At 68.5% G+C, this 57,349-nt stretch carries 51 protein-coding genes (2 of these 51 cut by a window edge); 19 read left to right on the forward strand and 32 right to left on the reverse strand.

The genetic code is table 11. The annotated features are described in order from the left end of the window. A protein-coding gene (locus tag ABD156_RS24940) for an MFS transporter (RefSeq protein ID WP_344278319.1) crosses the window boundary here: on the reverse strand, positions 1 to 966 show its 5' portion. It extends 213 nt beyond the left edge of the window; 966 of the gene's 1,179 nt are visible here — the first part of the coding sequence; its start codon is at positions 964 to 966; the stop codon falls past the left edge of the window. Then, positions 963 to 2,324, reverse strand: a complete 1,362-nt coding sequence (locus tag ABD156_RS24945; RefSeq protein WP_344278322.1) for an amidase — start codon at positions 2,322 to 2,324, stop codon at positions 963 to 965. Before ABD156_RS24945 ends, ABD156_RS24940 begins: the two co-directional genes overlap by 4 nt. A 326-nt stretch (positions 2,325 to 2,650) precedes the next feature. On the opposite strand from ABD156_RS24945, the gene ABD156_RS24950 reads away from it, so the two are divergent. After that, entirely contained in the window at positions 2,651 to 5,620 is a 2,970-nt protein-coding gene (locus ABD156_RS24950; RefSeq protein ID WP_344278325.1) for a right-handed parallel beta-helix repeat-containing protein, read from the forward strand. Between the two features lie 42 nt (positions 5,621 to 5,662). Here ABD156_RS24950 and ABD156_RS24955 read toward each other — a convergent pair whose 3' ends face one another. The 3 genes from ABD156_RS24955 to ABD156_RS24965 all read right to left on the reverse strand — a co-directional run bounded on the left by ABD156_RS24955 (position 5,663) and on the right by ABD156_RS24965 (position 9,077). Continuing rightward, positions 5,663 to 5,905: a hypothetical protein gene (locus ABD156_RS24955; protein ID WP_344278328.1), complete on the reverse strand. Its 243-nt coding sequence runs from the start codon at positions 5,903 to 5,905 to the stop codon at positions 5,663 to 5,665. Between the two features lie 438 nt (positions 5,906 to 6,343). Next, positions 6,344 to 7,642, reverse strand: coding sequence for an MFS transporter (locus tag ABD156_RS24960; protein ID WP_344278331.1), 1,299 nt, complete (start codon positions 7,640 to 7,642; stop codon positions 6,344 to 6,346). A gap of 91 nt (positions 7,643 to 7,733) precedes the next feature. Next, positions 7,734 to 9,077, reverse strand: a complete 1,344-nt coding sequence (locus ABD156_RS24965; RefSeq protein WP_344278334.1) for a M20/M25/M40 family metallo-hydrolase — start codon at positions 9,075 to 9,077, stop codon at positions 7,734 to 7,736. Positions 9,078 to 9,143: 66 nt separating this feature from the next. Here ABD156_RS24965 and ABD156_RS24970 point away from each other — a divergent pair, with 66 nt between their 5' ends. From ABD156_RS24970 to ABD156_RS24985, 4 genes are all read left to right on the forward strand, one after another. Continuing rightward, on the forward strand, positions 9,144 to 9,689 hold the full coding sequence (locus tag ABD156_RS24970) for a winged helix-turn-helix domain-containing protein (RefSeq protein ID WP_344278336.1): 546 nt from the start codon (positions 9,144 to 9,146) through the stop codon (positions 9,687 to 9,689). A 265-nt stretch (positions 9,690 to 9,954) separates the two neighbouring features. Next, on the forward strand, positions 9,955 to 11,280 hold the full coding sequence (locus ABD156_RS24975) for a cytochrome P450 (protein ID WP_344278339.1): 1,326 nt from the start codon (positions 9,955 to 9,957) through the stop codon (positions 11,278 to 11,280). Between the two features lie 74 nt (positions 11,281 to 11,354). Then, positions 11,355 to 12,266, forward strand: a complete 912-nt coding sequence (locus tag ABD156_RS24980; protein WP_344278342.1) for an AfsR/SARP family transcriptional regulator — start codon at positions 11,355 to 11,357, stop codon at positions 12,264 to 12,266. A gap of 91 nt (positions 12,267 to 12,357) precedes the next feature. Next, on the forward strand, positions 12,358 to 13,203 hold the full coding sequence (locus ABD156_RS24985; protein ID WP_344278345.1) for an alpha/beta hydrolase: 846 nt from the start codon (positions 12,358 to 12,360) through the stop codon (positions 13,201 to 13,203). A gap of 64 nt (positions 13,204 to 13,267) precedes the next feature. Here ABD156_RS24985 and ABD156_RS24990 read toward each other — a convergent pair whose 3' ends face one another. The 12 genes from ABD156_RS24990 to ABD156_RS25045 all read right to left on the reverse strand — a co-directional run bounded on the left by ABD156_RS24990 (position 13,268) and on the right by ABD156_RS25045 (position 26,692). Then, positions 13,268 to 14,326, reverse strand: coding sequence for a methyltransferase (locus ABD156_RS24990; RefSeq protein WP_344278348.1), 1,059 nt, complete (start codon positions 14,324 to 14,326; stop codon positions 13,268 to 13,270). Further along, positions 14,323 to 15,141: a tryptophan 2,3-dioxygenase gene (locus tag ABD156_RS24995; protein ID WP_344278351.1), complete on the reverse strand. Its 819-nt coding sequence runs from the start codon at positions 15,139 to 15,141 to the stop codon at positions 14,323 to 14,325. Before ABD156_RS24995 ends, ABD156_RS24990 begins: the two co-directional genes overlap by 4 nt. Further along, positions 15,138 to 16,619, reverse strand: coding sequence for an amidohydrolase family protein (locus ABD156_RS25000; protein WP_344278354.1), 1,482 nt, complete (start codon positions 16,617 to 16,619; stop codon positions 15,138 to 15,140). The genes ABD156_RS24995 and ABD156_RS25000 overlap by 4 nt, the downstream gene beginning before the upstream one ends. After that, positions 16,616 to 16,840 carry a phosphopantetheine-binding protein gene (locus tag ABD156_RS25005; protein ID WP_344278357.1) on the reverse strand — a complete coding sequence of 75 codons (225 nt, stop codon included), beginning with the start codon at positions 16,838 to 16,840 and terminating at the stop codon, positions 16,616 to 16,618. The genes ABD156_RS25000 and ABD156_RS25005 overlap by 4 nt, the downstream gene beginning before the upstream one ends. After that, positions 16,837 to 18,465, reverse strand: a complete 1,629-nt coding sequence (locus ABD156_RS25010; RefSeq protein WP_344278978.1) for a (2,3-dihydroxybenzoyl)adenylate synthase — start codon at positions 18,463 to 18,465, stop codon at positions 16,837 to 16,839. The genes ABD156_RS25005 and ABD156_RS25010 overlap by 4 nt, the downstream gene beginning before the upstream one ends. Further along, the gene (locus tag ABD156_RS25015) at positions 18,465 to 19,499 is read right to left on the reverse strand and encodes a ketoacyl-ACP synthase III family protein (RefSeq protein WP_344278360.1); all 1,035 of its coding nucleotides are present in this window, start codon (positions 19,497 to 19,499) and stop codon (positions 18,465 to 18,467) included. Before ABD156_RS25015 ends, ABD156_RS25010 begins: the two co-directional genes overlap by 1 nt. Then, positions 19,499 to 20,134, reverse strand: coding sequence for a DUF6875 domain-containing protein (locus ABD156_RS25020; RefSeq protein ID WP_344278363.1), 636 nt, complete (start codon positions 20,132 to 20,134; stop codon positions 19,499 to 19,501). Before ABD156_RS25020 ends, ABD156_RS25015 begins: the two co-directional genes overlap by 1 nt. Positions 20,135 to 20,160: 26 nt before the next feature. Continuing rightward, entirely contained in the window at positions 20,161 to 21,264 is a 1,104-nt protein-coding gene (locus tag ABD156_RS25025) for an acyl-CoA dehydrogenase family protein (RefSeq protein ID WP_344278366.1), read from the reverse strand. 40 nt (positions 21,265 to 21,304) lie between these two features. After that, on the reverse strand, positions 21,305 to 22,534 hold the full coding sequence (locus ABD156_RS25030; protein WP_344278369.1) for an acyl-CoA dehydrogenase family protein: 1,230 nt from the start codon (positions 22,532 to 22,534) through the stop codon (positions 21,305 to 21,307). 3 nt (positions 22,535 to 22,537) lie between these two features. Then, positions 22,538 to 24,157 (reverse strand): AMP-binding protein, encoded by a 1,620-nt coding sequence (locus ABD156_RS25035; RefSeq protein WP_344278371.1) that lies wholly within the window; start codon positions 24,155 to 24,157, stop codon positions 22,538 to 22,540. A 334-nt stretch (positions 24,158 to 24,491) separates the two neighbouring features. Beyond that, entirely contained in the window at positions 24,492 to 25,376 is an 885-nt protein-coding gene (thpD, locus tag ABD156_RS25040; RefSeq protein ID WP_344278374.1) for an ectoine hydroxylase, read from the reverse strand. 221 nt (positions 25,377 to 25,597) lie between these two features. Continuing rightward, positions 25,598 to 26,692, reverse strand: coding sequence for a ParB N-terminal domain-containing protein (locus tag ABD156_RS25045; RefSeq protein ID WP_344278377.1), 1,095 nt, complete (start codon positions 26,690 to 26,692; stop codon positions 25,598 to 25,600). 550 nt (positions 26,693 to 27,242) lie between these two features. Between ABD156_RS25045 and asnB the strand changes: the two genes are divergently transcribed. Both asnB and ABD156_RS25055 read left to right on the forward strand, forming a co-directional pair. After that, complete coding sequence (gene asnB, locus ABD156_RS25050) at positions 27,243 to 29,111, forward strand: asparagine synthase (glutamine-hydrolyzing) (RefSeq protein ID WP_344278379.1); 1,869 nt, start codon at positions 27,243 to 27,245, stop codon at positions 29,109 to 29,111. 73 nt (positions 29,112 to 29,184) lie between these two features. Then, positions 29,185 to 29,586 (forward strand): nuclear transport factor 2 family protein, encoded by a 402-nt coding sequence (locus tag ABD156_RS25055; protein WP_344278382.1) that lies wholly within the window; start codon positions 29,185 to 29,187, stop codon positions 29,584 to 29,586. 75 nt (positions 29,587 to 29,661) lie between these two features. Here the strand turns inward: ABD156_RS25055 and ABD156_RS25060 are convergent, their stop codons facing one another. Beyond that, positions 29,662 to 30,663, reverse strand: a complete 1,002-nt coding sequence (locus ABD156_RS25060; RefSeq protein ID WP_344278385.1) for an isopenicillin N synthase family dioxygenase — start codon at positions 30,661 to 30,663, stop codon at positions 29,662 to 29,664. A 426-nt stretch (positions 30,664 to 31,089) separates the two neighbouring features. Here ABD156_RS25060 and ABD156_RS25065 point away from each other — a divergent pair, with 426 nt between their 5' ends. From ABD156_RS25065 to ABD156_RS25075, 3 genes are all read left to right on the forward strand, one after another. Further along, positions 31,090 to 32,289, forward strand: a complete 1,200-nt coding sequence (locus ABD156_RS25065) for an aminotransferase class V-fold PLP-dependent enzyme (protein ID WP_344278388.1) — start codon at positions 31,090 to 31,092, stop codon at positions 32,287 to 32,289. Positions 32,290 to 32,541: 252 nt separating this feature from the next. After that, positions 32,542 to 33,411, forward strand: a complete 870-nt coding sequence (locus tag ABD156_RS25070) for an LLM class flavin-dependent oxidoreductase (protein ID WP_344278391.1) — start codon at positions 32,542 to 32,544, stop codon at positions 33,409 to 33,411. Between the two features lie 217 nt (positions 33,412 to 33,628). Beyond that, positions 33,629 to 34,624, forward strand: coding sequence for an Lrp/AsnC family transcriptional regulator (locus ABD156_RS25075; RefSeq protein WP_344278395.1), 996 nt, complete (start codon positions 33,629 to 33,631; stop codon positions 34,622 to 34,624). A 3-nt stretch (positions 34,625 to 34,627) separates the two neighbouring features. Here the strand turns inward: ABD156_RS25075 and ABD156_RS25080 are convergent, their stop codons facing one another. Next, positions 34,628 to 36,127, reverse strand: a complete 1,500-nt coding sequence (locus ABD156_RS25080; RefSeq protein WP_344278398.1) for an MFS transporter — start codon at positions 36,125 to 36,127, stop codon at positions 34,628 to 34,630. Positions 36,128 to 36,427: 300 nt separating this feature from the next. Here ABD156_RS25080 and ABD156_RS25085 point away from each other — a divergent pair, with 300 nt between their 5' ends. Continuing rightward, positions 36,428 to 37,609: a cytochrome P450 gene (locus ABD156_RS25085; protein ID WP_344278401.1), complete on the forward strand. Its 1,182-nt coding sequence runs from the start codon at positions 36,428 to 36,430 to the stop codon at positions 37,607 to 37,609. Between the two features lie 77 nt (positions 37,610 to 37,686). Here the strand turns inward: ABD156_RS25085 and ABD156_RS25090 are convergent, their stop codons facing one another. From ABD156_RS25090 to ABD156_RS25120, 7 genes are all read right to left on the reverse strand, one after another. Further along, on the reverse strand, positions 37,687 to 38,058 hold the full coding sequence (locus ABD156_RS25090; RefSeq protein WP_344278405.1) for a VOC family protein: 372 nt from the start codon (positions 38,056 to 38,058) through the stop codon (positions 37,687 to 37,689). 48 nt (positions 38,059 to 38,106) lie between these two features. Beyond that, complete coding sequence (locus ABD156_RS25095; RefSeq protein ID WP_344278981.1) at positions 38,107 to 38,703, reverse strand: GNAT family N-acetyltransferase; 597 nt, start codon at positions 38,701 to 38,703, stop codon at positions 38,107 to 38,109. A 143-nt stretch (positions 38,704 to 38,846) separates the two neighbouring features. Next, complete coding sequence (locus ABD156_RS25100) at positions 38,847 to 39,803, reverse strand: hypothetical protein (protein ID WP_344278408.1); 957 nt, start codon at positions 39,801 to 39,803, stop codon at positions 38,847 to 38,849. Between the two features lie 103 nt (positions 39,804 to 39,906). Then, the gene (locus ABD156_RS25105) at positions 39,907 to 40,284 is read right to left on the reverse strand and encodes a hypothetical protein (RefSeq protein WP_344278411.1); all 378 of its coding nucleotides are present in this window, start codon (positions 40,282 to 40,284) and stop codon (positions 39,907 to 39,909) included. Then, on the reverse strand, positions 40,281 to 41,429 hold the full coding sequence (locus tag ABD156_RS25110) for a cation:proton antiporter (protein WP_344278413.1): 1,149 nt from the start codon (positions 41,427 to 41,429) through the stop codon (positions 40,281 to 40,283). The genes ABD156_RS25105 and ABD156_RS25110 overlap by 4 nt, the downstream gene beginning before the upstream one ends. A gap of 257 nt (positions 41,430 to 41,686) precedes the next feature. Continuing rightward, on the reverse strand, positions 41,687 to 42,304 hold the full coding sequence (locus ABD156_RS25115) for a response regulator (RefSeq protein ID WP_344278416.1): 618 nt from the start codon (positions 42,302 to 42,304) through the stop codon (positions 41,687 to 41,689). Beyond that, positions 42,301 to 43,476, reverse strand: a complete 1,176-nt coding sequence (locus ABD156_RS25120; RefSeq protein ID WP_344278419.1) for a sensor histidine kinase — start codon at positions 43,474 to 43,476, stop codon at positions 42,301 to 42,303. Before ABD156_RS25120 ends, ABD156_RS25115 begins: the two co-directional genes overlap by 4 nt. A 168-nt stretch (positions 43,477 to 43,644) precedes the next feature. On the opposite strand from ABD156_RS25120, the gene ABD156_RS25125 reads away from it, so the two are divergent. Genes ABD156_RS25125 through ABD156_RS25135 form a run of 3 tightly spaced genes read left to right on the forward strand, consistent with a single transcriptional unit; the run spans position 43,645 to position 45,778 of the window. Next, a complete protein-coding gene (locus ABD156_RS25125; protein WP_344278422.1) occupies positions 43,645 to 44,661 on the forward strand; it encodes an ABC transporter permease in 1,017 nt (338 codons plus the stop codon). Next, positions 44,661 to 45,359, forward strand: coding sequence for an ABC transporter ATP-binding protein (locus ABD156_RS25130; protein ID WP_344278425.1), 699 nt, complete (start codon positions 44,661 to 44,663; stop codon positions 45,357 to 45,359). The genes ABD156_RS25125 and ABD156_RS25130 overlap by 1 nt, the downstream gene beginning before the upstream one ends. Beyond that, entirely contained in the window at positions 45,356 to 45,778 is a 423-nt protein-coding gene (locus ABD156_RS25135; RefSeq protein ID WP_344278428.1) for a DUF2871 domain-containing protein, read from the forward strand. Before ABD156_RS25130 ends, ABD156_RS25135 begins: the two co-directional genes overlap by 4 nt. A 52-nt stretch (positions 45,779 to 45,830) precedes the next feature. Here ABD156_RS25135 and ABD156_RS25140 read toward each other — a convergent pair whose 3' ends face one another. Both ABD156_RS25140 and ABD156_RS25145 read right to left on the reverse strand, forming a co-directional pair. Beyond that, positions 45,831 to 47,231, reverse strand: a complete 1,401-nt coding sequence (locus ABD156_RS25140) for an MFS transporter (protein WP_344278431.1) — start codon at positions 47,229 to 47,231, stop codon at positions 45,831 to 45,833. 48 nt (positions 47,232 to 47,279) lie between these two features. Next, on the reverse strand, positions 47,280 to 47,978 hold the full coding sequence (locus tag ABD156_RS25145) for a hypothetical protein (RefSeq protein ID WP_344278434.1): 699 nt from the start codon (positions 47,976 to 47,978) through the stop codon (positions 47,280 to 47,282). A gap of 423 nt (positions 47,979 to 48,401) precedes the next feature. Between ABD156_RS25145 and ABD156_RS25150 the strand changes: the two genes are divergently transcribed. From ABD156_RS25150 to ABD156_RS25165, 4 genes are all read left to right on the forward strand, one after another. Further along, on the forward strand, positions 48,402 to 49,826 hold the full coding sequence (locus tag ABD156_RS25150) for a xanthine dehydrogenase small subunit (protein WP_344278437.1): 1,425 nt from the start codon (positions 48,402 to 48,404) through the stop codon (positions 49,824 to 49,826). Continuing rightward, positions 49,823 to 52,192 (forward strand): xanthine dehydrogenase molybdopterin binding subunit, encoded by a 2,370-nt coding sequence (xdhB, locus tag ABD156_RS25155; RefSeq protein WP_344278440.1) that lies wholly within the window; start codon positions 49,823 to 49,825, stop codon positions 52,190 to 52,192. Before ABD156_RS25150 ends, xdhB begins: the two co-directional genes overlap by 4 nt. Continuing rightward, positions 52,189 to 53,013, forward strand: a complete 825-nt coding sequence (gene xdhC, locus ABD156_RS25160) for a xanthine dehydrogenase accessory protein XdhC (protein ID WP_344278443.1) — start codon at positions 52,189 to 52,191, stop codon at positions 53,011 to 53,013. The genes xdhB and xdhC overlap by 4 nt, the downstream gene beginning before the upstream one ends. Before the next feature lie 73 nt (positions 53,014 to 53,086). Continuing rightward, on the forward strand, positions 53,087 to 54,277 hold the full coding sequence (locus ABD156_RS25165; protein WP_344278446.1) for a GNAT family N-acetyltransferase: 1,191 nt from the start codon (positions 53,087 to 53,089) through the stop codon (positions 54,275 to 54,277). Here the strand turns inward: ABD156_RS25165 and ABD156_RS25170 are convergent. Genes ABD156_RS25170 through ABD156_RS25180 form a run of 3 tightly spaced genes read right to left on the reverse strand, consistent with a single transcriptional unit; the run spans position 54,274 to position 56,328 of the window. After that, complete coding sequence (locus tag ABD156_RS25170; RefSeq protein WP_344278449.1) at positions 54,274 to 54,828, reverse strand: TetR/AcrR family transcriptional regulator; 555 nt, start codon at positions 54,826 to 54,828, stop codon at positions 54,274 to 54,276. The genes ABD156_RS25165 and ABD156_RS25170 overlap by 4 nt on opposite strands. After that, positions 54,825 to 56,141: an amidase gene (locus ABD156_RS25175; protein WP_344278452.1), complete on the reverse strand. Its 1,317-nt coding sequence runs from the start codon at positions 56,139 to 56,141 to the stop codon at positions 54,825 to 54,827. The genes ABD156_RS25170 and ABD156_RS25175 overlap by 4 nt, the downstream gene beginning before the upstream one ends. After that, the gene (locus ABD156_RS25180) at positions 56,128 to 56,328 is read right to left on the reverse strand and encodes a hypothetical protein (RefSeq protein ID WP_344278455.1); all 201 of its coding nucleotides are present in this window, start codon (positions 56,326 to 56,328) and stop codon (positions 56,128 to 56,130) included. Before ABD156_RS25180 ends, ABD156_RS25175 begins: the two co-directional genes overlap by 14 nt. A gap of 87 nt (positions 56,329 to 56,415) precedes the next feature. Here ABD156_RS25180 and ABD156_RS25185 point away from each other — a divergent pair, with 87 nt between their 5' ends. Next, positions 56,416 to 57,228, forward strand: coding sequence for an MBL fold metallo-hydrolase (locus ABD156_RS25185; protein WP_344278458.1), 813 nt, complete (start codon positions 56,416 to 56,418; stop codon positions 57,226 to 57,228). Between the two features lie 48 nt (positions 57,229 to 57,276). Here the strand turns inward: ABD156_RS25185 and ABD156_RS25190 are convergent, their stop codons facing one another. Further along, on the reverse strand, positions 57,277 to 57,349 hold the 3' portion of the coding sequence (locus ABD156_RS25190) for an SRPBCC family protein (RefSeq protein WP_344278461.1). Its footprint extends 317 nt past the window's final position; only the last 73 of its 390 coding nucleotides appear in the window; the start codon falls outside the window, past its right edge — the gene reads right to left on this strand; it ends in the stop codon at positions 57,277 to 57,279.

Raw genomic sequence — 57,349 nt, forward strand, 5'->3', positions numbered from 1 at the left:
GCCGGGCCTCGTGGGCAGGTAGTCCTGCGCGAGGGTCACCTGGTTGGCGAACGGCAGGAACATCGCCAGCCCCAGCAGCACGGTGCTGAGTTCCAGCACGGGATAGCTCGGGCTGAGCACCACTCCGGCCAGCGCCGGAACGCCAAGGAGGTACCCGGCCCTGATCGGCGTCAAGCGGCCGAACCGGTCGCCGAGCCACCCGCCGAGCACAGTGCCCGCGGCACCGGCCAGCGTGAACGAGGTCAGCGTGACCGCCGCGGCGGCGGTCGAGGCGTGCAGTTCGCGAATCGCGTACAGCGAAAGCAGCGAACTCACTGTCACGTAAGGGATCGACCACCCGACAGTCGCCGCGACCAGCCTGCCGAAGGCCCGCCAGTCATCCGAGATGTCTACAGTGGACTCACTAGCCGCGCTTCCGGTGACGCCAAGCGCATTGCGACGATTGAGCAGCCACAGCAACGCCATCACCACAGCCGGGATCGCCAGCAAATAAGTCCCCGAAAGGCCGAGCGAACCGACGACCGCGGTGACGAGCGCGGGAGCGAGCGAACTGCCCAGCGTGCCGCCCACCGAGAACAGGCTCATGGCCCGCTGCGACCTGCCGCCCGCCGCACGGGCCTGATTGGTGGCGGGCGGATGGTAAGCGGCCACCCCGATTCCGGCGATGGCGACGCAGATCCACGTGGCCAGGTACCCGTCCGCGAAACCGGCTCCGGCGATCCCGGCGGCGGCCACGAGGAAACCGAGCGGCGCCAGCCAGGAGCGCCCGGACCGGTCCACGATCATCCCGAACACCGGTTGCACCACACTGGACAAACCCGTTGCGGCCAAAGCGATTCCGGACACCGCCGCGTAACTGTAGTGGCGCTCGCTCATCATGAACGGCAGCAGCGCGGGCACTGCCCCTTGGTACAGGTCGTTGACGACATGGGTCCCGGTCAGGAAACCCAGTTGGGCCTTCTTCATCGCTTCGCCCTCTCCAGTTGTGCCGCAACGGAAATGAGGGTCGCCTCGGCGCCGTAGCGTCCGGTGAGCAGCACGCCGACGGGCAGCCCGCCGGGAGTCCGGAGCGCCGGGACGGTCAGCGACGGCTGGCCGGTGATGTTGGCCAGCGGGGTCAGCGGATGAAACTCCAGCATGTTCTCGAAGGTCTGCGCGGGATCGTCGTCGACGAGACCGCCCACCAGCGGCGGCAACGCGGCCGTGGCGGAACTGACGACCACGTCGAACCGGTCGTAGCGGGAGGCGATCCGGCGAGCGGCGGCCTGCATCGACACCAGCGCGGACATGAACGTCACCGCGTCGTAGCCCCGGGCCTTCTCCCGCAGCCAGCGGGTCAGCGGCAGCAGGTCCTGCTCCCGCTCGGCGGGAACCGGCACCGAGCAGGCGAGCAGCGACCACACGACGGCGAACTCCTCGCGATAGTCGTCCGGATCCGTCGGCTCGGCGTACGCCACGTCGTGTCCCAGATCCGCTAGCAGCGCGACGGTGTCTTCGCACGCCCGCCGGCACCACGGGTCGTCGCTCTCCGGTCCCCGGAGCACGCCGATCCGCAGCCGGCCGGGGTCGCGCTCGGCGCTGCTCGCGAAGTGCCCGGCCGGCACCGGAGGCAATTGGTGGGTGTCGCCGGGGCGCGCGGTACTCATCGCGTCCAGCAGCAGTGCGGCATCCGCGACCGTGCGGGCGATCGGACCCGCGGTGGCGAGCCCGGCCGAATCCGGGCCGGGTGCGGAGCTCACTCTGCCTCTGGTCGGCTTGATCCCCACCAAACCGCAGCACGCGGCCGGGATCCGCACCGAGCCGCCGCCGTCGCTGCCGTGCGCCGCCGGAGCAAGTCCCGCCGCGACCGAGGCGGCCGCCCCGCCGCTGGATCCGCCCGCGGTACGGGCGAGGTCGTGCGGATTGCGGGCCGGGCCGAACACCGTCTCGGTGTAGGAGGAGCAGCCGAACTCGGCCGCGTTCGTCTTGCCCAGCACCACCATGCCCGCCCGGCGCAACTGCGTCACGACCGCCGCGTCCACCTCGGCGACCCGATCCGCGAAGACCGCCGATCCCGCCGTGTACCGGAGGCCTTTCACCGGACACGTGTCCTTCACCGAAACCGGCACCCCGCACAACACCGGCAGGTCCTGCGCGCCCGACCGGACCAGCGCCTCCGCCTCGCGCGCGGCCGCGAGCGCCCCCTCGTGGTCCACGGCGAGGTAAGCGCCGATCCGGTCGTTGTCGCGGTCGATCCGGGCCAGGTACTCCTCGGTGAGCTCCACCGGAGACACCTCGCGCGCCCGTACCGCCGCCGCCAGCTCGGCCAGCGTCAGATCGCTCATCTCAACTCCTCATGTCATCTGAGGACTTGGACGGTAACCGAGGCTTCAGTGTTAGGCAACCCTTACCGAGCCGACTGCGACAGCGAGCCGCTCATGGCGAACAAAGATCAGATGTACAGCTCACCTCAGACAGCCGGGGAAACCTCTCGCGACCTCCGCCAACACCGGGCAGATCCACCCCCGATTCCTTGATTAACAGTCACTTCCCCACCTCCGGATACCACCCGGAGAACTCCTTGACGACCGATGCGCCCTGCTGCATAGTCTCCTAGACATCGGATGTCCTGGCGCTCAGGGCCTGCGATGCCTGGTCAAGGAGGACCTGAATGGCGAACCGCCGGCTTCTGAGCCTCGTCCTGTCCGCCGTCGCCGGGTTAGGCGGAACGCTCGTGCTCGGCCCGCCAGCCGCAGCGAGCGGGCCGCCGCCGATGACCGTGTATGCCGCTCCAGGCGCTGACGCTCCGCCCGGAAATCCTTGCACCCAGCCGCGTCCGTGCTCGCTTTCACAGGCGCAGCAACGGGTTCGGCACCTGCTCGACACCGGCGTCGGCAACCACCGGGACATCGTGGTGCAGCTGGCCGGCGGCGCCTACTACCTCGCCGCTCCTCTGGCGTTCGGCCCGCAGGACTCCGGGCGCAACGGCCACACCGTGACCTGGCAACCGGCGACCGGCGCGACCGTGACGATCAGCGGCGGCCGACCGCTGCGTCCGGCGTGGCAGCCCACGGCGCCCGGCAGCAAGATCATGGCCGCGACCGTCCCCGCCGGGCTGGACTTCGACGGTCTGTTCGTCAACGGGCAACGCCAGATCCTCGCCCGCTATCCGAATTACGACCCGAACGCCGCCCGGCTCCAGGGCTCGACCTCGCTGGCCGACCTCGAGCGGGAATCGGCGAAATGGTCGGACCCGTCGACCGCACTCGTGCGCGCGATGCATTGCGGCGACTGGGGTTCCGTCTCGTTCACCGTCAGCGGGCGCACCGGCGACGGGCTCGCTCTGCATTACGTCGGCGACAACAACCGACCGCAGGACTGCGGGCTGACGAAGGGGAACGGGCCCGGCCGGGTCGGGCCCGCGATGGCCGAGAACGTCAAGGAAGAACTCGACGCGCCCGGCGAGTGGTACTACGACCGGGCGACCGGCCAGTTGCTCTACTACCCGCCGGAGGGCACCGACCTTTCCGCCGCGACGGTCGAAACCGCGGAACAGAACCAGCTGATCACGATGACCGGGACGTCGGCGGCCAACCCCGTCCACAACATCGCGCTGCGCGGGCTGCACTTCACCGCGACCCACCGCACGCTCTTCACCAGCCCGTTCGAGGCCGACGCCAAGGGCGACTGGGCAGTGGTCCGCAAAGGCGCGGTATCCCTGAAGAACGCCGCTGATATCTCGGTGACCGGGTCGTTCTTCGACCAGCTCGGCGGCAACGGCGTCTTCCTCGACAGCTACAACCGGCACAACACGATCAGCGACAACAAGTTCGAATCCGACGGCGCCACGGACGTCCAGATCGTCGGCTCGCCGACCGCGGTGCGCGACTACTCCGCCAACTACTACGACAACGTCGCGGTCACCGACACCGCGCCCGGGCCGAAGAGCGACGACTACCCCCGCGACATCCTCGTGCGGAACAACCTCATGCAGAACATGGGCCGGTTCGAGAAGCAGTCCTCCGGCGTCAACATCTCGATGAGCGCGGACGTGACAGTCGACGGCAACACGATCTCCGACAGCCCGCGCGCGTGCCTCAACATCGAGGACGGCACCTGGGGCGGGCACGACATCAAGAACAACGACCTCTTCGACTGCGTCGAGGAAACAGGCGACAACGGGTCCGTCAACGTGTGGGGCCGCGGCCGGTTCTGGGCGAGTTCCGGCAACAACACCCTCGCGCCGGGCACGAGTTTCGAAGGCTCCACCGGCACCGCGCTGACCGACGCGCAGGCCCGGCGCCTGATGAAGCTCGACGTCGTCCGGCCGATCACCATCCAGCACAACCGGTTCTGGCACGCGGGCGACTGGGCCATCGATCTTGACGACGGGTCGTCCAACTTCCGTCTGCTGGACAACCTCATCCTCAAGGGCGGCATCAAACTGCGCGACGGGTACGAGCGCACCGTGCGGAACAATCTGCTCGTGGACGGCTCGATCTACGAACAGGTGAGCCACTCCGACTGCGGCGACGTCATCGAGCGCAACATCACTCTCGGGCCGCAGGCGTACAACAACGTGCTGAACAACCCGGTCACCGCCAAGTACGGCGTCGACCGCAACCTCTTCTGGAACGACAGCTACCCGGTCTACGTCAATCCCGACGGCAGCGGCAACGAGGCGCTTTCCGCGGACGGGGCCACGATCAACCCGCAGTCGGCCTGGGTGCACGCCGGAATGGACCCGCATTCGCGCGTCGCCGACCCGAAGTTCGCCGCGGCGGATCCTCTTGGCAGCTACGACTTCACTGTCGCCGCCGACTCGCCCGCGGTCAGCCTCGGATACGCCAACTTCCAGATGACCGGCTTCGGCTCCGCGGGCGCACCGCTTCCGCCCAAGGCAGTTTTCGCCTACGGCCCCGGCTCCGGCGGGCCTGCCAACGGGATGATCGTCCAGCCCGAAAAGCTGATGGGTGCCACCGCGACGAACATCCCGTCGCTCGCTGTCCAGTCGTCGCTCGGCTTGACCAAGCCGTACGGCCTCTATCTCCCCACTGTGCCGCCGGGCAGTTACGCGGCGCAGAACGGGCTGAAGACCGGTGACGACATCACGGCCGTCAACGGCACCCCGGCGACTGACGATCGCAACACTTTCTGGCTCAGCTACAACAAACTCGCGCCGGGTGCGCCGATCACGCTGACCGTGCGGCGCGGGCAGGCCGACGTCACCTTGCGTCTCGCCAAGACAACGGAAGCCGAAGTCCTCAACAACACTTCCGGCGTCGTCTACACCAACACCGGTGCGCCGTCGTCAGGATGGATCTGGCGGGGCAGTTCGGCCGGGGGCGCGAACTCGTACCTCGACGACATCTGGGCGACCCAGAACGTCGGCGATTCGTGGAGTTTGACGTTCTACGGAACGGGAATCGACATTATTTCCGAAACCAATACCGACGAGGGCGACGTCGACCTCACCCTCGACGGCGCGCCTTACCGGACGGTCAGCTTCGTCACGCCGACCCGGCAGTACCAGTCGACGGTGGCGACTGTTTCCGGCCTGCAGCCGGGGATTCATACGATCACCGGCACGATGAAGAACGGCAGTTATCTGATTGTGGATGCTTTCCGGACGCATCCGTAGGCATTCCCCGGGCGGGTGCCGTGCGTGCACGGCACCCGTTTCCTATGCCGCCTCGGGGCCAGCTTTCGTCAGAAGGTAGTCGTGCGGCTGCGCCGGGGGCGGTGTCGCCGTGACGTGCAATCGGGTGTAATGGCCGTCGGCCAACCCGCTGACCGTCACCGATGTCCGGACCGAAACCAGCTTTCCGGACGTGCAATCGGGTACGCAGTCGTACTCCCAGAATCTGCCGGTGGCACGCGCGGTCGCCGAGCCCCAGCCCGACCAGTGCAGCTGGTCGATCCCCATTTTCTGGTCCGCACACGCCAGGTTCAACCACGAAGGTTTGGCGACAGCATTGCCCTCGCACCGATAGACTGTTGGCGACGGCTGAGGAGTAACGTCTGAACGCTTCGCAGGCGGTGCCACAGCATGGTTAGCGGCGGAAGTCGCAGGCACCGCGGACGGTGCGGTCGAGGTGGCTGGTGGCGTGGTCGCGGTTTCGCTGACGGTCGGAGTCAGCGCAGGCCCCGCTGTGTCCGCGGGACCCGAAGCGCAGGCCGTGACCGCCGCGGCGATCAGCACCAGAACTCCCGCGCCCAGCACCGATCTTCGGATTCTCATCTCAGTCATGACAAATCCCCTCCCAGACCGGACCTCCGCGGTCCGGCTATGGAGAGAATGACGCGCAACCCGCCGGGAGGTTGCGCGCCACCCGAATCACCCTGAGAGTCCACAAAGGACAGTTCAGCGCACCCGCAGCTTCCGCCGGGCGAAAACCAGCGCGCTGAGGCTCAGCACCGCCAACGCCATCACGTAATAACTCGGTGCCAGATTGCTCCCGGTGAGCTGAATCAGCCAAATCACCACCAACGGCGTGAAACCGCCGAAAAGCGAAGCCGTGATGTTGTAGCTGACCGACAGCCCGGTCGCGCGGGTCCGAGTCGGGAAGACGTCGGCCATCAGCGTGCCCAGCGGGCCGACGTACCAGACCTTCACTAGCCCGATCGCGGCCATCACCGCGGTCATCATCGCGAACGTCGGCTGACTGTTCAGCGCGAGGAACAGCGGGAAAATCGACAGCAGCATCACCGAGCACGCCGCGGCCATCAGCGGGATCCGGCCGGTCCGGTCGGACAGCCGCCCGGCGACCGGCGCGAGCACGGTCAGCACGATCTGGGTGACGATCGTCGTGGTGAAGGCCAGCGATTTGGGCAGTCCGAGGTTCCGGATGGCGAAGGTCGGCATGTAGATGATCAGGTAGCTGATCGCGGTGGACACCGCCATCGCGCCCATCGCGACCAGGATCCGGGTCTTCTGCGAGCGCAGGACCTCCCGCAGCGGCGCCTCGGCGGCGTCTTCCTCGAACGCCGGGGATTCCTCCACGTGCCGCCGGATGTAGTAGCCGATCGGAGCGATCAGCAGGCCGAAGGCGAACGGGATCCGCCAGCCCCACGAGCCGAGCTGCTGGTCGGTGAGCACCGCGCTCAGCACCGCGGCGAACACGATGCCCAGCAACGTGCTCAGGCCCTGGCTCGCCGCGCCCCAGCTGCCCATGAACCCGCGGCGTTTCCGGTTGCTCTCCACCAGATACGCGGTCGCGCTGCCGAATTCGCCGCCCGCCGAGAAGCCCTGCAGCAGATTGGCGAACACCAGCCCGATCGGGGCCGCGATCCCGATCGTCGCGTAGTTCGGCATGATCGCGATCAGCAGCGAGGCCACCGCCATGATCCGGATCGACCACACCAGCGCGGCTTTGCGGCCCGCCCGGTCGGCGTACGAGCCGAGGATCATCCCGCCGAACGGGCGGATCAAATACGCGACCGCGACACTGGCGAAAGCCAGCATCAGCGAGACCGCCGGATCGGTCGCGGGGAAGAACTGTTTCGCCAGGACGTCGGCGAACAGCGTGTAAGCCCCGAGGCTGAACCATTCCAGGGTGTTGCCGATCGTGGCCGCCAGCACGATCCTGGACGAGCGCGGCGAGGGTGCTTCTTCGGGAGGATTGTCCTTGGTGGCAGGGGAATCCGGGGCGGGAATCGACATGGTCGCCTCCGAGGCGGTGCGTCAGCGGTTCGGCATCATCGGTGAATCGCGGCTCCGGGCACACCGGCCCGGAGCAACCATGTGCGGGAATTCAGCGGAGCTTTCCCAGTTCGAGCAAGACGTTCGCGGCGGCGGTGATCCCGGCGTGGAAACGGGCGAGTTCGAAATTCTCGTTCGGGCCGTGGTTGTGCTCGTCGACATTCGCCAGCGGGATTCCGTAGCACGGCAGCCCGAGCCCGTCGGACAGCGCGGCGATCGGCAGGCTGCCGCCCATCGCGGGCACCAGCAGCGCCGGACGTCCGGCAGCCGCGCTGACCGCCTCGGTGATCACCGCGGTGTAAGGCGATTCCGGCAACGTCCGGGACGCTTCCATCAGCCCGCCCGGCACGTGCAGTTCAGCGTGCGGCAAGTGTTCGGCGAGGTGCGCGCGCAACGCCTCGATGACCGTCGAGGCGCGCTGGCCGCCGACAGTCCGGATGTCGCAGCGGGCGACCGCGACCGCGGGGATGACCGTGCGGTGGTCGCCCTCGTCCAAACAGGACAGTGAATTGATGCTGAAAGTCGGCAACGCCAGGCGATCGTTGAAACCGACGCCTTCGGGAACGTCCATCCGGTCCAGCCCGACCTCGGCGAGCGCGGCGGGAACGTCGACCGGGAGCGCGTCCAGTGCGTCCCGTTCCGACGGGCTCAGCGGGACCATTCCGTCGGCGATTCCCTTGACCAGGATCTCGCCCTCCGGCGAGCGCATCGTCGACAGCAGCCACACCAGCTCCCACGCCGGGTTCGGCCCGACGCCGCCCCAGTTTCCCGAATGCAGCGCGGCGGGCGCGCCATGCACCCGAATCTCGAACCGGACCGCACCGCGCACGCCGAGACTGACCGTCGGTTCGCCGCTGTCGTGCACCGGACCGTCGCTCCACAGCACCAGGTCCGCGTCCCATTCGTCGCGCAGACCCGCCAGCGCTGATTCCAGGTTCGGACTGCCGATCTCTTCCTCGCCGTCGAGCAACACGGTCACGCTGCACGGCAGTTCGCCGGTCTCGCCGAGCGCCCGCAACGCGAGCAGCTGCGCGAGATGCTGCCCCTTGTTGTCCCCCGTGCCGCGCCCGTACATCCGGCCGTCGCGGACGGTGGCCTCGAACGGCGGGCTGTCCCAGGCCGCGAGCGGCCCGGCCGGCTGCACGTCGTAATGGCCGTAGATCACCACATGCGGAGCGCCCGCCGGACCTTCTGCGCTCCCCACCACCAGCGGCCAGCCGCCGGTCTCGACCTGCCGCGCTTCGAGCCCGCTGCGCCGCAGCAAACCGCAGGCGAACTCGGCTGCCTCCGCCATGCCCTCACCGGTGGCGCTCACGCTCGGCACGGCGATCCACTGGGCCAGCTCCGCCTCGTGCCGCTCCCGGTACTGCTCGACGTACGACTCGATGCGGCGCACTCGACCTCCATTGATTTCACTTTCTGATATCGATACCATCGAAGCAAATCGGCTAAGCTGCTGTCAATGGACGACCCCCTCCCGCGCCAGGCGACCGCCGACGACCTCCGCGCGCTCGCCCACCCGCTGAGCTGGCGAATCCTCCGGCTGTGCCTGGACACCGCGCGGACGAACCAGCAGCTGGCGAAGCGGCTCGAAGAGTCGCCGGCCACCGTGCTGCGCCGGGTGCACGCCCTCGCGGAAGCCGGATTCCTCATCGCCGAACCGGCCCGCCGCAGCGACCTCGGCGCGTGGGAACGCCCCTACCGGACCACGCGGCGGACCTGGCACCTCGACCTGGACCAGGCGGGCGATCCCGCACTGACCGCCCGCGTCGAACTCGCCACTTTGGACGCGCACCGCGCCGAAATGATCGAGAGCGACCCAGCGTCCATCCAGCAGACCCGCCGCGGCGTGGTCCGCCTCAGCGACGAGGCGGCGGCCGAGTTGCAGTCGCGATTGGACGCACTGCTGGACGAGTTTGTCGCGCGCGAGGAGCCGACCGGGCGCAGGCATTCATTCCTGTGGAGCGTGGTCGAGCGGCCCGGAGAGCCGGACACCGCGGAAGACTGACGACCACCGCTGCCGGAGGCAGGTCCAGCAGAGCCCCTCGGCACGTGCTGTCGCGCAGGGCCGAAAACGCTCGCCCGCGCTCAAATCCGCACACCATGACGCCAATTCCTTCGCAGCGGCGGAATTGAGTGCGAATTGAGCGATGCGGACTAGCCTCGATCAGGCGAAGCAGGTTTTCGCGCACCACGGCGGCGCGCCCCTGGGGGCCACGCATTCCCGCCTGCGCCGCCTTCCCATTTCCGATGTGCTGGGGAGAGTTTCAAGGATGAGTCTGCGCACGATCCCGCTCGCCGCCGGAGCCTTGCCCGTCCTGGGGCATCTGCTTCCCCTGCTGCGCGATCCCTTCGGCTTTATCACCGGGCTGCCCGGACAAGGCGACCTGGTCCGGATCAAGGTCGGCCCGGCGACCGTGGTGGTGGTGTGCGATCCCGAGTTGACCCGTCAGGTGCACCGGGACGACCGCGCTTTCGACAAAGGCGGGCCGATCTCGGAATGGAACCGGCGGCTGCTGGGCGACGGCCTGTTCACCTGTCCGCACCACATCCACCGCCGCCAGCGGCGCCAGCTCCAGCCGGTTTTCCACCGCGACCTGGTATCCGGCTACCTGGACAAGGCCGCGGCCCGGATCGCCGAGCTGACCGGTTCCTGGCGAGACGGGCAGATTCTCGACGTCTCGGCGGAAATGCGGAAACTCACGTCGTCGGTCGTGGTGTCCACGCTGTTCTCCGACTCGCTGCCGCCGGACACGGTCCGCCAGGCATTGCGGGACGGCGACGTATTCCTCAACACTCCGGTGCAGCTGCTCACGCTGAGCGAATTCAAGCTGCCGGTGCTGAACGTCCGGGAACGCAAGCAAGCCCAGCAGCGGCTGCAGCAGGTGAGCACCGACATCGTGCGGCGGCATCGTGCGGGCGGACGCGACCGCCACGATCTGCTGTCCACCCTGATCGCGGACGCGGACGATCAGGGCGCCCTGTCCTCCCCGGAAGAACAGATCAGCAACAACGTCCTGACCTTCTTCCTCGCCGGAGCCGAGACCACTTCTCTCACTCTGGCCTGGGCTCTCCATCATCTGACACAGGCGCCGGAGGTGGCCGAGCGGCTGCGCGCCGAGGTGGACGAGGTGCTGGCCGACCATCCGGTCGGCCCGGCGGATCTCGAGCGCTTGCCTCTCGCGCGCCGGGTGATCAGCGAGACGCTGCGGCTGCGCCCGCCGGGCTGGGTCGCCTCCCGCTCCCTCACCGCCGACACCAAGCTCGGCGAGCATCTCCTGCCCGCCGGAACAAACGTGGTCGTCAGCCCTTATCTCATCCACCGCCGGCACGACCTCTACCCGGATCCGGAACGCTTCGACCCGGACCGCTGGCTGCACACTCGGGCCACCGCGACGGCCTCGTACATCCCCTTCGGCAACGGGGCACGCAAGTGCATCGCCGACAACTTCGCTCTCGGCGAAGCAGCGCTGGCTCTCGCCGGCATCACCCGCCAATGGCGCCTCGATCCCGTTCCCGGCGCCCGGGTACGCCCGGTCCCCGCCGGGACGCTGCGCACCAAAGGGCTGCTGTTGCACGCTACCGCCCGAGAGCATTGACCGCCGCTTCCCGTCCCCCGGCCAGGAGACTCCCGCGCTTCGGATCGGCCGACCTGTTGCACATTCGCCCGACGATGCTGGAAAATCGTTTCGAATGCGCACAGCGTGACCGGAAACCGTCACGCGTCTCATGGGGGAGCCAGATGCAGAGCACTCTTGACATCAGGATACTAGGACCCCTATCGGCATCGGCAGGGAACAGGATTTTGACCCCGTCCGCCCCGAAGGAACGTCATTTGTTCGGGTTGCTGCTCACCCAGCACGAAAAAGTCGTTTCGCTGAGCCGGATCGTCGACGAGCTGTGGCTCAAAAAGCCCTCCAAGTCCGCGGTTACCGCGGTGCAGACCTACATTCTGAAAATCCGGAGACAGCTGGCGTCAGCACTGGCTATTTCCGGCAACAGGGTGCGGGCCGAAATACTGCAGACCCACAACCGGGGCTACCTTTTCGACACCTCGCAAAGCCGGTTCGACCTCGCCGAATTCGACCGGCTGACCGCGCGGGGCAGCACAGCGCTGGACGCGGGCGATCACGCCAAGGGAGTGCGGCTGCTCGCGGCGGCCGAGCAACTGTGGCGCGGGCTCCCGCTGCTCGATGTCGACCAGGGACCGATGCTGCAGGCCGAAGTCGCCCGGATCGAGCAGACGCGGTCCAATGCCCGGATCAAGCGGGTGGAAACCCAGCTGCACATCGGGCAGTTCCGCGAGGTGCTCGCCGAATTGTCCGGACTGGTCGTGGAGCATCCCTTCGACGAGCATTTGCACGGTTACTACATGATTGCATTGCAGCGAGCGGGAAGACGCCAGGACGCCCTGCGCGTATTCCACGGGCTGCGCAAGTCGATGACCGAGGAACTGGGAATCGAGCCGTCCGCGGAACTGCAGCTTCTGCAGCGGAGAGTGCTCGACGCCAACGGCACTTCCCCGATAGAGCCGACAGTCAGGCACTCATTGCTTCACCAGCTGTACGCCGCCACCGGGGGCTGATATTCCGCGGACAGTGTTGCCCGCGGCACCGGCCGCGGGCAACACTGCACGAAGATTGACACCGGTTCCGGCAAAACCGAACATGGAACTCATGGTCGATCGAGACACGAAATCCCGGCTGGACGCGGAATTCTCCCCGAGCCGCCTGGCTCCGAATTTCCCGGAAATTCTCGAGGAATGCGCCGAGCGCAGCCGCAAGGCGAAAAGCACGTCCGGATTCGCCACTTATTCCTACGGCCCGCATCCGGCCGAATCCGTGGACCACTTCCCCGCCCCCGAGCCCGGCGCGCCGCTGCAGGTGTTCGTCCACGGCGGCCACTGGCAGCAAACCAGCAAGGACGAGGCCAGCTTCAGCGCGCTGGATTTCGTCAAGCAAGGCTACGGGTTCGCCGCGGTGGGCTACGGCCTCGCGCCTGGCCGGACGCTGCCCGAGATGTGCGACGCGGTGTGGCGGGCGTTGTGCTGGATCAGGGACAACGCCGAAAAGCTCGGCACCCGACCGGACACGGTGCATGCCAGCGGGAGTTCCGCGGGCGCGCACCTGCTGGCCATGGCACTGTGCACCGATCGCCGCACGCCCGGCAAGCGGCCCCCGCTGGCCAGCGCTTGCCTGCTCAGCGGCACCTACGAGCTGGAACCGATCCGGCACACCTACGTCAACGACGCGCTCGGCCTGGACGCCGCGACGGCCCGGGCGTACAGCCCGCTGCACGCACTGCCCTGCCGGACGCCTCGGTTGCTCCTCGCGAGGGGTGAATTCGAGACCGGCGAATACATTCGCCAGCAGAAGGAATTCGGAGCCGCGGCCCGCCAGGCGGGCAATGAGACGACCGAACTGGTCGTGCCCGGGGCCAACCATTTCGATCTGGTCCTCGGACTCGGGAATCCCGCGAACCCGCTGGGAAACCGGGTGCTCACGGCCATGGCGACGCGATAGCCGCGGGTGCCGCCGAGGCCCAGCCCCGGCGGCGCCCGCGTCATCTGTCCCCTGCCGTCAGCAGTCAGGATTTGATCGCTTGAAGGACCCCGTGCGGCGTCCAAGACGACGTGCTGACCCGGGTGATCTCGGCAAAACCGATTTCCAGCAACCATTCCTCGTACCGGTGCCAGGGATACAGTGTGCTGCCGGCGAACGGCAACGTGGAGAAGTAGACGCTGTCCAGCGCCGCGTACAGGGGCCCCTGCCCGTCGTCGTCGGCGAAGGCGTTGAAGATGAGCACGCGTCCGCCGGGCTCGACCGCGTGCCATGCCTTGCCGAGCAGTTCGCGGTTCTGCTCCGGCGTCCAGATGACCAGCTGATGGGCGAACAGGACGCAGTCATGGCCGCCGGGGTACTCGCCGGTGAAGATGTCGGCGGCGTGCAGCTCGATGCGGTCCTGCAGCCCGGCGGCGCGCACCCGCTCCTCCGCGACCTCCAGCGCGGCGGGGCGGTCGAGCACCGTGACCCGGAGGTGCGGATGCGCCTGGGCCAACGCGATCGCGTTGACCGCGTCGCCGCCGCCCACGTCGAGCACCCGGCTCACCTGCGCGAACTGCGGCCCGTTCACCAGCACCGGGTTGGACAGCTTCGACCAGGCGTTCATCCCGCGGTAGAACAGCTCCTCCATGCCTTCCGAGTTCGACAGCCTGCTGTACAGGTCCTCAGTGTCCCCCGGGAAATGCCGGATGCCGACGTTCCGTCCGGTGCGCAGGGATTCCGCGTAGTCGGACGCGGGCAGATAGCTGATGCGGGCCTGGAACTCCACGATGTCCCGCAGCGTCTGCCAGCTGCCGTCCCGGAACGCCGCGTCGATGATCTCCGCGTTCCGGTAACGGCCGTCCTCGGCCGTGGTGAGCCCTAGCGCGGTGGTGCCCAGCAGCAGCACCTCGGCCGAACGGGCGGGCAGGCCGAGCGCGGCGGCCAGCTCCGGCTTCGAGCTGTCCGGACGATCGGCCAGCAAGGCGAAAAGCCCGAGCTGGAAACCGGCGTTCAGCTGCTGGAACGCGGCGTGCCCGAACAGGATCGGCACCAGCCCCGGCAGGGTGAGCGGGGCGGCGTGGCTCTTGATCGTTTGTGTCACAGCGACGTCCTCACTGACCAGAGTTCGGGGAAGAACCGATGTTCGTTGATCTCGCGCAGCCACGGCACCCCGGTGGTGCCGCCCGTGCCCGGCTTGCTGCCCAGCATCCGCTCCACCACCAGCAGGTGGCTGGCGCGCCAGTGGGAGAACCGGAACGCCACCTCGGTCAGCCGCTCGGCGATCCGGTGCGCGGCCGGCCACCGCGCCGGCTGCTCGTACACCGCCCGCCACGCGAGTTCCACCGCGGCATCCGGCCGGTACTGCGCGGACACGTCCCGCTCCAGCACCGCCGCGGGGATGTCGAGGCCTTCGCGCGCCAGCAGCCCCAGCGCCTCGTCGTAGACAGTGCGAGCGGCCAGCTCCCGCCGCAGCTGAGGGTAGAGCGCCAGCTGGTCCTCGGCCGCGGCGACCATGCGCGGATCCTTGTTGCCCAGACTGAACTCCAAGGTGCGGTACATGAAGGACTGGGTGCCCGACGCCTCGCCGAGGATGTGCCGGAACACGAGGAACTCGTCCGGGGACATCGAGGTCAGCAGGTCCCAGGTCTGCACGAGCACCCGCAGCGACTGGGCGGCCCGGTCGAGCGCGAGGCACGCCTGGTCGACCCGGTCGGCGCGCATCTGCTCGCGCGCCTGGCCGAGTTCCACGTACCCGACCCGGAACAGCAGCTCCTTGACGTGGCTCACCAGCAGGAAAACCACTTCCCTCGGCGAGTCCGTCCTCGGCTCCACCAGCTCGTGCAACCGGTCCATGTGCGCGTAGCTGACGTATTCCGGCGGACGCAGCGGACAGACCGCCTCCCGTTCCGCGGTCATCGGGCCGTCCTGGCGAAGACATCTCGCAGCTGCGGCTCCGCCACCTCGAAGACCCGAGCCGAGCACGAGCGCAGCGCGTCCAGATACCGCCGCCGCAGTTCGGTTTCGTCCAGGTGCACCGACTTGCCGCCCTTGATCAGCGTCCGCCCCGCGACCAGCACGGTGTCGATGTCCAGCGATCCGCCCAGATGCAGGAACGCCTCGAGGGGCCGCGGCTCCAGCAGATAACGCCAGTCGTCTGCCCGCACCATGAGCAGATCGGCCTGCTTGCCCGGAGCGATGCTGCCGATCTCGTCCTGCCAGCGCAGGGCTTCGGCGGGCAGCCGGGTGGCCATGGCCAGTGCCCGGCTGGCGCGCAGCACGGTCGGGTCGGCGTACAGCTCGTTGTGCTGCTGCCACGCCGCGCGCATGTTCTCCGCCATGCCGCCGATCGGTTTGCCGGCGCCGTCGGTGGACAGCGACACGGGCAGGCCGGCCTTGGCGAACTCCGGGATCAGCCGGGTCTCGGACATCGTGGATTCGCCCACCGGCCCGTATTTGGCGGGCGAATGGCTGACGTGCACGCCCGCCTCGATCAGCAGCCGCCGCTCGGCTTCGTCGGCGAAACTGGTGTGCGCTCCCAGCAACCGGTCGTTGAGCAGCCCGAGATCGGCGAACCGGTGCACCGAACCCCGGCCGAAAAACTCCCGCACGGTCGGGCTTTCCGTGCGCAGCGCGCACAAGTGGGCTCCGGTGGTCAGCCCGTACCGGCCTGCCAGCTCCGCGATGCCCGTCCCCGCTTCGTCCGACATGTTGGTCACCACGACGACGGACGCGCGCGCCCGCAGCATCCCGCTGTCGTCGGCGGTGCAGATCTTCGCCACCCGGTCGAGTTCGTCCACGACGGCGGCTGCCGGGCGAGACCGCCGCGGGCCCGCCGCCCCTTGTTCGCACACGACATCGCTGACCCAGGTGCTGACCACGCCCCGGATGCCGACCGCGCGGAACGCGGCGACCAGTGCGTCCGGCTGGTTGAGCGAACCGAGATCGGCGAGTGCGGTAGTCCCGGAACGCAGCTGGGTCCACACCGAGTAGGTGGCGATGTCGACCGCTTCCCGCTCGGTCAGCCGCGGCACCAGGTCGGCGAACTTGTCGAACAGCGGAGAGACCGCCAGCAAGTTGCCGCCCGAGGACATCCATCCCGGCACGTCCTCGTCGTCGCGCACCGGGCGCAGCGCGTCCATGGGACTGATCCGGGAAGAGAAGAACTCGTGCCAGTGCGCGTTGACGAAGCCGGGCAGCACCATCATGTTCGTCGCGTCGACCGTGCGCACCGGCCGGTCCAGCGCCGCGGCCGCGACGGCGACCTCGGCGTCCGTTCCGACCGCCGCGATCTTGCCGTCCTCGACCAGCACCGCGCCGCCGGGAACGACCCGCTCGGTCTCGTCCGCGGTGTAGACGATCCCCGCCCTGATCAGCTGTGCCTCGGCCGCCGTCATGAAACCGCCTCCAGGTGCTTCCGCCAGGCCGCCAGGGTCGGCTGTTCCACCAGCGTGTCGAACGAGACCTGCAGCCCCCGCTTCCGCCACCGGTTGATCAGCCCCATCAGCTCCATCGACGTCATGCCCAGGTCGGCGAGATTGCGATGCTCCTCGATGTCCTCCGGGCGCAGGGAAAGCACTCCCGCGACCTCGTCCCTGAGCTCCTCGTGCCCGCTCATCCGGCCTCCTCCCGCAGTTTCGCCGCGATGTCCGCGCGCAGCCTGGTCTTGTCCAGCTTTCCCAGGCCGGTGAGCGGTAGCGCGTCGACGAGCTCCACCCGGTCCGGGATCTTGAAATCCGCGATCCCTTTGGCCCGCCAGGAAGACCGCAGCTGCAGCCCGGTCGGGGCCTTTCCGTCGGCGATGACGAACGCGCAGGTCTTTTCGCCGAGCACCTCGTCGGGCATCGCCACCACGGCCGCCTGCCGGATTCCTTCCTCCCCCTGCAGATAGCCCTCGACCTCGGTCGCCGACACCTTGTCGCCGCCCCGGTTGATCACGTCCTTGATCCGGCCCGCGACCACCATGTCGCCCCGCTCGGTCTGCCTGATCAGGTCTCCGGAACGGTAGAACCCGTCCTCGGTGAAGGCGACCGCGTTGTGCTCGGGCGCGTTGTAGTAGCCGCGGATCGTGTACGGGCCGCGCGCCCACAATTCGCCGCACTCGCCCCGCGGCACGTCCTCGCCGGTCTCCGGATCGACCACGCGCAGCTCGTCGAATTCGCTCAGCGGCTGCCCCTGGGTGTGCAGCACGGCGTCCTCCGGGTCGCCCCGGCGCACGTAGCTCATCAGACCTTCGGACATGCCGAACACCTGCTGCAGCCGGCACCCCAGCATCGGCGTGATCTTGCGGGCCAGGCTCTCGTGCAGCTTGGCGCTCCCGATCTGCACCACTTCCAGGCTGCTCAGGTCTGCGTCGCTCCATTCCCGCGCTTCGACCCACGCGTGCGCGATCGTGGGCACCAGCGAGCTCATCGTCACGCGTTCGCGCTCGATCAGCGGGAAGCAGCCGTCCGGGCTCGGGCTCAGCGCGAGCACCGCCCGGCCGCCGTGGTGCAGGGTGCCGAGCACCCCGGGACAGCCGAGGCAGTAGTTGAACTCCATCGGCAGCACCGCGAGGTACACCGTGTCCCGGTCCAGCTCGCACAGCCGCGCGGCCGAGCGCAGCTGGTAGAAGTAGTCCGCGTGCGTGCGCGGGATCAGCTTGGGCAGCCCCGTCGTTCCGCCGGAAAGCAGGAAGAACGCGACCTCCTCCGCGTCGATCTCCGGCAGCCCGGTCGGCTCCTCGCCGACGGTCGACAGCGACACGAACTCGGCGTACTCCCCCACGTCTCCCGCCACGAACACGGTGCGCACGGTCCGCCGGGGAATCGCGACCCGGCTCGCCAGCAGCCGGTAATCGTAGCCGAGCCGCACGTCGGGGATCACGTACGCGACCGCGCCGGAGGTTTCGATCAGGTGGATCACTTCGACGTCGCGATGCGCGGGCAACGAGAATACCGGGGTGACGCCCAGCCGGAACAACGCGAAGCAGACGATCAGGAACGTGCTTTCGTTGGTCATCTGGACCACTGCCCGGTCGCCCCGGACGAGACCGTGTCCGGCGAGCCCGCCCGCCATCCGGTCGATTTTCTCGTCCAGTTCGACGTAGCTCAGCCGCTCCTGCCCGGACACCACGGCGGTGGCCGTGCCGTACTCGCGGGCCCACTGCCGGGGCAGCTCGCCCAGCGGGACGTCGAGCCACAGCCCGGCCTCGCGATAGCGCCGGGCGAATTCCTCCGGCCACGGCGTGCATCCGGCGAGCATCACTGGTCGCTCCCGTCGCGCGTGATCTCGACCAGCACCGCTCCCGCCTCCATGCCCGGAGTCTCGGACAGCAGCAGCACGATCTCCCCCGCCCGCACCTCGCCGGTGCGCCACAGGTGCTCGAGCCCGGCGATGATGTCGACCGGACCGACATGCCCGATGCGCCTGCCGAACTCGTAGGTGCCGCGCTCCAGTTCCACGTCGATGGGATCGAGGAAGAAGTTGCGCATCGCGGGCTTGCCGAAGTGCGGCTGCACGACTCTGGCGATGTCGCCCATCTTCAGCTCCGCGTCGGACAGCGCCTGCCCGACTGCCTCCCTGATGTTCTCGGTCGCGTCGCCGGTCGGCGGTTTCACGCCCTGCGCCCATTGCCGGTTCCAGTAGGCGAACCGGCGCTCCAGGTCCACGGGCTCGCCGACGGTGATCGGCGGCGGGAACATCTGCTCGCCGCCCCGGTGCAGTTCTTCCATCATCGGCTTGGAATGGGCTCCGTTGGACAGCAACCGGGCGAATCCGGACTCGGTGGAAAGCACCATCGCGCCGCCCCCGTCGCCGAGCGGAGCCAGGTTCATGCACCGCCAGCGATCGATCACCGGCGTGCCGAAGTTGTCTCCCGCCGTGATGAGGGCCGCGGTTTTCTCAGTGCCCGCCTTGAGGAAGCTGCGCACGAAGCTCAGCGCCGTCACCGACGCGTTGCACCCCTGGATCAAGGAGAGCGCCGGGATCGGCAGCCCGACGGTGTTGTTCAAGATGTAATGCTGGGCCGACCAGGTCTCCGGTCCCTGGAAATGGGCGTGGCTGTGCACCAGGACGGCGAAGTCTTCCGCGCGGATGTTCGCCATCCGCAGCGCGGCGCGGCCCGCCGCGATGGCGAGGTCGGGAGCCGGCGTGTCCCCCGCGACCGACACGGACAGCATCCCCGTCGACTCGCGCACCTCCTCGTCGTAGCGCCCCTCGGCCACGGCCTGTTCGGCACTCTGCCGATCCGGCAAGTGGGTCCCGATGCCCGCGATGTACACGTCCCCCATCCGCATTACCCAACCTCCATCGTGTGTTCTTGCCTGGACTGCGCCGCGTCGAACAATTCCCGGAAATGCGGATCGACCCGCTTGCCGTCGTCGTACAAATGGCCGAACCGGTCCCGGTACTCCCGGAACCATGTTCTGACCTGGTTCAGGAAAAGAATGTCGTGAAACGCCATGTCCCGGACCGCCAATGCCGCGAACGGAGCCTGGTTGACCAGGAACCGCTCGTTGTGCGCGGCCGGCGCGGGGCATTCCGGATGAAACTGCCCGAGCATCATCCCGTGCGCGATCGCGTCGCCCTTGCGCTCGACGTGCGCCTGGTCGATGAGTTCGTAGTCCCGGGGAGGCAGCCCGGAAATCACCACCACCAGCGTGCGCAAGGTCAGCTTGAGCTCGCCGAAATCCTCCCGCCGGTACCGGCACATCGCGGTGTCGAAGATCTGCACCATGTCTCCGAGGTCGCCGCCCGCCAGCCAGTGGTACCGGTACGCGCGCAGCCCGGACGCGAGCCGCGCCGGCCCGACGAACGGGCAGATCGCGCCTTTCCGGCCCAGTTCCGGATGCGGTCTTTCGATGTATCCGGTCAGCCATTCGTCGAACGTAGCGGCCAGCTCGCCTTCCAATTCGTCCAGCTTTAACAGCACTTTGTCCCCCGGACAGTGGTTGATGATCAGATACCGAGCGCCCGCGCGACGTAGTCGAGGTGCGCGTCGGCGTCGCCGAAGGCGAGCGAACAGGCGAACTGGTGGCGGGAGTACAGGTGCAGGTCGTGCTCGTAGGTGAAGCCGATCGCCCCGTGCACCTGATGACCCAGCGCGCACACCCGGCGGTACGCCTCGCTCACCGCCGCCTTGGCGACGGCCACCTCCATGTCGGCGGGCAGTCCTTCGGCCAGCCGCCACGCGGCCTCGTACGCGGTCAGCCGCGCACCGAGCACGTCGACCGCCATGTCCGCGCAATGGTGTTGCACCGCTTGGAAACTGCCGATCGGCCTGCCGAACTGTTCGCGCGTGCGGGCGTACCGGACGGTGCTGTCGAGCACCCGCTCCGCTCCGCCCACCATCTCCGCGCAGGCGGCCACCGCGCCGAGTGCGGAGATCAGCCGCACCACGGCGCGTCCGCCGTCGATCATGCGGGACGCCGGCACCACGACATCGCGGAACTCCACCCGATACTGCGGTTCGCTGCCCACCACGTCAAGCTCGGCGCTGTGCACGCCGGGGACCGCGGTGTCCGCGACGAACACGGCCAGGTCGCCGTCCAGTTCGGCCACGACGAGCAGCTGCTCGGCAGCTTCGGCATACGGCACGAACCACGCCTCGCCGGACAGCCGATAGCCGCCGGGGACGGGCGTGGCGAGCACCTCCGAGGCGTCCGCCTCCCACTGCCCGCGCGGTGCCGCACGGGCATAGCTGAGCACCCGGCCCCGCACGACCCCGCCGACGAATTCCTCGCGCTGCCCTGGCGTTCCGAACCGGGCGATCGGGAACGCCGCGCACACCACGCTCGGCAGATACGGGCTGGGAATCTGGTGCGCGCCCAGCTGTTCGAGCAGCAGGCACGCGGTCAGGAATCCGGCGCCCTCGCCGCCGTCGCTCGCGGGCAGCGGCAGGCCGGTCCACCCGAGGTCGACCAGTTCCTTCCACAAGGTCCTGCTGTAGCCGGACGTTTCCGTGCGCACCGCCCGTGTTCCTGCTTCGGTCGCCCGCGCCGAAAGAAATCCGGCCGCGGCGTCGCGGATCAGCCGCTGGTCCGCGGTGAGGGTCAGATCCATTGTTCGCCTCTCTTCGTCGCCTGCCCGGAGCCTCGCGCGGTCATCGCGGCAAACCCAGGCCCCGGCAGGCGATGATCTGCCGCTGGATCTCCGCCGCGCCCCCGATGAAGGTGGCGGCCACCGAGTCGAACCGCAGATGGGTGAACAGCGCTCCCAAGGGCGCTTCGCCGCGCTGCCACAAATTCGCGAACGGGCCGAACGCGCTCGCGCCCGTGCGCGCCAGGCGCTGGTTCAGCTCGGCGCCGAACAGCAAGCTGGCCGAGGCTTCGTATCCGGGCACCTCGCCCGCCTCCTGCTTGCTGACGCTGTAGCGCGCCAGGTTGTGCAGCACGCGGGTTTCCAGGTAGCGCTTGGCGATCTCGCGGCGAAGCACCGCGACGTCGTCCCGCACGAACGATGCCGCGTGCCCGCTCCGGAGGTACTCGACAAGCTGGGCGAGCACTCGTTCGTACTTGATCGTCGCCCCGATGCCGGCGCGCTCGAAACCCAGCGCGGTCATCGCCACCCGCCAGCCCTCGTTCTCGGCGCCGACCAGGTTCTCCGCCGGCACCCGGACGTCGGTGAAGAACATTTCGTTGAACGGTTCCGCGCCGCGGATGTCCCGGATCGGCCGGATTGCCACGCCCGGCGATCCGGCGTCCACCAGCAGCATGGTGAGCCCGCGGTGTTTCGGCGCTTCCGGGTCGGTGCGAACCAGCACGAAGAGCCAGTCCGCGTACTGCGCCAGCGAGGTCCACACCTTCTGCCCGTTGAGGACGTACTCGCCGCCCCGGCGGACCGCCCTCGTCCGCACCGACGCCAGGTCGGATCCCGCGTCCGGTTCGGAAAACCCCTGCGCCCAGGTGACTTCGCCGCGCGCGATGCCCGGCAGGTGGGCGGCGCGTTGCTCCTCGGTGCCGCAGGCGAGCAAGGTCGGCGCGAACAGGAAGGCCGCGATGCCGTTCACCGTCGGCACTCCGGCCCGCATCAACTCCTCCTGCAGGATGAGCTCCTGCATCGGGGAGCACCCGGCCCCGCCGTACTTCTCCGGCAGCCGGGGCGCCACCCAGCCCCGGCCGGCGAGCGCCGCCGCCCAAGCGCGCGCGTGCCCGCGGCGGACCGGGTCGGGACTGACCCGGTCCGCCGACCACTCGTAGCCGAGGGCGTCCTCCGGCTCCAGGCTGTTCTCGCCCGCCGGATCCGGTTCGTACCCGGCAGGGAAGGAGCCGCGGACGAAGGCGCGCACCTCGTCGCGGAACGCCGCGTCCTGCTCGCTGTCGGCCCAGTGCACCCCTCAGGCCCCTTCCCCGGCGCTCGCCTCGGCCTGCGCCGGTTTGTCCCGGTCCCACGTGCCCGGCGTGAGCCCGTGCTCGCCCTGTGCCCGCAGCAGGTACTTGGCGACCTTGTCGTTTCCGGTCCGGGGCAGCGAATCGACGAACTCCACGTACCGCGGGATCATGAACCGGGGCAGCTTCTCGGTGCAGAACTCGATCAGCTCCTGCGGGGTCAGCGTCGAGCCGGGACGCAGCACGACGGCCAGCTTCACGTCGTCCTCGCCCAGTTCGGACGGCACCGCGACCGCCGCGGTCTCGAGCACCGCGGGGTGCAGGTTCACCTCGCATTCCAGATCGAACGCCGAGATGTTCTCGCCGCGCCGGCGGATCGCGTCGCGCATCCGGTCGATGAAGTAGAAGTAGCCGTCGGCGTCCTGCCACACCCGGTCGCCGGTGTGCAGCCACATGTTCCGGAAACACCGCGCGGTCGCCTCCGGGACCCCGTAGTAGCCGCCGGTCACGATCGACGGCAGCTTCGGCCGGATCACCAGCTCGCCCGCCACCCCGGGGCCGACCACGAAATCGTGCTCGTCCACGACCGCGGCTTCGAACTTGTCGGCCACCACCCGGCCGCACGAACCGGTGCGCCATTGCCCGTACGGGCTGGCGATCGGCAGGCCGACCTCGGCGGCGCTGTAGGTCTCGACGGACCGCACGCCGAACCGGTCCCGCAGGGTGTCGTCCAGCGCGGACTTGCCGGTGTAGAACATCTCCAGCGGATGGTCTTTGTCCCGGGGGCTGGGCGGCGCGTTGAGCAGGATCGGGATCATCGTGAAGACGCTCATCGCGACCTTCGCGTTGAAAAACCGCACGTCGTCCCAGAACCGCGAGGCGCTGAACCGCTCGACGATCCCGACCGAGCCGCCGCACAGCAGCGCGGAAAACGCCCCGTCCCACAACGCGGACCCGTGGTACAGCGGCAGCGGGCTGTAGCTCGTCTTTCCCCAGCGGTCCAGGTAGTTCAGCGAATCGAGGGAGCACATCAGCGCGTGCGCGTGCGACACCATCACGCCCTTGGACGGGCCAGTGGTCCCGGAGGTGTACTGGATGGCCTGCAGGTCGGAGAAGCCGATCTCGACCAGCGGCCGCGCGTTTCCGTTGCCCAGCAGGCTCTTCAGCGACACGGCCGGTTTGCCCAGCGGCAGGCGGGCCGCCGCGGCGGCGTCCGCGCCGCAGACGATGATCCGTTCGAGCCGCGGAAGGCGCGCGGCCAACGGCGGTATCCGGTCGATATAGCGGGAGTCGATGATCAACGTCGTGCTGTCCGAACTGTGCAGCACGTGCCGCAGCAGCTCGCTGTGGTACTCGGTGTTGACCGGCACCGAGGGCGCCCCCAGCTTGGCCAGCGCGAAAATCGAGTACAGGATCTCCGGCTGGTTGGGGATCATCACCGCGACGTGGTCGCCGGGGCCGATGCCGACCGAGATCAGCCCTTGAGCCACCCGGTTGACCATCTCGTCGACCTCGCCGTAGGTCAGGTCTCCCTCCCGAAACCGCAAGAACGCCTCGTTCCGGTACTCGCGGGCCTGTCTGCTCAGCACGTCGCCGAGGACGAGGTTCAGCAATGGTTCCGTATCCACGAAGTTTTCTCTCCCTTGTCAGGACCGCTGAAAACAGTCCCTGGAAACAAACGACGTATTCTCCGCGCCTGCGAAACGACAGCCCGTGCACCGGGCGCGGACCCGGTCGAACGAGAACGATTTCCGGAACGAGGGTTCGCCTGTTCCGAGCACCTGATTACGTCGGCCCGCGGGCACAACCGCTTCCGCGCCGAAGACCGGTATTCCCCCAGTATTGTGCGAGTCGGAAATTCACGTACGCACTGGTTCTCAGGAGAGATTAGTGCCGCCGCATGCCATCGTCAACGCGCCGCCCGCCCGACTCCCTGGCTCGCCGCGGTCCGGCACGCACGGGTCACCGCACCGGGGTGAAATCCCGCGCCGCGACATACGCCGGACGCGGGGCGGAGGCCGCGAAAGGCTCCTCCAGCGCGTTCTCGACGCTGTTGAACACCAGGAAGATATTGGAACGCCGGAACGGCGTGATGTTGTTGGCCGAGCCGTGCATGACGTTCGAGTCGAACAGCAGCGCCGACCCGGGAGCACCGGTGAACTGGACGATTCCCCGGCCGCCGGCCAATTCGGTGACGTGCTCCTCCGAGGGCACGCCGACCCGCTGCTCCCGCAGCGATTCCCGGTAGTGCTCGTCCGGGGTCTTGCCCCGGCACGGCACGAAGAAGCGATGCGAACCGGGGATCACCATCAGGCTGCCGTTGTACGGGAGGTTGTCGGTCAGCGCGATCGAAAGGCTCACCGCCCTCGGCAATGGCATCCCGTCTTCGGCATGCCAGGTCTCGAAGTCGGAATGCCAATAGAATCCGGCCCCGTCGAAGCCGGGCATGTAGTTCACGCGGCTCTGGTGGATGTAGACCTCCGATCCCAGCACCTGCCGCGCCAGGCCCGCCACCCGCTCGTCCCGCGCCAGTTCCGCGACGGCCGGGCTGATCCGGTGCACCTCGAAGACCGACCGGACCCGGTCCGACTTCTTCTCGATGACCACCCGTTCGTCGCTCCGCAGGTCGCGGTCGCTTTCCAGCCGGTCCATCTCGGCCGCGAGCTCCGCCGTTTCCGCGGGGCTCAGCAATGCGTCGAGAACCGTGTAGCCGTCCGCGTCGAAGCGGCGCAGCACGGGCGAGTCGGTCTTGCCCCACACCGCGGGGTCGGTCCGCCGGATCAGCGGCGCGACCCCGTCGGTGCGGGTCCGGTACCTGTCGATGCGTCTTTCGGCCAAAGTCGTCACGGCGTTCTTCTCCTGACCAGTTTTTATGGCGACCAATGAACGTTTGACGTTTTATTCGCGCACCGTGTGCCGATCACCAGCGACGCGAACACAGTGCGCCCGCATCGTCCGGGCGCTTTCCCGAACGGGGCTCCTCCCGCGATTGCCGCCGGCCCCGCGTCATGAAGCACTCCATCCGGTCGCCCGCGGCGATCCGTGCGCTCCGCGGGCCGACGGCGCCGTCACCCGGTGACATTGAGGTCGCGGTCGATCAATTCTGCCAACTGCTGCCAGTCCTTGGAACGCTGCCGGGCGATCTCGGCGATATTCCTGGTGCAGTGACTCGGAAGCCTGCTGACCACGGCGTCCCAGTCGATGTGATCGCCGAGCGGACTCTCCAGCCAGTGCAGCAGTTTCCGGCCGAAATCGGTGAACCGCAGCGAGGGGTCCCGGCGCAATCGGTCGAGCATCTCGGCGGCGCCGACGGTCCGCTGGGGAGGCACCCGCAGCCTATCGGCCGGACCGGCCTCGGAAGGCTCGCCGGCCGCACCGCCGCGAGACGCCGCCGGATCTTCCCCGGCCCGAAGCCTCTTCCGCACGTCTTTGGCCGTGGTAGTGGAGATGCCCGCCGCCTGGGCCACCTTTCGCGCCGACGCGCCCGGGTCGGCGACGAACAGCTCAGCCGCGCGCCGGCGCCCCTGCGGCACCTTGGACCGGTACACCGCCCCGTTGCGGGCTATCCGGCCGGTCGACTGGCCAGATTTGCCAATCGACCGGCCTCGGACAGCGGCGACGGTGGTGTGCGAGATCCCGGCAATGGCGGCGATCGATCGGTCCGACCAGTTCGGATACCACGACAGAATACGTTCCGCCGCGACCTTCCGATCAGCGAGCGACAGGGGCAGTCCGTGCGCCGAGTTGATTTTCACCGACAGCACGAAGGCCTCTTCGAAAGTGCCCTCGAAGAACACCGCCGCGATTGTCGTGTCCCCGCGCGACTTCGCCGCGTGCAGCCGGTGCCAGCCGTCGACGACGCGCATCGTCGCCCGATGGACTACAATCGGAGGGAGCGAGGCCTCCGATTCACGTAGTTTTCTCAGGTGGTCGGCGTCCAGCGCCGCGCTGCGCGGCGACGAATCCGCGGGCAGCACTTCGGATATCCGGCATTGCACTACTGTCGAAAAGGACGGCAGCTCTCGAATCGCCGCCGACGCGAAACGCACTTCCTCCATCGATGATTCATCATTGATAACGTCGCCCACCGTGCCCCCACGTACCCAGTAACAATTGAACTCGGCCCGAACGTGTTCAGCAGCGACTTGCCCCCAGGTTGGCACATACAACCCCCGTCGAGCGGTGCCGCATCGTGTCGATCACGAGTCTACCAGCTCGATCATCTCGGGTCCCCTTCGTCGAGAGCGCCTGCCGCGGTCCAGATACCGTGACGACATGGGTGCACGCTACGAAATTCGTAGAATCCCGGAAACGACAATCCGATTAACTCAATTCGCTTCCCTCAGACGACAACCCTGCGCGAAATTGCGCGCGTACGCGCGATCGGCTATCCATCCGGAACTGGCGAAGAATACGCCGTTTGTGTGACTGGAGAACAGTTGCGCAACCCCTGTCATTCCACTAGGGGCAACCCCGCCGGGACGCGTCGGCAGCTTGCTTGCCGAACCGCAAGACAGGTTCCCGCGTCCGGGCTGCCGCCCTCGGCGCATCGCTTGCGCGCGCCAGCCGGAAACCGGCCCGTCCCGCGGTCCGCTGTTCCGCCTCGGACGGCAGTTGTGCTAACAAGGTCAATCGAGCGTGCCTGCCGCTTCCGGTTCTCGCCAGGAGGCCGGCCGTCGGCAATCCACATTTTTTCTCTGGGAAAGGTCTTTCATGTGCGGAATAACTGGGTGGGTGGATTTTCAGCGCGACCTCACACACCATGAGAAAACCGCTGAGCGCATGATCGCCACGATGGCGTGCCGCGGCCCCGACGCGGCGGGCCTGTGGCTCCGCCCGCGGGTCGCGCTGGGCCATCGCCGGCTCGCTGTCATCGACCTTCCCGGCGGGCAGCAGCCGATGGCCAGTCCGGAAACGACGAGCGACGGCGCCCCGCTGGCGGTGCTCAGCTACAGCGGCGAGGTCTACAACTTCGCCGAACTCCGCAACGAACTCGCGGGGCACGGGCACCGGTTCCGCACGCGCAGCGACACCGAGGTAGTGCTGCGGGCCTACTTGCAGTGGGGGCACGGGTTCGCGGAACGTCTCAACGGCATGTTCGCTTTCGCGATCTGGGACAACCGCACCCAGGAACTCCTGCTGGTCCGGGACCGGCTCGGCGTGAAACCGCTGTTCTACTACCCGACGCCCGACGGGGTCCTGTTCGGTTCCGAGCCCAAGGCCGTTCTCGCCAATCCCCTGAGCTCCGCGGAAATCACGGTGGACGGCTTGCGCGACGCGATCTCTTTTCTGCGGGTGCCGGGCCAGACGCCGCTGCGCGGCATGCGCGAAGTCAAACCGGGACATCTCGTGCGCGTACGCCGGAACGGGCTCGCCGAGGAGCGCTACTGGTCGCTGACCGGCAAGCCGCACACGGATGATCTGCGCACGACGATCTCCACGGTCCGCGAACTTCTCGACGACATCATGAGCCGGCAGATGATCTCCGATGTGCCGCTGTGCACGCTGCTGTCCGGAGGCCTGGACTCGAGCATCATCACCGCACTGGCGCAACGCACCGCGAATGCGCGCGACGAGGGCAAGGTACGCGCGTTTTCAGTCGACTTCGTCGGCTACACCAGCAATTTCGAACCCGAGCCGCTGCGCGAGGCCCCGGACAGCCCGTACGCCGCCGAACTGGCCGCGCACGCCGGGACCGATCACACGACCATTCTCCTCAACAACGCCGACCTGGTGCATCCCGCGGTGCGCGACGAGGTCCTCCGCGCTTGGGATCTGCCGTACGGGCTCGGCGACCACGACCCTTCGTTGTACCTTCTGTTCAAGGCCATCCGCGAACATTCCACGGTCGCGCTGTCCGGCGAATCGGCCGACGAGGTGTTCGGCGGGTACCTGTGGAGTCATCTGCCGCGCGCGGTCGAAGCCGACACCTTCTCGTGGCACGCACTCGCCAGCGAGTCCCCCGCGAGCCTGTCCACCCGGTTCTTCCATCCCGATCTCGTCAAAGAGCTGAGTCTGCCCGAATACGTGGCCGACCAGTACCGGACTGCCTTGGCCGAGGTGCCCCATCCGCCGGGCCAGTCCGACTTCGAACGCCGCATGCGGAACAACAACTATCTCAACATCACCCGCTGGATGCCCCAGCTGCTGGACCGCAAAGACCGGATTAGCATGGCGAACGGCCTGGAGGTCCGGGTGCCCTTCTGCGATCACCGGCTCGTGGAGTACGTGTACGGCACACCGTGGGCGATGAAAACGTTCGACGGCCGCGAGAAGAGCCTCCTGCGGGCGGCAGCGACGGACCTGCTTCCCGAGTCGATCCTGCAGCGTCGCAAGGCGCCGTATCCGTCCACCCAGGACGTCGCGTACGACGAGGCGATCAATCAGGAACTCGGCAAGATCGTCGCGAACCCGGATTCGCCTGCCCTGCCGTTGCTCGACGTCGAGGCCTGCCGGGCGCAAGCGAACCGGCCGGTGACCCAGCCGTGCTCGATGTTCGAACGGATCCTCCTCGCGGAGACCCCGATCCGGCTCAACAACTGGCTCGCCGCCTACGGCGTTTCTTGCGAGCAATTGAAGTAGCGGGCCGGGCGGGCGGTCTTGGACCAGGACCGCCCGCCCTGCCGTACTCGCCACTGCCTTACTGGAGGAGACCTTGACCCCGAGCACCCGCACTGTCGTCGGCGAACTGTTCGCGCGACTGGCCAAAGCCGACCTCGACGGTCTCGACGGCTTGTTCGCCGAAGAGGTGGACTGGCATATCCCCGGCGCCGCCGGCCTTGTCCCGTGGCTCGGCCGCCGCCGTACGCCGGCCGAGGTCGCGGACTTCTTCGCCTCGGTGAGCCGGTACGTGATTCAGGAACTGTTCGAAGTGGACCGGATCTTCGTCGACGGCGAGGAGTCCGTGGTCACCGGCCGCCTGCGTTCCGTCGTGCGCGCCACCGGCAGGCCCGTCGAAAGCCAGTTCGCCATCCGGATCACCGTCGTCGGCGGCCGGATCAAACGTTATCTCTTTCTCGAGGACAGCTACGCGGTCGCGAACGCCGTGCGGCCTTGACTCCGCACGGCGTTGACCGGGAGCGCGAGGAAGGCTGATGCGGGCCACCGGCCGCACATCAGCCTTCCGAAGCCGTCAGTGCGCGGTCGCGAACAGCTTGCTCATCTTCATCGCCACCCATTCCCCTGCGATCACGGTGTCGAAGCGGCTGTCGTCGGCCGCGGCCGCGAGCGGGCGCAGCGGTTCCACGCGGGCGTCGTGGTTGGGCTGGTAGAAGAAGGGCAAAGACAGCCGGGAGGAGGTGTTCCCCTGCTCCGGGTTGACCACCCGGTGCATGGTCGACACCCATCGCCCTCCGGTCCACAGGGAGATCAGGTCGCCGACGTTCACCACGAAGCTGCCCGGGATCGCCCGGACGTCCCGCCAGTCGTCTTCTCCTTGAAGGACCTGGAGCCCGCCGAGGTTGTCCTCCTGGTACAGGACAGTCAAGCTGCCGAAGTCGGTGTGCGCGCCCTTCCGCAGCTGACCGGGCAAGGGCTTTTCGTGCTGCGGGTAGTAGTAGTTGGCGACGAGCGCGGACACGTGGCGGTCGAACTTGGAGTCGTAGAAGTTCTCGTCCAGGCCGAGCGCGAGGGCGAACAGGCGCATGAGGTCGCCGGACAACGCTTCGAGCGCGGCCATGTACTCGTGCCAGGTGTCCTTGAACCCGGCCGGGCGTTCCGGCCAGATGTTGGCCAGCTTCCAGGTCGCCTGGTAGTCGCCCAGCTTCGCGCGTTCCGGTTCGCTCAGCTCGCCGGTGGAATGCGCGGCGAACGTTTCGCACAGGTCCGGCGGGGTCTTCCGGTCGATGCTCTGCGCCACCTTGCCGCCGGACCTGCGGAAGCCGGACGCGCCGGGCCGGTGGGCGATCAGGTCTTTCTCCTCGTCCGGCAGCCGGAAGAACTCGTTGGTCACCTTGCACGTCCGGGTGATGAGCTCCTGCGGCACACCGTGGTTCACGATGACGAAGAAGCCCGACGTTTCGCACGCCTTGCCGATCGCGGCGGCCAGTGCGCCGCGGCCCTCCGCGCTGTCGCGGGACGAGATGTCGATGACCGGCACGTAACCGTCGACCATGGTGACCGATTTCTGCTGCACAATGAGTCCCTTTCTGATACACCCTTGCCACAATCCGGGAAAGCGCACCACTGATCCGCTGCCGACCGCACGCAGCACTCGTCTTCGCCTGTTCAGCACACAACTCGGCCGCTGACAGTTTTCGCCGATTGGTCTCGACACCCCAGCACTGACGATCGCGCTACCGCGTGCCCTGATTCGGAGCAGGACTTGATCGAGAGTATGTACCGGACGCCTCGCGTGTCAACCTCGCGGATGTCCCGCCCGACCCGGAGAGAAAAGCGGTTTTGCCAAATTACCGGCACTCGCTCACGAGCGGCTCAAGCGCCGCTCATCTCCCTCGCCGAGACGGCCGGCACAGGCCAGAACTCATGGCGCGACGCCTCACCGGCGACTATTCTTCAGCGATAAATGCTTCTCAGGAGCCGACGAGAAGGAGAATCAGGGATGACGATTCAGCCCAGGATCGAAGAAGACGGATCGCCCCGCGAAAAGACCGATCCAATTTCGTCCTGCTCGCAAGAGTACGCACTGGACGGCCGGATACACCTCAACGGAAATTCGCTCGGCGCACCGCGGCACAGCTTGATTCCCGAACTCGGCCACCTGATTTCCGGGCAGTGGGCGCGCCTGCAGGTGCGAGGCTGGTTCCAGGAAGGCTGGCTGGATCTGCCGCGCACAGTCGGCGACAAGCTGGGCGCACTGCTCGGCGCGAAACCGGGGCAGATCGTCGTCGCGGGAGAAACGACGTCGACGACCTTGTTCAATGTCCTCGTCGCGGCCTGCCGGTTGCGCGCGGATCGACCGGTATTGCTCGTGGAACAAGAATCGTTTCCCACCGACCTGTACATCGCGGCGTCTGTCGCGCGGTTGCTCGACCGGCGCCTGGCCGCCGTGTCCCGCGCGGATCTGGACATCCGCTTGCGCGAACACGGCGATCAAGTGGCCGCCGCGCTCACTTCGCCGGTGGACTTCCGCACTGGGGAACGCCGTGGCATCGGGGAGACCACCGCGCTGTGCCACGACGCCGGGGCGATTTCGGTGTGGGATCTCAGTCACGCCGCGGGCGTACTCCCGGTCGACCTCGACGCCAACGGAGTCGACCTCGCCATCGGCTGCGGTTACAAGTATCTCGGCGGAGGGCCGGGAGCTCCCGCTTTCACCTACGTGCCCGTGCGGCATCAGCCGGACGTGGACTTCCCGCTGGCCGGATGGCACGGCCACGCCAGGCCGTTCGCGATGTCCCCCCGTTTCGAACCCGCCGACGGGATCGACCGGGCCCGCACGGGAACCCCGCCGGTGCTCAGCCTCGCCGGGTTGAACCACGCGCTCGATCCGCTGCTCGAGGCGGGAATCGAAGCGCTGTACCAGCGCACTCGCGAACTAGGCGACTATTTTCTCGCCTGCCTCGAGGAAAGCCGGCCGGATCTGGCGAAGCAGCTTGCCTCGCCGCGAGACGCTCTTCGCCGCGGCGGGCATCTCGCGGTGCGCGTCGCGGATGCCGAACGGGTCGAACACGAACTCGCCGAACGCGGCGTGCACGTCGATTCCCGGCCGCCGGACCTGATTCGCTTCGCCTTCGCGCCGCTTTATGTGACAAAAGACCACATTCGGCGCGTTGTCGACATAGTGACCGCGGTGGCGTGAAATATTCCAGGCTTGACCCGGCGGTGCTCCGCCGGAGCCGCCGTCCCGAATGCGGTCACGCTTTCGCACATCGCGAGAGGCGGCAATGCGGACACGGCAAGGCGGCCGGCTTCCCGGCAAGCGAATGACCTGACCGAACTGCGGACGATCCTCGATCCGCGGAAACAGCTCCCGAATGTTCACCGATCCGTAGTACGCGACCGCGGCTATATTCGCTGGCTCGAAGCGATGCGGAATGGTAGCAATAGGGGCATGACAACCATGGGTGTCGTATTCCGTCCGCAAAATCCCCCAGAGCTGCTGCGGGAGGTGGTGAAGGTAGCAGATGCGGCGGGTCTCGAAGAGCTTTGGCTGTGCGAAGACTGCTTCGCCGAAGGTGGCATATCGAGTGCCGCGGCGGCACTCGCCTGGTCCGAGCACGTTCGCATCGGCATCGGCGTTCTCCCGGTGCCGCTGCGCAATGTCGCACTGACCGCAATGGAAATCGCCACCCTGGAGAGAATATTCCCCGGGCGGGCGATCTGGGGCGTCGGCCACGGCAACCAGGAGTGGATGGGCCAGGTCGGGGCCCGGGTCGTTTCGCCGCTCACCTTGCTGCGCGAATATCTCGACGCCCTGCGGGATTTGCTCGCCGGGAAACGCGTCACCGCGCAAGGCCGCTATGTTCAGCTGGACAATGTCGCTCTCGACTGGCCGCCGGATACGGCTCCGGCGGTGGTGGCCGGCGCGTTCGGTCCGCGCAGCCTGCGGCTGATCGGGGAAACCGCCGACGGCGTCGTCACCGGAACCACCTTGGCGGGTCTCCCGCAAGCGATCGAATTGGTCCGGGAAGGGCGAGCCGCGCGCGAACCGGCCGACGGGAAATTCCCTTTCATGGTACAGCTGGTGGCCGCGACCGGACCGGACGCGGCCGAGCGAGCCGGGGCCGAAACGAAAAGGCTGGGCCATGACGTGGGCGACAGTCTCAGTGCCGTCGGCGATGCCCATGCCATTGCGGACACCATCGCGCAATGGTCGGAGGCCGGCGCCGACACCGTGATCCTCGAACCCACTCCCGATGAACCCGATCCGGTCGGCTTTTTCCGCTTCCTCGCCGAGGAAGTCCGTCCGCTCGTTTCTTAGCCTGCAGGAATTCCGGTTTCCGCACTGCGGCCGGCGGCGCGTTTGTCCTCGCAGACGCTCCGCCGGCCTTTTTCCGGAACGGGATCGGCGCGGGCGTCTTCCCCCGGCGCTCGAGCACGATGCGCCGGAGATGCGGTCACGCAACTGCCCGGGAGAATTTCCGGGTTTCGGCCGGAAGCCTCCGAAACAAGTTCACCCGCCGGGCTAAGCTCGCCCCATGGAGAAAGTCGTCCTGGACGAGGTGGACCGCGGTCTCATCCACGCCCTGCATCTCGACGGCCGGGTCTCGTTCAGCCGGGTCGCGGCGGTGCTCGGCGTTTCCCAGCAGACGGTCGCGCGGCGGTACCGGCGGTTGCGCGAGGACGGGATTCTCCGGGTGGTCGGGCTTCCCGCGCCGCGCCGTTCCGGGGAAATCGAATGGATGGTGCGGTTGTCGGTGACTCCGAACGCCGCCAAAACCGTGGCCGAGGCGCTGGCGCGGCGGTCCGACACTTCGTGGGTGCAGCTTATTTCCGGCGGCACCGAAATCATGTGCACCGTGCGCACCGTTCCGGGCAATGCGCAGGGTTCCCTGCTTTTGCGTGAACTGCCGCGCACTCCCCGGGTCATGTCGGTTTCGGCGCATTGCCTGCTGCACATGTACTTCGGCGGACCGTCCGGCTGGAGAGCGCTGACCACCGCGCTCACACCCGCGCAACAGGACGAGCTCCGCCCGCCCCCGGTCGAGACCGGCGGCGACGTCGCGCTGGCCGACGCCGACGCTCCGCTGCTGGCCGAGTTGACGCGGGACGGCCGGATGAGCTACGGCGAGCTGGCGGCGGCCACCGGATGGTCCGAGACCACCGTCAAACGCCGGTTGCAGGCCTTGCGCCAGCACGGCGTGGTGTTCTTCGACATCGAGATCGACGAATTCGCGATGGGGTACAGCGCGGAAACGTGGCTGTGGCTGTCGGTGAAACCTTCGCAGCTGGTCGAGGTCGCGACCACATTGGCGGGCCATGCCGAGGTAGCCGTGGTCGCGGCCACCACCGGGCCGACCAACCTGGTGGTGCACGCGCTGTGCCGCGACCTCGACGCCCTGCATGAATACCTCACCGAACGCGTGTGTTCCCTCGACGCGATCCGCCACATGGAGACCGCTCCCGTGCTCCAGACGCTCAAGAGCGCGGGAGCGGCCCGCGATCTGGGCCGGACCGCCACCCGGCAGCGATAGCGGTCAGACGGTCTTAACCGGTTCTGGCACGGCCTTGTCGTCCTTCGCGCGCACCGCGCCGAACACGAGCACCAGCAATCCGCCCACCACGCCGAGCAACCCGGCGACGAGGCAAATGGTGTTCAGGCCGGAGACGAACGCGTGCTGGACCGGCGCGGTCAGCCCGCGGTCGGCCGCCAGCAGTTCGCCAGCTCCGCCGCTGGCGAGCTTTTCCGCGGCGGCGTGCGGGTCGGCGACCGAATGCGACGACTCGAACGAGGACCGCACCGCGGAGGCGAAAATGAGCCCCAGCACCGCGACGCCGAGGGCATAGCCGAACTGGCGGAGCGTGTTCACCGCGCCGCCTGCCATGCCCGCGTCCTTCGGCGGGACCGCGGCCACCGCGGCCGAGACCAGGGTCGGGGTGCCGAGGCCGATGCCGATGCCGGACACCGCCAGCCCGAGAATCACCGCCGAGGAGTCCGCGTCCGCGCCGATGCCGGCTTGCAGCAGCGCACCGCAGCCGACGATCAGCACGCCGAAGCCGACCGACCAGCGCGGCGCTACCCCGTGCAGGAACCGGCCTGCCAGCAGGGAGGCCACCAGCGCGCCGCCGCCCTGTGCGGCGAAGACCAGCCCGCCCTGCATCGGGCCCGCGCCGAGCACCGATTGGATCCACAGCGACGTGAACGGCATATAGGTGAATGCCGCGACCTGCAGGACCAAAGTCGCCACCATGATCATGTTGAACGCTTTGCTGCGAAGCAGCCGCAAATCGATGAACGGCGACTCGGAGCGCAATTCGACAATGACGAACACGACCAGCGCCACCACCGCTGCCGCGAAAACCAGCAGCGTGCTCGGCGCGGTCCAGCCTGTGCCGTTGACCAGGATCAGCCCGTAGACGATCGCGGTGGCGGCCACCGCGAACGAAACCATTCCAGGAATGTCGAACTTCCGCTGCGCGCGCTTTTCCGTCTCGTGCAGGTAGCGCAAGGTGATCAGGACGGCGATGAGGCAGATCGGAATGTTGACCCCGAAGATCCACCGCCAGTTCAGGTATTCGGTGATCAGGCCGCCCACCAGCGGACCCGCCGCGCCGGCGACGCCGTTGACCGCGCCCCACACGCCGAACGCGGTGCCCCGGTCCCGGCCGGTGTAGTGGTCCGCCAGCAGCGCGATCGTCGTGGCGTACATCGCCGCCGCTCCGATTCCCTGCACCGCCCGCGCGGTGACCAGGAAAACCACCGACGTGGACAACCCGCAGGCCAGCGAAGCCACGGCGAAAACGGCGAGGCCGTAAAGATAAACCCGGCGGCGGCCCACGATGTCCGCCACCGACCCGCCTACCAGCACCAGAGCCGCCAGGGCCAGCGCGTAGATGTCCAGCACCCACTGCAACCCGGCCAGCGTGGTGTGCAGGCCCACCGCGACGCTGGGCAGCGCCACGGACAGGATCGTCAGATCCAGCAACAACATGAAGGTGCCGAGGCATACGCCCACCAACGGCCACCACTTGCGCATTGATTCCCCCTGACCAGCCAAAAGGGTGAGATGTCGGATCTCACGGTGAGCAGGATGCCTTGCCGGGTCACGCTCTCTCCACCTCTGCACAGCAGATCGACGGAGACTTCCACCAGAAAGCCCCAGGTGACGGATTCGCTCATCTTCGAAGGTCTGCATGACCTGTTTTCTCCTAGCTCCGCCAACAACCCGGAGCCTCGAGCGAATGTGACGCAGTTCATGTCTGCTTTGTCTGATTACCGGGACCCCCCTCGAAGCCATGCTTCAGCTCCGAAACGCACTCGATCGTGAGGAGCTGGCATGACCGGCAGCGAAACCTTCCCGATGGCCCGCGAGCCACGATGCCCCTTCGCCCCCGCGCCCGGATTGACGGCGCGGCCACCGGTGTCACGGGTGCGGCTGTGGGACGGCAGCGAGCCCTGGCTGATCACCCGGTATACCGATGTCCGTGCGGTGCTGGCGGATCCGCGGATCAGCGTCGACGTCGCACAGCCCGGTTTCCCGCACACCAACCCGGTCAGCAAGGCACGTGACGCACGAATGAAGACGTTGATGCAGATGGATCCGCCGGAGCACACCGCGCAGCGGCGAATCCTGGCTCCGGAATTCACCGTCCGGAAAATGACGGCGCTGCGGCCGCGCATTCAGCAATTAGTCGACGGCCTCCTTGACGCAATGCTCGCCGGACCGAATCCTGCCGATTTGGTCGAGGCGTTCGCGCTGCCGCTCCCCTCGCTGGTGATCTGTGCGTTGCTCGGCGTCCCCTACGCGGACCGCGATTTTTTCCAGGGCGTGGCCCGCACGCTCGTCATGGACGACCCGGATCCGACGCGTGCCCTGGCGGCCAGCGAAGAGCTTAATTCGTATCTGGAACACCTCGTCGCCACGAAAGCCGCCGAGCCGGGTTTGCTCAGCAAGCTGGCTGCCGAGATGTCCCCGCGTTCGATTGCCGTACTGGGACAGCTTCTTCTGATCGCCGGTCACGACACCACCGCGGCCATGATCGCGTTGGGCACGGCTGTGTTGTTGACGCATCCGGAGCAGTTCCGCGATTTGTCCGACCCGACGGAGGAACTGTTGCGCTACCTGTCGATCACGCACACCGAAGCGCGTCGCGTCGCGGTAGCGGATTTGGAGATCGGCGGGCAGCTGATCCGCGCGGGCGAGGGCATCATCGCGGTGAAGAGCACCGCGAACCGGGATCCGCTGGCCTTCCCGGATCCCGACCGCTTCGACATCCACCGGCCCGCCCGCCACCACGTCGCGTTCGGTTATGGGCGGCACCTCTGCCTCGGTGCGCCGCTGGCCCGGGTGGAGTTGGAGATCGCGTACGCGACACTGCGGCGGCGGGTGCCGACGTTAGCGCTGGGCGTGCCGCTGGATCGCTTGGAGTTCAAGGAGAACGCGATCTTCTATTCGGTGCGCGAACTGCCGGTTACGTGGGCGAGGCCGCCGACTGGATCCTCTCCGGTGAGCGAATAGCCGACGCGGCCCACGCCGAGGCGGTTCGGCGTGGGCCGCGCGGGCCGGCCAAGATCGACCCCCAGCACCACGATCCTCTACTCGGCCCGCGAACCGCCCGCCACGTGAGCCAGCACGTTGACGACATTCCCGCCCAGGTCCTCCACAAAAAACCGCCGCACGCCCCACGACTCCTCAGTCAGCGGATAGACCACCCGCAGCTCCCGCCGCACCGCCTCGGCGTGGGCTGTGTCGACTGCCTCTGGGGTGCCGAGGTCGATGCCCCAGCGTGGGACGGGGTCGGTGCTTCCGGGCTGGAGGACGAGCACCTGCGCGGCCGGGTCGTCGCCGCTGCGGAGGCCGAGCACGGGATCCTCCATGGCGACGTCGAGGCCGAGGACGTTTACGTAGAAATCGCGGGCCGCGGCGTCGTCGGGGCCTTCGACGTAGGCGATGATGCGCTTGATCACCCGGTGAGCGTCCCAGACGGGCGCGCCGGGGGCTTGGAGAAATGGGAGCTAGCCGCCGACGGAGTACGCGATGCGGCGGTGCCGTCCCGGCCGCTGCACCCGCCAATGGCGTCCGCGCGAGGACGACCGGCCCGAGCCGCGAGCCGCCAGCGCCAGGTTCCGGGCGGCGAACTGTTCGGCGGTAATGCTCATCAGGACCGGGTACTTGATCTCGCCGCGCAGCAACTCCTCGTCCCGAAGCCGGGCCGCCTCGCGAAAGCCCAGCTCGCCGTGCAGCGACAACGACGCGAAGTTGCTCCCGTTGACGCTCACCTCGCACGCCCGGTACCGGCACCGCTCGAACATGAACGCCAGCAGCAGCGCGACGGCGTCGGCGGCGTAACCGCAGCGGCGGTGCTGCGGGCCGATCCCGACGCCGTAGCTGAACCGGCCGGAGTACGGGTCCGTTTCGACCCAGACGGAACCGACCAGCGTGCGGTTGTGCAGCGTCTCGATCGCGAAGTGGAACCCGTCCGGGGAGGCGTGCCCGCGATGGGTCGCCCAGTGCCGGTAGCCGCCGACCTGGGGATCCCGGACGCGCACGGAGTCCCGGTCGAATCCGGCGAGGGTGCGCTGGTCGCCGGGGCGGACCTCGCGCAGCCGCACCTTCCGCCCGACCTCGTCGACCCGCCACGGGGCGACGGCGCCGGACCCGGACCGCCGAGACACATTCGTGATCATCGGGAGTGATGGTACCGGGCCGGGTTCCGGCGGCTGTCAGGAGAATCCCCGATCGGTTCCGGGACCTGTCACTCTTCGCAGTTTCCCTTCGTCGGAACGGGTTTGTTCGGATCGAACTGCCCCGGCTCCGGAGACAACGAGGGACCGGTGAAGTACGGATCGGCGAACTCGGGGGCGAGCAGGTGCTTCTTGACGGCGTCGCACGACATTCTGGAGAAGTACCTGTGGAACTTGGCCGTCCACAGGCCGCGGCTGCCCGGTGCCCAGGACGAGCCGCTGCGCACGATGAAGTCGGTGTCGACCCGCACGAACGGTTCCAGGTCACCCGGGCCCTCGATCACGCGGCTGCCGGGGTCGAAGGCGTAAGCCACGACGTACGAGACGTGCAGGTACAGCTCCCCGGCCTTGCCCGGCGCCACGGTCATCTTCCCGGACATTCTCGGCTGCACGGGCAGGAGGTGATTGCCGTCCTCAAGGTAGATCAGGTAGGCCTGAGGATTGGCTTGGAGGTCCTGCCGGACGTCCGGCGCGAACAGGCCGATGTAGCCGTCCGGGTGGTACCCCTCCAGGACCTCCTTGTCGAACTGCGCGACCTCGACCGCGTGCTTGACCTGCGCCTGCGCGTCGCCGACCTGCTTCTCCGAGAACGAGCCGACCTTCGCCGGAGCCGGGACGGTCAGCCCGGCGATTCCCTCGGGCCAGTTCTGCGCCGGGGTGTTGTCGAACGGCCGCCGCAGGTCGACGTGCCCGTAGTCGGGAAGGTCGGTCGGCGCGGGCGCGGTGGTGGTCGGCGTGCGCACGGCCGGGCTGCTCCCGGCAACTTCCTCCGCGCGCGTCCCCTGCTTCCACAGGTAGAACCCGGCCGCCGCCACGACGATCACCACCGCGCCCCAGATGGCGGCCGACCTGCGCCGACGCGCCCTCCGGCGGTCGCGGCGCAGGCCGGTCCAGGCTTCTTTCTCGGCATGCCGCTGCCAATCCGGATCCATCAGGTCCGGGTGGCTCTCGATGTTGTGGTCGTCCACTCGCTCCGCCTGTCTCGTCGATCTCGCATCGAAAGATCGACAGCCGGGAGCAGGCGTTACGACCGGCGGGCCTTCGCAATCATTTCGGAATCCAGACCGGGCATTAAATCAATTTGCACGGAATGTCGGCATTTTCGTCGAGGTGATACGAAGCGCACACGCGGTGGTAACCGTCCGCGATGACCAGGTCGTCGGCGGTCGCGAAACCGGGGTGGCCGTGGCCGCGGACGAGCAGGACCGGCGAGAGCGCCTTGCCGTCCTTGACCTTCTCGAGGTCCTTGGCGACGTGCGCGTTGTCCTCGGGCAGGAGCTTCAGCCTGCTCGCCCGCAGGATGTCCTTGGCCTTGCGGTGCGTCAGGTCCGCCTGCTTCAGCTGAGCGACCAGACCGGTCACGGTCTCCTCGGGTGCGACGAGGGTGAGATAGTCGAATGCTGCCGGATAATCGTGATCGTCCGGTTCGTCTTTCCAGTGTTCCTTCATGACGCCTCCCTCGATTCGTCGGTTCGTTCTTTGACCGCACGGGACGCGGCCCAAGCCGTCACCGCGACGCTGATGAGCGCCGCGGCGAGAATCGCCCCGCCCTCGCCCGGAGCGAGCAATTGTTCGCGCGTGCCGATCGTGACCGCCGCGACCGGCACTCCCAGCTGCGCGCCCGCGAGCACCGCCAGCGGCAACGGCTGTCCCAGCAGCCGCGTCGCACCGTGGACCACGACGGAACCGGCCGCGATCAGCGCCGCCAGCACGAGCATCACCGGATGCTGGCCGAGCGCGCGCAAATCGAGCGAAGCGCCCAGCCACACGAAAAACACCGGCCCGAGGAAGCCGTCGGTCACCCCGAACAACTGCCGGGCAAGCCGGCGCGGCTCCCCCACCGCGGCCAGTGCGAGTCCCGCGACGAACCCCGCGAGCATCACCGAGACCCCGACCAGCTGAGCCAGCCCGGCGAGTCCGAAAAGGACAATCAACGCGATCCGGAGTTCGAGGCCGAAGTGCCGGGACTTGCTGAGGTCGTGTGCTTTGTCGACGAGGCCGCGGGAATGCAGCCACCGCAGCACCACAAACCACACCGCCCCGGCCGCGATGACCGCGAGCGCCCCGAGCGCCGCCCGCCCGGCTTTCTGCGGCGCGGCTGCCAGCGGAAGCGCCACGATGCACGCCGTGTCCGCGATCGCGACCTGCACGATCAACGCCAATGCGGGCGGGGTGGCGAGCTTCGTCTCGTCCAGGACCGGCATCACCAGCGCCGCGGAACTGGACGCGAGGAGGACGGCGTACAGCAGCCCGTGCCCGGTGCCGACGAGCGCCGCCACCCCGAATCCGGCGGGCACCGACAACACGCCCACCAACGCGGCCAGCAGCGCCCCGCGCCCGGCCGCGACGCGCAGTGCGGAGTCCCGCAACGGCACGTGACTGCCCGCGACCAGCATCACCAGCGCGAACCCGGCGGAGGCGACGTAGGAGAGGATCGGATCGTCGGCCTTCACCCAGCCGAGCCCGGTTCGGCCGACTGCCACGCCGAGGAGGATTTCCCCGACGACGATCGGGATGCGGGCGCGTTTCGGGGTGGCGAGCAGCGGTCCGGCCAGCCCGGCGAGGAGGACTACGGCCATCGCGAACAGGGTCATCAGCGCGCCTCCTCCCCGGTGGGCCTTGGGTATTGTCGCCCGCTCCGGCGGCCCGGACTACTCCCGTCACCTGGATGCGGTGCGGGAATTCCGCCGCACGAAGCGGCCAGCGGGTCCGGGAGCCAGCGATTGTCCCCTCATCACCGCTTGCTCACGTCCGTGAGGGGAACCCTCACGTACTCAGATTCCCTGAGGGTTCCCCTCACGCACTTGAGGCGGCGGCTCCGCAGACGCCGCCGAACCCCGGCCGCGAACCGTCAGCGGCGGATCAGTCCCTGTTCCTTCCCCGCCGCCACCGCCGCGGTCCGGGAATCCACTCCGAGTTTCGTGTAGATGTGCACCAGATGCGATTTCACCGTCGCCTGGCTCAAAAACAGCCGTTTGCTGATCTCCAGATTCGACAACCCGTCCGCGACCAGACCCAGCACCTCGATCTCCCGTGGCGACAAAGCGGCCGCGGGAGTGCGCATGCGGGTCATCAGCCGATGCGCGACCGCGGGGGCCAGGACGGTCTGTCCAGTAGCGGCGTTCCGCACTGCGGCGGCGAGGTCCTCCGGCGGGGCGTCCTTCAGCAAATACCCGGTCGCCCCCGCCTCGATGGCCGCCAGGATGTCGCCGTCGGTGTCGTACGTCGTCAGGACCAGGACTTTCGGCGCGTCCGACGAAGCAGTGATCGCCGCGGTGGCTTCGGAGCCGTGCATTCCGGAGCCGAATTGGAGGTCCATCAGCACGACGTCCACCTCGGCCGCCAAGCGCACGGCTTCCTCCGCTGAGGAGGCTTCGGCGACGACTTCCAGGTCCGGTTCAGTCTCCAGGACGGCACGCAAACCGGCGCGGACCACGGGGTGGTCGTCGGCCAGCAGGAGGCGGATCATCGCGGGTCCACGGGGAAGCTGACCGCCAGCGCGGTGCCGTTGCCTGGTGAGGATTCCACTGTCCACGAGCCGCCCAGGGAGCGGGCGCGGGCGCGCATCGCGGGCAGGCCGAAGCCGCTGCCGCCGCGTACTTCTTGCGGGTCGAAGCCGGTGCCGTCGTCCACGGCGTCCAGGGTGACGCTCGTGTCCATGTAGCTCAAGGTCAGCTCGGCGCGGCTGGCGGCGGCATGCAAGACGGTGTTGGCCAGCGCCGACTGGGCGATCCGCAGCATGGCGACCTCGTACGCGGTCGGCACATCGAACGGGGTGCCGCTGAGGTGAAAGTGGACGGTCAGGCCGGAACGCTGCGCCGTGGTCGCGCAAAGGCGTTCCAGGGCGGCGGGCAAGGAAGCGCCTTCCAGCTCAACCGGGGCCAGGGCGTAGACGAGGCGGCGGGCTTCGGTGAGGTTGTCTTGGGCGGCTTGCCGGGCCTGCGTCACGTGCGGGACGGCGGCCTCGGGACGGTCTGGCAGGGCGCGTTCAGCGGCGCGGAGCAGCAGGTGGATGCTCGAGAGGCCCTGCGCCAGCGTGTCGTGGATTTCCCGGGCGAGGCGTTCGCGTTCCGCCAGGACGCCGGCGGAGTGTTCCATCGCGGCGAGGTCGTTGCGGGTCTCGCGCAGTTCCTCGATGAGGTGCCGCCGTTGTTCGCTTTCGCGGTAGAGCGCCTGGTAGCCGAGCACGGTGGCGATCGCGACCGCGGCACCCAACGCTGGCCCGATGATCACGCCGACGCTGAATCCGCCTTGGTGGCGCGTGAAACCGGCGATCGCCAGGACCGTGGTGAGCGCGACGACGGCCGGACCCCAGCGAGTCGGCAGCAGGTGCATTTGCAGGAAGTACAGCGGGAAAGCCAGCCACACCCCGTCCGGTGTGAGCCACAGCAGGACTAGCCACGCGAGGCCCAGCACGGCCAGCCATCCGGCCGTCGCGACCGGCAACCGGCCGACGCGGGGCAGCAGCGGGCCCGCGGTGTAGACGCCGCCCATCACCAGCGCGCCCGCCAGTACCGCGGGTGCGTTCGCCGCGCCGTCGGAGAACGCGCGCGCCACGGCGAGCACCAGCAGCCCGGCCAGCAGGAGGTGCAGGCAGACGCGCAGCACGCGCAACGGCCGGTCGAGGGTGTGCGGGTTCACCAAAAATCCTCCTGCGGTCGATTGTCCGTGCTCCGCCGGGAATCCGCATCAATCGAAAGGTTGAGCAGCCAGTGCGTCCATCGATTCCGGGGAGGCCATCCGCGGCGCGATGTCCCCGCGTCCAACCAGGACGAGGCTGGAAGCCACACCGAGAAGGAAGGTACGCACATGTTCGTCGCGTGGCGGGATCTGCGCTTCGCCAAGGGGCGGTTCGCGTTGATGGGGACCGTCGTCGTGCTGATGACGTTGCTGGTCGGACTGCTGTCCGGACTCACCGCGGGGCTGGCCGCGCAGAGCACGTCCGCGATCACCGGGTTGAAGGCCGACCATCTGGTCTTCGCCGAACCCGGCAACGGATCGCTCTCTTTTGGACAGTCCACAGTGACTCGAGAACAGGCCGACCAGTACGCCCGTGTTCCGGGAGTGACCAGCGCGGAGCCGATCGCGATCAGCACGGCCAGCGCGGCGGTCGGCGAGCGCACCGCGACGCTGGCGGCGTTCGGGGTCCGGAACTCGAGCCCGGGTACAGCCGTGCTGTCCACGGGTGCGGCGGACGCGTTGAAGGCCCACGAAGGCGACCAGCTCACTCTGCAAGGCCACAAAGTCACTGTGGCCGCCATCAATGGAGACGCGTCGTACAGCCATCTCCCGGTCGTGTGGACGCACTTCGCCGGTCCAAACGCGACAGTGCTCGCGGTGACCACCGACAAATCCGCCGACCTCGCCGCAGCGGACGCACGCCTTGGCACCCGCACTGTCACGAAGGACGACGCGTTGTCCGCGATCGGTTCCTACTCGGCGGAAAACGGCTCGCTCCAGCTGATGCGCGGTTTTCTGTTCGTGATCGCCGCGTTGGTGATCGGCGCGTTCTTCACCGTGTGGACGATCCAGCGCAGCCGCGACATCGCGGTGCTGAAAGCGCTCGGCGCGACCACGAAGTACCTGCTCCGGGACGCGCTTGGCCAAGCCGTCGTCCTGTTGATCGGCGGGACGGCGCTCGGGACCGGGCTCGCCGCCGCGCTCGGAGCGGTCGCCTCAGGAACGGTGCCGTTCGTGCTCAGCGCGGGCACGCTGCTCGGCCCGGCGGCAGTGCTGGTGGTCCTCGGCGTGCTCGGCGCCGCGCTGGCGGTCCGCCGCATCACCTCCGTCGACCCGCTGACCGCCCTCACCTCCGGAGCGCACTGATGAGCCTGAATCTGTCCGGCATCACCCTCACCTACCCCGACGGCGATTCCCGCCTCACCGCCCTCGACCAGGTCGACCTCCACGTGCCCGCCGGGAGCGTCGCGGCGGTGGTCGGGCCGTCCGGGTCCGGCAAGTCGAGCCTGCTCGCCGTCGCCGCGACGCTCATCCGGCCCGATCGCGGACGCGTGGTCGTCGGCGGCGTCGACACCACCGAACTGGACCGGGCCGCGCTCGCGGAACTGCGTCGCACCAAGATCGGGATCGTGTTCCAGCAACCGAATCTGCTCGCGTCGCTCACCGCGGTGGAACAGCTGGAAGTGATGGCGCACCTGAGCGGAACACCGCGCAGCGAGGCGACGAAACGAGCGAAGGAGCTGCTCGACGCCGTCGGGCTCGCCGATCGTGCGACGCACCGGCCGGGCCGGCTTTCCGGCGGGCAGCAGCAGCGGGTGAACATCGCGCGCGCCTTGATGAACGAGCCCGCCGTGCTGCTGGTCGACGAGCCGACGAGCGCACTGGACCAGGACCGCGGCGCGGCGGTCGTCGATCTGCTCACTACGATCACGCACCGACAGGCGACGGCAACCGTACTGGTCACCCACGACCGCTCCCACCTCGAAGGGGTCGACTCGGTGCACGAGGTCGTCGACGGACGGATCCACCAGCCGGCCCGGGCCGGAGCCGAGGAGAACCGATGACGAAGAAGATCTACTGGGCCGCCGCGATCTACACGATCCTCGGCCTGCTCGGCGGGCTGTACTACCGCGAGCTGACCAAGGCGAAGAACTTCACCGGCGACACCCAGCTGTCCATTGTGCACACCCACCTGCTCGCGCTCGGGACGCTGGTGTTCCTGATCGTGCTGGTGCTGGACAAGGTGTTCACGCTGTCGGCGACGAGGTCGTTCGCGCCGTTCTTCTGGATCTACCACGCCGGGATGTTCGTCACCGTCGGCGGGATGGTCGTGCACGGCACGCTCACTGTGCTGGGCAAGGAATCCGGCGCGGCGATCGCCGGAATCGCCGGGCTGGGGCACATCCTGCTGACTGTCGCGTTCGTCCTGCTGTTCGTCGGCCTCCACGGTCGCATCTGGAAACCCGCCGAGTCGAAGGCGTGACGTGAGGGGAACCCTGAGGGACTCTGAGTCCCTCAGGGTTCCCCTCACGGACTTACTGGCGGCGGAAGGTGAGAGCCGCCAGGGCAGCACCGGCGAGGGCGATCACGGCCGAGCCGATGAAGGCGACCGAGTAGCCGTTCGTCAGAGCCGCTGCGTCACCGAGCGCACCGGCGCCCGAAGCGGCCGCCAGGGCGGTCATCACGGCCAGTCCCAGCGCCGAGCCCACCTGGTAGCCGGTGTTCACGATCCCCGACGCGAGCCCGCCTTCTTCCGGCCGGGCCGACGAAATCGCCGTGCTGAGCGACGGGATGAACGCCAGCGACATCCCCAGCGCCGCCACGAGCGAGGCGGGCAGGACGTCCACCCAGAAGTTGCCGTCCGCCCGCACCAGCGCCAGCCAGCCCAGCCCGGCCGCCAGCAACAGGAGTCCGGCGACGATCGGCGGCTTCGGGCCGAACCGGCCGATCACCCGCGGGGCCAAGGCGATCATGCCCAGCATGATCAGCGCGGTCATCGGCAGCAGCGCCGCACCCGCCGGGAAGGCGCGGAAGCCGAGCACCTGCTGCAGGTAGAGGTTCAGGAAGAACCACATCGGAATCCACGCCGCGCCAAGGAAAACCTGCGCCAGGTTCGCCGCGCCGAGCCGCGGTGCCCGGAAGATCGACAGCCGCATCAGCGGAGTGCGGGCTTTCGCCTGCCGGACCACGAAACCGGCCAGCAGCACGAGACCGGCGCCGAGCGCGATCCAGGTTTCCGCGGCCGCCCAGCCCGCTTCCGGAGCACGGACGATCCCGTACACCAGCGTGCCCAGTCCAAAAGTGACAGTGAGCGCGCCGATGATGTCAACGGTGCCCCGGGTTCCGGTCGCTCCCCCGGGCAGGACGGCGCGAGTGGCGAACAGTGCGAGAACGGCGATGGGCACGTTGAGGTAGAACACCCACGGCCACGACAGGTACTCCGTGATCACCCCGCCGAGGAACACTCCAGCGGTACCACCGGCCGGAGCCGCCGCGCCATACAGCGCAAGGGCTTTCGTGAGTTCCTTCGGGTTGCTGCCGAAGAGCATCATCAGCAACGTCAGCGCGGACGGGGCGATGAGCGCGGCTCCAGCGCCCTGCACGATCCGCCCGGCGAGTTCGACCGGAACGTTCCCGGCGGCTCCGGCGAGCACCGAACCAGCCAGCAGAATCGCCCATCCGGCGGCGAAAAGCTTTCTGGCGCCGAACAAATCCGACAGTCGTCCGCCGAGCAGCAGCAGGCCGCCAAAGGCGATTACGTAAGCGTTGAAGACCCAGGACAGCGTGCTGGGCGTGAATCCGAGGGCGTCCCGCATGCGCGGCAGCGCGACTCCGATGATCGAGGTATCCATGATCACCATGAACTGGGCCAGGGCGATCAGTCCGAGCGCCCACCAGCGGAGCGTGTTCGGCCGGGTTTCTTGTGCGGTAGTCATTTCTCTTTCCCTTCAAGGTGAACGGCAGCACGGCATGCGGGCGGCTGCTCAGGCGGCGTCGAGAACGAAGGCGGCGGTGCGCACGACGCCCTCGGCCTGGAAGTCCAGGTACAGCAGGTACCGGCCGGTCGTCGGAGCCTCGGCGTGGAAGCGGATCTCCGGTCCGGGCTGCCCGTCGTCGAGTGCGTGGATGTGCAGGTAGGCGAGGTCGCCCTGGCGTAGCGCGACCAGGTGGCCGAACGAACCCAGGTACGGCTCCAAGTCGGTGACCGGCTGTCCGTCGCGGGTCACGCGGGCGGTCAGCATCGTTCCGGCGCCGGCCGCGAGCGTGCCGTCGAGGGTCACTTCGTAGCCGTCGACGACGCTGGTAGCGACCGGTTCCGCAGCCTGCGGCTGGTAGTCACCCGCGACCTCGACCGTCCGCGACAGCGTGACGCTCTCGCCACCCGCCGGAGTCAGGTCGGTGAAGACGCGGTAAGTGCCTGCCGCTGCCCAAGTCCACGGGATCGCCCAGACACCGGTTTCCGGGTCGAGCACCGGATGGCGGTGCCGGAAATGCGCGCCGTCGTTGCGAACCACGATCAGGTGTAACTGCTTGCCGTGCGCCTCCTCGTATTTGGTTACCGGTTGCCCGTCGGCGGTGGCGACGGTGAACGAAAGCTCGCCGGCCTCCCCCGCCATTGCCGGGGCGTGCACCACGCCGAGCTGGACTTCACCGGTCGAAAGTGCGGTGCCGTTGACGTTCATCGGGTTCTCCTTCGTTCGCTGGCGACGGGATCGAACTTATACCCCCTAGGGGTATTTGGAAGTGTGTCCTGGGTCTCCTTTCGGGCGACGTCGGCTCTTGTCTCGCGCTGAGCCCGGCGTTACGCTTCGTCAACGGCGGTGTGCCCGCACCGCCCGTTCCGTTCGCTCTCGAGGAGGTGCGCGATGCTTCTGACCTCCGGTCAGCTCGCCGACCTCCGTCAGCGCACGCGCCAGTCCGCTTGGAACAAGGGGCGCGTCGCGCACGGCTGGCCAACGCGCCGCTGAGCGGTCTCCCCGCTCGGCACGCGCTCGCGCACAGGCAAGAGCCCCGGTGCCGCGAACTCCCCCACCGTCCCCTGACCTGCGCCGACGCGGCGCGTCGGCGGCCGTGGCCCCAGCCGAGAAAAGACGAGAGGAACTCCGATGGTCGACCCCGAGGTGACCGTCAACGGGAAACGCACCGCGATCGGCGCCGTTCCCGTGCACACCACGGCGCTGGACTGGCTCCGCGGACAGGGCCTGACCAGCTGCAAGGAGGGCTGCGCCGAAGGCGAATGCGGCGCGTGCGCGATCCTGGTCGCGCGGCCCGGCGTCGAATCCCCGACGGATCTGGTCGCGATCAACGCGTGTCTCGCCCCGGTCGGTTCGCTGGACGGGCAGGAGGTGTGGACGGCCGAGGGTCTCGGGTCCACAGAGGACTTGCACCCGGTGCAGCACGAAATGGCCGTGCGCGGCGGATCCCAGTGCGGGTACTGCACTCCTGGGTTCGTCTGCAGCATGGCCGCCGAGTACTACCGCGGCGACCGCGACGCGGCCGGCGACGACCACGCGCCGAACGGTTTCGACATCCACGCGCTGAGCGGGAACCTCTGCCGCTGCACCGGATACCGGCCGATCCGCGACGCCGCGCACGCACTCGGCGCTCCCCCGGCGTCGGATCCGCTGGCGCAGCGGCGGGCCTGCAGCGCGCCGGAACCCGTTGCGACCCAACTGCACGGCGATGGACGGGACTACCTCCGACCGGCCACCTGGACCGAAGCGCTGCAGCTGCGCCACGACCGTCCTAACGCGACTTTCGTGGCCGGGTCGACGGACTGGGGCGTCGAGGTGAACATCCGCGGCGTCCGGGCGGACTGCGTCGTCGCCATCGATCGCGTGCCTGAGCTGCAGATGCTGGACATCGGCGCGGAGACGATCGAAATCGGGGCCGGGCTGAGCCTCACCGAAATGGACCGCCGCCTCGACGGCCGGGTTCCGTTGCTGAGCCAGCTGATCCCGCAGTTCGCGTCCCGGCTGATCCGGAATGCCGCGACCCTCGGCGGAAACCTCGGCACCGGTTCGCCGATCGGCGACTCCGCCCCGGTTCTGCTCGCTCTCGGCGCGAGTGTCGTGCTGTCCTCTGTAGACGGAGACCGCGAAGTGCTGCTCGACGAGTACTTCACCGGTTACCGGCAGAGCGTCCGGCGTGACGACGAGCTGATCCGGTCCGTGCGGATTCCCTTGCCGCTGGCCGGAACCACCGCGTTCCACAAGGTCGCCAAACGACGGTTCGACGACATTTCCAGCGTCGCCGTCGCGTTCGCGCTCGACATCGAAGACGGTCTCGTGCGCACCGCGCAGATCGGGCTCGGCGGAGTCGCCGCGACGCCGATCCGCGCTCAAGACACCGAAGCGGCGCTCGTCGGACAGTCCTGGAACGAGGAAACCGTCCGCGCCGCGGCGGAAATCCTGCGCGGCGAGGGCACGCCGATGGACGACCACCGCGCGAGCGCTGCCTACCGCGCCGCGACTTTGGGCCGCAGCCTGCTGAAACTGCACGCCGACTCTCTTGAGGGGGCACGAGCATGAGCGCCTTGTCCGAACGCCCGGAAAGCCCGTCCATCGGGATCGCCCGGCCGCACGAAGCCGCCGCGGCGCACGTCCGGGGCACCGCGCTGTACACCGACGACCTCGTCGCCCGCACCAAAGACGTGCTGCACGCATACCCCGTACAGGTAAACGAGGCGCACGCGAAGGTGCTCGCGATCCGCACCGAATCAGCCGAAGCCGTGCCGGGTGTGGTCCGCGTCCTCACTGCGGCGGATGTCCCTGGGGTCAACGATTCCGGCGTGCACCACGACGAACCGCTGTTCCCGTCCGAGGTCATGTTCTTCGGCCACGCGGTGGCCTGGGTGCTCGGCGAAACGCTGGAAGCGGCGCGGCTGGGCGCGGCGGCCGTCGAGGTGGACACCGAAGCCCTGCCGTCGCTGGTGACCGTCGGCGAGGCGATCGCCGCGGGCAGTTTCCAAGGAGAGCCGCGAGTGGTGGCGCGCGGCGACGTCGACCCGGCGATGGCCGGTTCGGCGCACGTTTTCCGCGGCGAATTCGACTTCGCCGGCCAGGAGCACTTCTACCTGGAAACCCAGTGCGCGCTGGCGCACGTGGACGAGTCCGACCAGATTTTCGTGCAGAGCAGCACGCAGCATCCGTCGGAAACGCAGGACATCGTGGCGCACGTGCTGGGCAAGCACAGCCACGAGGTCACCGTGCAGAGCCTGCGGATGGGCGGCGGGTTCGGCGGCAAGGAATGGCAGCCGCACGGATACGCCGCGGTGGCCGCGCTCGGCGCGACGCTCACCGGGCGTCCGGTACGGCTGCGGCTGACCCGCACCCAGGACATGACGATGACCGGCAAACGGCACGGTTTCCACGCCGAATGGAGCGTCGGCTTCGACTCCGACGGCAAACTGCAGGCGCTGGACGTCGTGCTGACCGCGGACGGCGGCTGGAGCCTCGACCTGTCCGAACCGGTGCTGGCCCGCGCGCTGTGCCACGTCGACAACGCGTACTGGATTCCGCACGTCCGCGCGATGGGCCGGATCGCGAAGACGAACAAGACGTCGCAGACCGCCTTCCGCGGCTTCGGCGGGCCGCAGGGCATGCTGGTGATCGAGGACATCCTCGGCCGCTGCGCGCCGATGCTCGGCATCGACCCGACTGAGCTGCGGCGGCGCAACTTCTACTCCGAAGGCCAGGACACGCCGTACGGGATGCCGGTGCGGCACCCGGAACGCATCCACCGGATCTGGCAGCAACTGCTCGACTCGGGCGACGCGGAACGCCGGCAAGCCGAGATCGCGGCGTACAACGCGAAGCATCCGCATTCCAAGCGCGGCCTCGCGATCACGCCGGTGAAGTTCGGGATCTCCTTCAACCTCACCGCGTTCAACCAGGCCGGTGCGCTGGTGCACGTGTACAAGGACGGTTCGGTCCTGATCAACCACGGCGGCACCGAAATGGGCCAGGGCCTGCACACGAAGATGCTGCAGGTGGCCGCGACCGCGCTGGGCGTGCCGCCGGAGAAGGTGCGGCTTGCCCCGACCCGGACGGACAAGGTGCCGAACACCTCGGCCACCGCGGCGAGTTCGGGCGCGGACCTCAACGGCGGCGCGGTCAAGAACGCCTGCGAGCAGATCCGCGACCGGCTTCTCCCCGTCGCGGCGGGCAAGCTCGGCGTTCCGGAGAGCGACGTGCGGATCGTCCGCGGCGCCGCGCGCACCCCGTCCGGCGAGGAACTCGGCTGGGACGAGCTCGTGCACGCGGCCTACTTCGACCGGGTGCACCTGTCCGCCGCCGGGTACTACCGGACCGAGGGCCTGAGCTGGGATTCCGCCACGATGAGCGGAACCCCGTTCAAGTATTTCGCCTACGGCGCGGCGCTGGCCGAGGTCGAGGTGGACGACTTCACCGGCGCGTACCGGACGCGGCGGGTCGACATCGTGCACGACGTCGGCGACAGCCTGTCCCCGCTGATCGACATCGGCCAGATCGAGGGCGGATTCGTGCAGGGCATGGGCTGGCTGACGTTGGAAGACCTGCGCTGGGACGAGTCCGACCGGCCGTCGCGCGGACGGCTCGCGACCCAGGCGGCGAGCACGTACAAGCTGCCGAGCTTGTCGGAGATGCCGGAGGTCTTCAACGTCACGCTGCTGACCGACGCCGCGGAAGAAGGCGCGGTCTACGGATCGAAGGCGGTCGGCGAACCGCCGTTGATGCTGGCCTTCGCGGTGCGGGAAGCGCTGCGGCAGGCGGTCGCCGCGTTCGGCGAGCCCGGGCACAGCGTCGACCTGGCTTCCCCGGCGACGCCGGAGGCCGTGTTCTGGGCGATCGACCGCGCCGTCACCGCCGCTCCGGTGGTCGAGGCGCAGGTACCGGATCTGGTGGGCCAGGCATGAACTGGATCAGCGCGGTGCAGCGCCTGCGGGACGCAGGGTTGCCGGGCGTGCTCGTCACGGTGACGTCCTCGCGCGGGCACACCCCGCGCGAGGGCGGCGCGAAAATGGTGGTCGGCCCTTCGGAAACCCACGGCACGATCGGCGGCGGCAACGCCGAGGCAGTCGCGATCGAGCGGGCCCGGGAACTGTTGCGGGACAACGCGACCGCGCCGGAGCTGCAGACGCTTTCGTTGTCCGACAAGGCTCCTTACCAGCACGGCGTGCAATGCTGCGGAGGGACGATGACGCTGCTGTTCGAGCCGCTGCCGGTGCGTCCGGCGGTGGCGGTCTTCGGGGTCGGGCACGTCGGCCTGGAGCTGGCGCGGGTGCTCGCCCGGCACGAGGTCTCGCTGCATCTGATCGACAGCCGGCCGGCGCAGCTGACCGCGGAACGGCTGGCCGTGCTCGACGACGCCGTGGCGAGCGTGCACGTCCACCAGGTCCCGCTGCTGCCGGAAACGGTGCTGTCGGAGCTGCCCGCGGGCACGCACGTGCTGATCATGACGCACGACCACGCCGAGGACATCGCGCTGTGCGACGCGGCTTTGCGCAGCGGGACCTGCGGGTCGATCGGGCTGATCGGGTCCGCCGGGAAGTGGTCGCGGTTCCGGAAGCGCCTGACCGACCTCGGCCACGACGAGGCGGCGCTGTCCCGGATCACGACGCCGATCGGCCTTCCGGACCTGACCGGCAAGGAACCGGCGGTGATCGCGGTGAGTGTCGCGGCGGCGCTGCTGCAGAAATTCCAGGCGCGCGTCCGGCCGGGAGCGCTTCAGGCGTAAATCGCTTGCCTGCCCCCGGGAGTGCGGCTGGGATACGGTGTGAGACACCGTCAGCTCCCGGGGGACTTCTGCGATGGAAATTCGGCACGACAACGACTACGACCTGTACTTCAGCACCGTCCAAGCCGCGTTCGGGCGTTATTGGCCGGAGTCGGCGGGCAGCGGCGTCCTTGGCGCTTACGAGAAGGAACGGAGCCTGGTCGCCTTCGCGCCGGACGGGAAGCCGGTCGGCACCACCGGCGCGTACTCCTTCGACCTCACGCTGCCTGGCGACGTCCTCGTCCCCGCTGCCGGCGTGACCGCCGTCGGCGTGCTGCCGACGCACCGGCGGCGAGGCGTGCTCCGCGCGATGATGCAGGAACAGCTCGCCGACGTGCGTGCCCGTGGCGAATTCCTGTCCGTCCTGCTCTGCAGCGAAGCGGTGATCTACCGGCGGTTCGGCTACGGACCGGCGACCTACACCGAGCAGGTGACCATCCAGCGGCATCTCACCGATTTCGCCGCGCCGCGCGGGGCCGGCATCGAGACCGGGTCGGTCGAGGTGCTGCGGCGGGTCGACTGCGGGGAGCTTCTGGAGGAGATCTACGACCGCTACCGCCGCACGCAGCCTGGTGCGCTCTCCCGGCCGCATCGCTGGTGGGCGCTGGGCGCGGGACACCCGCCGACCGGACCGGAGCCGCGCTACCTCGCGGTGCACCGGGACACCGGCGGCGTGGCGAACGGGTACGCGAGCTATCTGGTCACCGACGGCACCCTGACGGTCGACGAGGTCATCGCGGCCGACGACGCGGCGTTCACCGCGCTCACGCAGTTCCTGCTCGGGCACGACCTGGTCAAGCAGATCGACTTCAAGCACCTCCCGCCGGGAAACCCGCTGCGCTGGCAGCTCGCGGACCTGCGCGCAGCCGAGCCGACTGAGACGGACTGGCTGTGGGTGCGGATCCTGGACGTCCCCCGCGCCCTGACCGCGCGCGGCTGGTTCACCGACGGTTCGCTGGTCCTGGACGTGACCGACCCGTTCCTGGACCAGGACGGCCGGTATCTGCTGACAGTGCGGGACGGAAAGGCGGAGTGCGCGCGGACGGACCTCGCGCCGGATCTGTCGCTGGACGTGAGCGATCTGGGGTCGATCTACCTCGGCGGGACATTGCCGAGCGTGCTGGTCCGGGCCGGGCATGTCCGGGCGCATCACGGAGAAGCGGCCGGACTCGCGGACGCGCTGTTCCGGTCCGATCGTGCGCCGCACTGCGTGCACTGGTTCTAAGCCAGCACCTCAGCCGCCAACCGACGGGCATAGGCGGCGTCGAGACCGTCCGGACGGAACAGGATCCGGTACATGATCGGCGCCACCACCCGGTCCATCACCGCCTCCGCCGACGGGGCTGCTTCACCTCGGGCCGCAGCCCTGGCCAGGACTGCTTCGACCTGGTCAGCGGCGTAGGCCGAGCACTGTCCGGCGTTGCTCCCGTCCGGGTCGCCGAGCAGCGCGTCGCGGATGTAGGCGCGGCCCGCGGGCGAGGACATCTCGTCCAGGAACAGTTCGGTCCACGCCGTCAAATCCTCGGCCAGCGAACCGTGATCTTCGGGCGGTGCTTCCGGGCGCAGCCGCTCGACCGCGACGTCCGACAGGAGTTCCTGCAGGTCGCCCCACCGCCGGTAGACCGTCGACGGCGTGACGCCCGCGCGCGCGGCGACCTGGGGCACGGTCAGCGCGTCCCGGCCCGCTTCGGCGATCAGGTCGCGGACGGCGGCGTGCACCGATTCCTGGACTCGCGCACTGCGCCCGCCCGGACGCACCATCCGCTTCTGGCTCACCGTGTCACTGTAAGCCGCGTCTGTTCCAAGGCGTGGCCGGTCCGCAGCAGCACCGGTTCGCCGTGCGGTCGGGCGATCAGTTGCAGGCCGATCGGCATCCCGTCGGGGTCGTCGCCGATCGGGAGGGTCAACGCTGGTGCGCCGGTGATGTTCGCCGGGGCCGACAGCCGTACGTACGCATCCGAGACCGCTTCGACGGTGCCGTCGGACCACGTGACCGTCTCCTGTCCGGCTGGGACGGCGGTCATCGGGACGGTCGGCGCGGCGAGGACGTCGATCTGCTCGAACAGCCGCGTCCATTCCTCCCGCATGAGAGTGCGAGCGCGTTGGGCGCGCAGGTAGTCCCCCGCGCTCATCAGCTCGCCGGCTTCGAGCAGGACGCGGACGTCGGCGGCGTACTGGTCGGGCACGGTCCGCAGGCTCCGTTCGTGGTACGCCGTGGCTTCGGGGACCATCAAGCCCCAGTGCGTTGCCTGGAGGTAGCGGGTCATCGGGATTTCGACGTCGACCAACTCGGCACCGAGTCCGGCGAGGCAGTCGATGGCCTCGCGCACGGCGGCTTCCACCGCCGGGTCGATGTGGTCGAAGTAGTAGTTGCCGGGGATTCCGACGCGTAGGCCGGTCAGCTCCTCGCCAGCCGGGATCGGTTGTCCAATGAGGACGGACAGCACGAGCGCGGCGTCCTCGACGGTGCGGGTGATCGGGCCGACGTGGTCCAGTGACCAGGACAGCGACGTCACGCCGTTCCTGAGGATGAGTCCGTAGGTCGGTTTGAGGCCGACGACCCCGTTCAGCGCGGCCGGGACCCGGATCGAGCCGCCGGTGTCGGTGCCCAGCGCGAAGGTCGCGGCACCGGCGGCGACGGCTACTGCTGAACCGCCGCTGGATCCCCCGGCGACGCGGGACGGGTCGCGGGCGTTGTGCGTCTGCGGAGTCGTGAGACCGTAAGCGAATTCGTGCGTGTGGGTTTTGCCGAGGAGGACCGCTCCGGCCGCTTTGAGCTGGGCGGCGACGGTGCTGTCCTTCTCGGCGCGATGTCCGGCGCGGACCTGGGAGCTGGCGGTGGTCGCGGTTCCGGCGACGTCGATCAGGTCCTTCAGGCCCATCGGGATGCCGTGCAATGGACCGCGGATCTGGCCAAGTTCCGCCGCTTCGGCGCGGGCCCGCTCCGCGTCCACTGAGACATACGCGTGCAGCCTGGGTTCTACCTCGTCGATGCGGGTCAGGACATCCTCGACCAGCTCCGTTGGCGACACCCGCCGGTCGCGGATCGCGGCGGAGGCTTCGGTGAGGGTGAGGTCAGCCAGCGACACGGACGTCCTCCTCAGCGCGGTAGGCGGAAGCCGGTGCGGTGTCGCCGAAATCCAGCTCCCGCAGGACGGTCACCACGGAGTGGATGTGGTTCGCGACGGCGGCCACGCTGGCGTGCCGGGCCGCCTCGAGGGGCAATCCGGCGCGGGCGGCCAGGCGGGCGGCCTCGTCGGGGGCAAGTTCGGGCACAGGTGCTCCTAAAAGCTAAGTGTTTGCTTTAAGCGACGGTAGTCGGTAGCGTCGCTTAAAGCAAACATGTTGCGTTAAGGAGGACCTGTGACCTGGACCATCGGCGACGTCACCGTTCGCCGAATCGACGAGATCGAGCTGCCCGCCGCTACTGGCGCGTGGTTGCTTCCCGCCGCGACCGACGAGATCCGGCTGCACAGCCACAGTTTCGCGTTCGAGAAGGACGGGATGAAGATCCTCGTGGACACCGGCATCGGGAACGGGAAAACCCGCGCCAACCCGGCGTGGCACGACCTCGACACCGGCTACCTGGACGCGCTGACCGCCGCCGGATTCGCGCCGGACGACGTGGATCTGGTGCTGCTCACCCACCTGCACACCGACCACGTCGGATGGAACACCCGCGAGCAGGACGGCGAGTGGGTGCCGACGTTCGCCTCCGCCCGGTACGTCACTGCCCGCGCCGAGCGGGAGTTCTGGGCGGGCTACGAGATGGACGGACCGCGGCGGCAGATGTTCGAGGATTCCGTGCTGCCGGTGGAGCGTGCAGGGCTGCTGGACCTGGTCGACATCCCCGCCGAGGGCTTCGAAATCGTGTCCGGCGTGCGGTTGCTGCCGACGCCCGGCCACACCCCCGGGCACGTCTCGGTCGAACTGACCAGCTCCGGCGAAACCGCGCTGATCACCGGGGACGCGGTGCATCATCCGCTGCAGTTCGCGCACCCGGAGATCGGCGCTTCGGTGGACATCGATCCGGCGGAATCCGAGAAAACCCGCCGCCGTCTCCTGGCCGAGCTAGCCGATTCGGGCGCTCTCGTGCTGGGCACGCACTTCACCCCGCCCACCGGCGGCCGCCTGGTCTCCCACGGCTCCGGCTACCGGCTCGTGGAACGTCCGTGAAGGGCTCCTTGAGGGAATCTGATTCCCTCAAGGAGCCCTTCACGGACCTCAGGACAGGTGAGCGGGCAGGCCAGCGACGGCCTCGCTGATGGCGGCGTCGAAGGCGTCGGCGAGCGAGTCC

Origin of the sequence: Amycolatopsis albidoflavus (assembly GCF_039525725.1) — a bacterium.
GTDB classification, from domain to species: domain Bacteria; phylum Actinomycetota; class Actinomycetes; order Mycobacteriales; family Pseudonocardiaceae; genus Amycolatopsis; species Amycolatopsis albidoflava.

Coding starts and splice junctions, on each gene's coding strand:
- ABD156_RS24945 (WP_344278322.1), bottom strand. CDS start 2,324: ATGAGCGATCTGACGCTGGCCGAGCTGGCGGCGGCGGTACGGGCGCGC.
- ABD156_RS24950 (WP_344278325.1), top strand. CDS start 2,651: ATGGCGAACCGCCGGCTTCTGAGCCTCGTCCTGTCCGCCGTCGCCGGG.
- ABD156_RS24955 (WP_344278328.1), bottom strand. CDS start 5,905: ATGGGGATCGACCAGCTGCACTGGTCGGGCTGGGGCTCGGCGACCGCG.
- ABD156_RS24960 (WP_344278331.1), bottom strand. CDS start 7,642: ATGTCGATTCCCGCCCCGGATTCCCCTGCCACCAAGGACAATCCTCCC.
- ABD156_RS24970 (WP_344278336.1), top strand. CDS start 9,144: ATGGACGACCCCCTCCCGCGCCAGGCGACCGCCGACGACCTCCGCGCG.
- ABD156_RS24975 (WP_344278339.1), top strand. CDS start 9,955: ATGAGTCTGCGCACGATCCCGCTCGCCGCCGGAGCCTTGCCCGTCCTG.
- ABD156_RS24980 (WP_344278342.1), top strand. CDS start 11,355: ATGCTGGAAAATCGTTTCGAATGCGCACAGCGTGACCGGAAACCGTCA.
- ABD156_RS24985 (WP_344278345.1), top strand. CDS start 12,358: ATGGTCGATCGAGACACGAAATCCCGGCTGGACGCGGAATTCTCCCCG.
- ABD156_RS24995 (WP_344278351.1), bottom strand. CDS start 15,141: ATGACCGCGGAACGGGAGGCGGTCTGTCCGCTGCGTCCGCCGGAATAC.
- ABD156_RS25000 (WP_344278354.1), bottom strand. CDS start 16,619: ATGACGGCGGCCGAGGCACAGCTGATCAGGGCGGGGATCGTCTACACC.
- ABD156_RS25005 (WP_344278357.1), bottom strand. CDS start 16,840: ATGAGCGGGCACGAGGAGCTCAGGGACGAGGTCGCGGGAGTGCTTTCC.
- ABD156_RS25010 (WP_344278978.1), bottom strand. CDS start 18,465: ATGCTCGCCGGATGCACGCCGTGGCCGGAGGAATTCGCCCGGCGCTAT.
- ABD156_RS25015 (WP_344278360.1), bottom strand. CDS start 19,499: ATGCGGATGGGGGACGTGTACATCGCGGGCATCGGGACCCACTTGCCG.
- ABD156_RS25025 (WP_344278366.1), bottom strand. CDS start 21,264: ATGGATCTGACCCTCACCGCGGACCAGCGGCTGATCCGCGACGCCGCG.
- asnB (WP_344278379.1), top strand. CDS start 27,243: ATGTGCGGAATAACTGGGTGGGTGGATTTTCAGCGCGACCTCACACAC.
- ABD156_RS25065 (WP_344278388.1), top strand. CDS start 31,090: ATGACGATTCAGCCCAGGATCGAAGAAGACGGATCGCCCCGCGAAAAG.
- ABD156_RS25070 (WP_344278391.1), top strand. CDS start 32,542: ATGACAACCATGGGTGTCGTATTCCGTCCGCAAAATCCCCCAGAGCTG.
- ABD156_RS25075 (WP_344278395.1), top strand. CDS start 33,629: ATGGAGAAAGTCGTCCTGGACGAGGTGGACCGCGGTCTCATCCACGCC.
- ABD156_RS25080 (WP_344278398.1), bottom strand. CDS start 36,127: ATGCGCAAGTGGTGGCCGTTGGTGGGCGTATGCCTCGGCACCTTCATG.
- ABD156_RS25085 (WP_344278401.1), top strand. CDS start 36,428: ATGACCGGCAGCGAAACCTTCCCGATGGCCCGCGAGCCACGATGCCCC.
- ABD156_RS25105 (WP_344278411.1), bottom strand. CDS start 40,284: ATGAAGGAACACTGGAAAGACGAACCGGACGATCACGATTATCCGGCA.
- ABD156_RS25110 (WP_344278413.1), bottom strand. CDS start 41,429: ATGACCCTGTTCGCGATGGCCGTAGTCCTCCTCGCCGGGCTGGCCGGA.
- ABD156_RS25115 (WP_344278416.1), bottom strand. CDS start 42,304: ATGATCCGCCTCCTGCTGGCCGACGACCACCCCGTGGTCCGCGCCGGT.
- ABD156_RS25125 (WP_344278422.1), top strand. CDS start 43,645: ATGTTCGTCGCGTGGCGGGATCTGCGCTTCGCCAAGGGGCGGTTCGCG.
- ABD156_RS25130 (WP_344278425.1), top strand. CDS start 44,661: ATGAGCCTGAATCTGTCCGGCATCACCCTCACCTACCCCGACGGCGAT.
- ABD156_RS25135 (WP_344278428.1), top strand. CDS start 45,356: ATGACGAAGAAGATCTACTGGGCCGCCGCGATCTACACGATCCTCGGC.
- ABD156_RS25140 (WP_344278431.1), bottom strand. CDS start 47,231: ATGACTACCGCACAAGAAACCCGGCCGAACACGCTCCGCTGGTGGGCG.
- ABD156_RS25145 (WP_344278434.1), bottom strand. CDS start 47,978: ATGAACGTCAACGGCACCGCACTTTCGACCGGTGAAGTCCAGCTCGGC.
- ABD156_RS25150 (WP_344278437.1), top strand. CDS start 48,402: ATGGTCGACCCCGAGGTGACCGTCAACGGGAAACGCACCGCGATCGGC.
- xdhB (WP_344278440.1), top strand. CDS start 49,823: ATGAGCGCCTTGTCCGAACGCCCGGAAAGCCCGTCCATCGGGATCGCC.
- xdhC (WP_344278443.1), top strand. CDS start 52,189: ATGAACTGGATCAGCGCGGTGCAGCGCCTGCGGGACGCAGGGTTGCCG.
- ABD156_RS25165 (WP_344278446.1), top strand. CDS start 53,087: ATGGAAATTCGGCACGACAACGACTACGACCTGTACTTCAGCACCGTC.